The organism is Bradyrhizobium sp. dw_78 (assembly GCF_018449525.1).
Lineage (GTDB): Bacteria > Pseudomonadota > Alphaproteobacteria > Rhizobiales > Xanthobacteraceae > Bradyrhizobium.
In genome coordinates, this window is sequence record NZ_JAAVUS010000012.1 from 1 (window position 1) to 56,677 (window position 56,677).

Below are 56,677 nucleotides of genomic sequence, written 5' to 3' on the forward strand. Positions count from 1 at the left end.
GAGCTAAAGTCGCTACCTTGGTTCGCTACCTCTGCGGGATTCGCAAGGCCACAGCTTTCTCCAGCGTTATTCACAGCACTGGAGTTTGAATTGATGAATGAGACGGCTTCGATGCTACGACTCGATTGACGAGCGGCATGACGTATTGGCCTGATCGCGAGGGACCATGCTACCAACGAACAGTCGGTTTAGGCGTTTGCGTCCATCGCGCGAAGCCGCCATTGCGTCTAATAAAGAAGCATGAAGTCCGGCCGAGTTCCCGTTTAATTCCACAGTGACAATTGTTGCTCAGTGCGAACTTCCTGCGCACTCTGCGAGCTGACTGTATAATTTTGAACAGCCCTACTTCCGGTTGAAGCTCAAGCTCTCTTACAGATTCGGTCAAAGGTGATCGACGCGCTGGAAGAATAGTTTGATTCCATCGGCTGGAGGCTGTTCGAACATGCTTGTGCTGAACAGAAGCCTCTGCTTGGTGGGCGTCGTGCTCATGAATTGCAGCTTCACGCTTGCATCGGCCGCATGAGCGCAGGCTACGACATGGGCCAGCGCCGGAGTTGAGTGGACGACAGGCGCCAATTGGTCGCCGAACGGAGTTCCCGCTGGCACTGCAACCTTTGCTGGGGCAAGCCCGACCACCATCACAATCACCAACACGACGTCGATCAACGAGATTCAGTTCAACTAATCGAACTCTTCAAATTCCCAGGCATGATTGGGGAGACGGCCACCACACCGTTTTTGAGCCCAGAATAGAACTTCTCGCCGTGCTGCTGCCTTTGCCTTGTCCTTGCCATGGATAACGGCGGCAACGCGCAGGACTTCGTGCTCGCGGACGACAGACGGCATCCTTGCCGCAATAGGTTTCAACACGCCCCAAGGCGACGACAGGTTCACGTGACCACCCCCGCACGCTCTCAAAGTGGGAAGAATACCAACAGTTGTGCCTTCTGGGCGAGGACGCGTGTGGCGTTGCAGCGGGTCGGCTTTGCGTTGAAGCAGGCTCAACAGGCTCTTCGCACCCGGCTGGACACTGGATTACGGGAAATTGGACTGACCACGCCCCAGTATGCAGTCCTCGCCTTCTTGGAGGTCGAACCAGGTGCCTCGAACGCCGCGCTCGCGCGCCGCGCCTTCGTGACTCCACAAACGATGCAGGGAATCCTGGTTGCACTTGAGCGCTCGGGCTTTATCGCGCGGACACCCCATCCCGAACACGGGCGAGTGCAAACGACCGAGCTGACGGCGTTGGGTCGGGATGCCTTGGAAGAGGCGTCTGGGATCGTGGCCGATGCAGAAGCGCGTGCCGGAACGCTGCGGCACCTCTTGATCCCCAGGTTGTCACCGCGATGCTGCTACGACTCGCGGAGGCGCTCCGTTGAGCAGCGAACGACCGCTTCTTGAACTTGCCACCATTGAGCAGACAGTTAGCTGTCGGCCCCGATCGTGCCGGCCCTCGAATAGAGAGCCTGCCGAACTTATATCCAATTCCATCCATTTCGATAAAGGCCATACCATGGGAGAGGCTTAGGGTGCCTTAGGTGGTTATGGCGTAGGAATAGTCCCAATCTTCATCGTTCACGGCCCGCCATCAAGTTCTAGCGTAGTATAGCGTGCCGAAGGTGGTTGGGTCGTAGAATCGGCGTTCTCTACGTCGCCTGCTGATCTCGAACCTCACGTTCGCCCTGAATGGCGTTCCGCCATGTAGCGCCCCGGCGAAGTACCGAGTACCTTGCGGAACATAGTCACAAAGCTCGGCACGCTCTCGTAGCCGAGATCGGCCGCGACCTGCTGGATCGATGCGCCCCCGGCCAGCCACTTCACGGCGAGGATCACGCTGAGTTGCTGGCGCCAGCGTCCGAAGCTCATGCCCGTCTCCCGGCTAATGATCCGGCCCAACGTCCGCGCGCTCAGCCCTGCTTTCTCTGCCCAAACGTCGAGCGTCCCTCGATCCGCCGGCGAGGCCATCATCAGGTCGATGATCCGGCGCAGGCGTGGGTCGGCCGGCATCGGCAGATGCAGGTCTTCGTCCTTCGCCGCCGCCAGTTCGTCGAGCAGCACCGCCATCAATCGGGAGTTCGCGCCGCCCTCCTCGTAGAGCAGCGGCAGATTGGCGGAGCGGATCAGGAGTTCGCGCAGCAACGGCGTCACCGAGACGGCGCGGCACGCCGTGGGCAGGCCCGCGCCGATGCCGGAAGCGACGAATGCACCATAGCCTTCCAATGCGCCCGTCACCTTAATGGCGTGCAGCGCTCCGCCCGGTATCCACACGGCACTGCGCGGTGGCACAATCCATAGGCCGCCTTCGACTTCGCAGCTCAGCGCGCCGCGCTGGACGAGCAGGATTTGGCTCTTGGCGTGGAAGTGCGGTTCCAGTTCGAAATCGCCGAAGGTTTCGGATGCGAAGCCGTAGGTGACGACCGGACGGGGCACATCGTCCGGCTCGACCCACTCCGATTCGTCCGAGAGATCGTTCAGAAGCGGCACGGCCGACAATCGGGCATGATGGCGAGATTGAATAACATTCTGTCTGACATTCGGAATGACGCCAAGCTCGGTTCCCTGTACCAGCTTGTCATCAGCCAGTCGAGGCCGATCGGCTCCCATGATCGGGAAGGAAACAGCATGAACACGTTGACCAGCGGGCGCATCGCCCAACTTCTGACCCAGCTTCATCGGGATGCCGAAGCGGCGGATGGCGAATTGATGAAAGAGGTCGTCGCCGGCATGGAAGCCTCCGGCAGCACGATCGAGCAACTCGCGGCGCAGATGATCGCCGATGAGCGTGCCGATTACCGGCGAGTTTATAGCGGCCATGCCGCACATTTTCTGTCCGTATCGCCCGGCTATGGCCGCTTTCTCTACGCCATCGCGCGTGCCTGCAAGGCGTCGCGGATCGTAGAGTTCGGTACCTCAATGGGCGTCTCCACCATCTATCTCGCCGCCGCGCTGCGCGACAATGGCGGCGGTCGGCTCATCGGCTCCGAGTTGGAGCCGGCGAAGGTGGCACGGGCACGGGCGCATCTCGATGCCGCCGGACTCGCCGATCTGGTGGACATTCGGGAAGGCGACGCGCTGGAGACACTCAAGGATGTCGGCGGCGAAGTCGATCTGGTGCTGATCGACGGTGCCTGGTCGCTCTACCTGTCGGTGCTCAAGCTGATCGAGCCCCAGTTGAAGGCCGGCGCGGTGATCCTCGGCGAGAACGCCTTCGCGGCGGACTATCTGGATTACGTCCGCGATCCCGAGAACGGCTACGTCTCGCAGTCTCTCCCTCTCGGCGAAGGGCGTGGCAACGAGTTCACCGTGAAGGTCGCATGATGATCGCGGCGGAGACGCCCATCCGCCGGACGGCCCAGCGACATGGGAAGCTATAGCGGGCTTTAGGTGGCTATGACGTAGCTGTAGTGCCCATCTTCATCGTTCGTGGCCCCACAGTCCTGTTCTGCCGCTGTGGCGGGGTGTCCACGACGGTGGATAAGGCCGCCGCCAAGGGACGCAAAAAGGGGCTGAGGACATCAATGGGGCGCGCACGCCGCCGCGCCCTTGTTGATTCGAAATCGCCCGGCGATAGGATATGAGCGATAGCTCGTCTTCCACGCGCATTTCGGGTCACGGGACATGGCGCGCAAACCGCTTACAAATCCCCGCAAGCAGGCCTCGCAGGCGCGATCGCGCGCCACCGTCGATGCGCTTGTCGAGGCGACCGCCCGTATCCTGGTCCGCGACGGTTACGACAAAGCCAGCACCAACCGGATCGCGGATCTAGCCGGCGTGAGCATCGGCTCGCTTTACCAATATTATCCTTCCAAGGAAGCGCTCGTTGCCGCCGTCATCGACCGGCACAATCGCCAGATCATGCGGCGTGTGCGCACGGTGCTGACCGAGATCGCTTCGCAGCCGATCGAGCGGGCCGTGCGAAGGCTTGTCGCCGTCGCGATCGAGGCCCACCGCATCGATCCCAGGCTGCATCGCGTGCTTGCGGAGCAGATTCCGCGCGTCGGGCGGCTGGAGAATGTGGAAGCGCTCAACCGCGAAGGCCACGCCCTCTTCCGGGGCTATCTCGAAAGCCGCCGCGACGAACTGCGTGTCAGGGACCTCGATCTGGCGGCATTTATGTGTGCGACATCGATAGAGACGCTGACCCATACGGCCGTCCTGTACCCCACCGAAATTCTGCAGGATGCCGAGATGCTGATCGACGAAACCGCACGTCTCATAACCGGATATCTGCAACCGCCGCCGGCTTAATGCCCAGATATTCCGGTGGCGTGGTCATGACGATGCCGTGACCACGCCTTGAGGATCGTCGGCTTCCGGCTTTCGCGCGAGCAACGAGCGGCAGGGCCAAAGCCACAGCAGATCGGTGCCCAGGCTCTCGACCGTCAAGCCCGCCTGACGCAATATCTCCCCATAGCGGGCCGTGTGAAGGAGATCGAAGATCGCGACGCGGCCGCCCGGCTTCAGCACGCGGACGAACTCGCGCACCGCTTGGTCGCGCGCCTCTTGCGAAGGGATATTGTGGATCACGGTCATCGAGACGACGGCGTCGAATACCGCGTCGGAGAAGGGCAGCTTTGTGATATCCCCGGTTTCGATCTGGACCAGGTCGGCAACGCCTTCCGCGACCGCGTTGGCCCGCGCCGCGTCCGGATTGTTGCCGGAAAGGTGCCCGGCCCAAAGATCGATGCCGACAGCCTTGCCCGTGGTAAGTTTCCTAGCGCAACCGATCAGGGCCAAACCCAGACCGCATCCGGCATCGAGCACGCGTTCATTTCCCGAAAGGGCAAGCGCGTCAACCAGGCGGTCGCGTACCCGCATCTTGCCCACAAGGCTGGACCTCAGCATGACGGCCGCCCAAGCAAGCAGAAGCGCCGCGAACAAGGCGGCGCCGATACTCCAGGGCGCGGGAATGGGACTTGATCCGGGCCATGCGAAACCGATCAGCGCCGGCAATGCCAGCAAAACGCCGAAAACGATGTACGCGCGAACCACTCTCGGCGCGTCGATGCCGTATTTTGCGCGCTGTCTCATGCGTTCGAATCTCCCGGCTTCGCGGTTGCCGCCTCGCGCTTCCCGGTTTCGGCGGGGGCGCGCTGTCAATTCCGCCTACGGGAAAGATATGAGCTATCGCTCACGTTACATACTCGCATTGCCAGGGCGCAGCCCCGGCAGCGCCAACGCTTGGCAAATATCGGAAGAAAAGCGCCCCGGTAGCGATCGCGCCTTGATCGCGAACGCCGGTGCTGAAGCGACTACTCGCATTTTGGGAGCGGACACCTGGTCGTCGGCCGCCGACAGGACGACCTCCGGTTCGACCTCGGTCACGATATAGCGGCTCCAGGAAATGAAGACCGACCGAATTTCTATCCAATTCCATCCATTCCGATGGAGTGGGCTCGCGGCAGTGGAGAAGCCGCAGTGCGCCTTAGGTGGCTATGGCGTAGGAATAGTGCTCATCTTCATTGTTCTCGGTCCGCCATCAAGCTGTAGCGTAGTATAGCGTGCCGAGGGTGGACCACTACGCCGCCGACGCGGCGGCGGTCGTCGAGCATCTCGATCCGGTTCGGCAACCACCTCGTCTTCGAGGCGACCAAGTTATTCGCGGCTCGGCGTTGAAGCGGCCTGAGACTGGTTTGCCGAACTGTCGCCAAGTCGCGATAAGGTCAGGCTCTACGGAAGAAAAGCTCCATCGCTATGACCACGCAGAAGGGATGGAAGCCCGAAGGGCGAAGAGCCGCGAAGCCTACCGCACATCATACTTGGATTGTGCTTTCCTGACCTGCTCCCAGTTCGCCTTGGCCCAGTCGACAAGTCCCTGGGTGGGCGCCAGCAGGCTCCTTCCAAGGTCTGTCATTTCGTATTCGACGCGGGGTGGCACCTCGGGAAACAGCTCGCGGACGACCAGCCCATCCCGCTCGAGATTTTTCAGGGTCAAAGACAGCATCCTCTGCGAAATCCCGGGTACGGCACGTTCGAGCTCGGAAAATCGAGCGCGTCCGCCGAGCAGCTCGAGCGAGAGGACGAGGAAGATGGTCCACGTGTCGCCGATCTTCGTCAGCAGTTCCCGCACTGCCATCGGGTCGGAGCTTCTGCAGATCGCTGCAGGATCCAGTTGGCCGGTTTTGCTCGGTCTTCTCATAACTTACCTCGGTGTTAGCTACTGATCCCAAAGTGCCTTCTTCTTTGATATCAGCTCCCGGCATATAGGTAGCTCTCCTTTCGTAAGTAACATCGCGAAACGCGCGTGGAGAGCCCAGGATGCCGAGTTCGAAATATGCTGCTTACGAGGGCGCCAGTCCTTACTTCGAGCTGGTCCGAGGGGCGCTGGGCGACCTGGTCGATGGCGAGCACTTTTTCGATGTCGTCTCTGATGGCGTCATCTACGAGGTTCTCTACGACTTCCCCGGTTGGCCTCGCATTGTCCGGGGGCGTGCCGATCTGATGACTCAGTTCGCCGGCTACGTCGACAACATCAAGCTCCAGGCTGCAGACAGTCTGATCACCCACAAGACGGACGACGGCCGTGTCGTCGTCATCGAGTATGAAGTCCATGGGACCATCCTCGCAACAGGTGTGAAGTACAACAACCGCTTCGCCTCAATCATAAGGATTGAAGGTCGGAAAATCGCGCACTGGAGGGACTACATGGACTCTCTTGCGGCATGGAACGCGCTGACGGCGGACGCTGGCTAAGACATCGACATTCCGTAAAATCCGGGAGATCCTGAGATGAAGCAAATCCTCTTGATTGAGGTGAGCCCAAGGGGAAAGGACTCTGCGAGTCGATCGGTAGCCGATACGCTCGCCGCACGGCTCATCGGGCTCTATCCATCAGCAAAGCTCATTCGCCGTGACCTCGCCGCCGAGCATCTGCCCCATCTGGATGATGTTACGCTCCGGGCAATCTCGACGAAGGACCCGGGCGAAGCAGAGAGATTGAAGGGGGCGGCTCGCCAGTCGGATCATCTGACCGACGAACTGCTGGAATCCGACCTTCTTGTGATTGCAACGCCGATGTGGAATTTCGGAATTCCCTCCGCGCTCAAAGCATGGATCGACCTGGTCGTGCGGCCGGGTAGGACTTTCCGGTATGGCGATGGCGGGGTCGTCGGCCTGGCGAAGGACAAGAAAGCAATCCTGGTGCTGGCGTCAGGCGGAGTTTTTACAGAAGGCCCATGGCTCCCATGGGATTTTGTCGAGCCTTACCTGCGGCAAATCCTGGGCTTCATTGGCATCGAGGATGTGCAGACCGTTCGGGCCGAGGGGATGAACCTTCCCTGGTTGGCTGCCGAAGTCGTGCCAAAGGCCAACAAGGCCGTCGAGGCGCTTGCTCTATGAGGGTCCGCTTCGAAAATCACCGATGAACATCTCTTCGGACGAGGTTTGCCCAGCGACTGGCGAAGGCGTGGAGAGCCTCGCGTGTTCCGCCCAATCAAGCTTCGATGACGACTTTGCCGATCGTCCGTCTACTCTCGACAAGCTCGTGGGCAGCCTTCATCGTTTCCGCCGAGAGGCCCTTTAGCCGTGTGGTCGCGATCGGAACCACGAGGTCTTTGTCGACGAGGGAGGCAATGGTCTCCAGGATGTTGCCTTGTTTCTCCGGCGCGGTACCGTTCATGATCCTGCTGAAGACCATCTCCAGGTGGACTGACGCAGCCTTCATCATTAGCGGGCTCACGTCGAGCGAGGCGCCCGCGTCCACCACCGAGAGGTGACCGAACGGTCGCAGCACCTGCGCGATCCAGCCGATTTGCTCGGCAGTCTTCGCAGTCGAAAGCACCAGATCAAGTGAGGGTATGCCGGCCGAAGCGAGTTGCTCGGCAATGTCGCTGCTGTGATCGAGCACCAGATCGGCGCCCATCTTCTCGCTCCACGCCTTCGATTCCGGCCGCGATCCGGTGCCGATGATATAAGCTCCGGTCATGGCCTTCAGTATCTGGGTCGCCATCGAGCCGACACCCCCGGCACCGCCGAGGATCAGGACGCGATCGACGTCGCGCGGCAATTCACCCTGGTCGCGGAAGACAGCTTCCCACGCCGTCAACGAGCCGATGGGCAGGCTCGCGGCATGACCAAATGAAAGGCGATCGGGTATAGCGGCCAGAATGCGATGGTCGACGGCGACGCGCTCTGCCCAGCAGCCGTCGCGCGTCATGTCGCCCGTGCCATAGACGCGATCGCCCACCTTGAAGCGTCCGGCGGACGCACCGGCGGCGGCGACGACGCCTGCGAATTCCCAGCCCAGCAGGACCCGACCGCCGGGTTCGGCGCTCCGCACGCCGCGAAAGAAGGCTTCGCCCGGGTTGACGCCAATCGCGCGAACCTCGACCAGAACATCGGTGTCGCGCAGTGACGGCTCTGCCACGTCGACAAGCTCGATCGCGAAGTCTTCGAGCTTGTGGGCCTTTTCATAGGCGAGCGCCTTCATAGCGAGAACCTCTCGATGAAGTTGAGCCTGATCCCCGCGAGCGGCCCTCCGAGCTGCTGCAGGCGCCCGCCGACGGCAAGCGAGCCGAGGTCCACACAGGTGAAACCGATCTCCTCGATCAGATCATGCACGGGCTTTTTCGCCTCGCCATCGTCCCCGGAGATGAAAAGAACGGTGCGCGGCTTTGAAGGGGTGAAGTCCGAGATCCAGGACATCGGCACGGAGTTGAATGCTTTGACCACGCAGGCTCCCGGCGCGAGATCGGCGACGATCTCGCTGGAGGTCCGACCCGAAATGTCGCCGAGCGAGAGCGGGTTGAAGCTCGCAATGCGATTGGTCGCATCGACGAGAAGCCGGCCTTTCCAGTCGCCGATCGAGAATAGGGCCTTCTGCACGCCCGGCCAGTTGACGGCCAGGACAACGAGCCCCTGCCCGGCGGCTTCCTGCACGGTTCCAGCCGAAGCGCCGGGCCCAAGTTCATCCACCAGTGACGCTAGCGATTCCGGTCCGCGCGAATTGCTGAGGACGGCCTCGTGCCCGGCAGCGAGCGCATGCTTGGCGATTGTTTGGGCGACGACGCCCGCTCCCAGGAAGCCGATCTTCATGACGTGCTCTCCTTGGCTCGGGCCGCCTCCGCGACCGAACGCAGATACTCGGCAGGCGTCGTGGGCTTGCGGCCGATGAGCGCTTCGAGATCGCCGGTGACCTCCTCCCACTCGCCCTGATTCATGCCCTGAACCCACTTCAGGATGAACGGGGCGACGAAATCGGGGAAGCCGAGCGCCGCCATCGAGCCGATGTATTCCTCGTCGGAGATCGCAATGTAGGACACGTCCTTGCCATGGATCTCCGAGAGAATACGGGCAATGTCGGCCCACGAGACCGCTGGTGCGCCCGACAGATAGTAGGATTTGCCCTCGTGCCCCGGCTCGGCGAGGACCGTCGCATGGGCCGCAGCCAGATCGTCGCGGGTCGCCGCCGTGAACTTGCCGTTGCCCGCCGGCACCCGAACGCCTGTCTCCACGGCGTTCGGCCCGGCATACATGATGGCGGGCTCCATGAAGGGCGGATGCTGCACGAGCGTATAGGCCAGACCCGACGACCGCAGCTTCTCGATCGAGAAGATGTCCTCTTCGGTGATTTCCTTCATCGTGAAGGTCGAGCCGGCCTTGCGATAGATCGGCATATAGACTAGGTGCCGCACGCCGGCCTCGGCTGCCACTTCGATCGCGTTGGCATGAGCCGTCTTGCGATCGGTGAAGGCGTGTGTCGACGTCAGCATCAGCTTCTCGACGCCGACAAAGGCGCGCGTGAGCGATTCACGATCCAGATAGTCGCCCTGGCGCAGCTCGACGCCGAGCGCCGCCAGATCCTCCGCCTTCGCCGGATCCCGGACGAGCCCGATCAGATCGCTCGCGGGCCGCTTCTTCAGAAGATGTAGAACTGTCTTCCTGCCGATGTCCCCGCTCGCGCCGGTTACGAGAATTTTGCTCATGAGATGTTCCTTCCTTTTTTACTGACAGTTTGTTGCGGGCATCGGGAAACGGCGCGTCACGCCGCGCTCTTCGCCGCTATGCGTTCCGCACGGCGCACCGGCTGAGGCGCGTTCGGGTTCATTTCCTTTGCGATCGCATAGGCGCGCTCGGTCGCCGGACGCGAGGCCACGGCCTCAAGCCAGCGCTCCAACGCCGGGTATTCATCGACGTCCAAGCCGAAGAGGCTATATGGCGCCGACCAGCCGTAGGCCGCGATATCGGCGATGGAATAAGCATCGCCAGCGAGCCATTCTCGATCTTCGAGCCGCTTGTTCAGGACGCCGAACAGCCGGGCCGTTTCTGCCCGGTAGCGGTCGATCGCGAAGGGGAAGCTCTCGTTGTTGCGGAGGAAGAAGATGAGCTGACCTGGCATCGGCCCGAGGCCGGCGACTTGCCAGAACAGCCACTGCAACGCTTCCGTTCGGCCGCGAATATCCTTCGGCAGGAGATGTCCCGTCTTTTCGGCGAGATAGAGGAGGATCGCGCCCGACTCGAAAATGCTGATCGGGCTGCCACCACCGACAGGCTCGTGGTCGACGATCGCCGGGATCTTGTTGTTGGGCGCGATTTCAAGAAATTCAGGCTTGAACTGGTCGTTCTGGACCAAGTTGACGGGGACGATGTTGTAAGGAAGCCCTGCCTCTTCCAGGAACATCGTGATCTTGTGGCCGTTCGGCGTGGTCCAATAGTGCAGATCAATCATATTTCACCCTTTTGCTGGGAAACCGGGGGTGCCCGGCGCCCGGCGTTGACACGAAATGTCAGGAGCGGCAGGCGCCGTGATCAGATGCCGGCCAGGGTGCCCCAGCCACCGCCGACGAAGAGCGTATCGCCGGTGATGTAGGAGGCCCGCTGCGACGCGAGGAAGACGATGGCTTCCGCCAGGTCTTGCGCCTTTCCGGCGCGGCCTTCGAGCGGCACGGTGGCAAAGAACTGCTCGTCGGTGATACCCATCGCCTGGGTGATGGTGTTGCGAACCTCGTCGCCTCCGGGGGTGATGATCGGTCCGGGCGACACGATGTTAACGCGCACCCCCTTCGGCGCCAGCTCCTTGGCGAGCGATTCCGACCAGTTGTTCAGCGCGGCCTTGGCCGCGCCGTAGTGCGCCATCGGACCGCCGAACGCGATGCGTCCGCCGGCCGTGACATTGACGATCGAGCCCTTGGTCTTAACGAGCTCGTCCAGCGATGCGTAGGTGATGCGCAGCGCGGCCAGGAAGTTGATGTTCAGGCTATCGACCCATTCCTCGTCCGAAATCGCGGTTGAGGCCGGCAGATGGAGGCGAGCGGCCCCGGCGTTGTTGATCAGGATGTCGAGACCACCGAGCGCGGCGATCGCCTCCTTGGCCACCTTCTGCGCGCCATCCAGGGTGCGCGTGTCGCCAGTGATGAACGTCGCGCCCTTCGGCGTTTCGGCGTGTGTACTGCGCGCGGTGACGACAACCTTTGCGCCGCCATCGATGAGGCGTTGCGCAACAGCGGCGCCGATGCCACGGGACCCGCCGGTGACAAGGGCGCGGCGGCCGGCGAACTCTTTGGTGAGATCAAGAAGATATTCAGACATAGAGCTTTCCATTTTCAGTTGAGGTTGAGATGTTCCCGGCACGTCGGATTTCGTGGGACCGGGCTTCGTCGAGAGGCGCGAGCAGAAGGACGACCGCGCCCACCCGATCAGTCGGCCTTGGCGCGGGCGAGCTGATCGAGGATCGGGAGAAGGTCGCTCGGCTCAGGCCGATGGGTGTAGTCGGGATTGACTTCAGCGAATGCGATCACGCCGTCCTGGCCGACGACGTAGCGGCCTGGCATAGGCAGCGACCAACTGCTCTCACCGTTGATCGCTTCCAGATCGTTGCCGAGCGTGCGGTAAAGTTCGATCGTCTCGGGCGAGAGCGCATATCGGAGCCCGAATTTGTTCGAGATCTTGCCGCCAGCATCGACCAGAACTGGGAAGCCAAGCTTGTTTTCACGCACCGACTTGCGGCTGTTCGCGGCGTTCTGCATCGACACGGCGATGAGCGATGCCCCCCTCGCCTCAATGTCCGCGCGGGCCTCTTCCAACGCCTGCAGCTCGATATTGCAGTACGGGCACCAGACGCCGCGGTAAAAGCTGATGACGAGCGGCCCTTGCCCGAGCAGCTTGACCGAACTGACCAGCCGTCCGCTCTCGTCCGGTAGCGTGAACGACGGAGCAACGTCGCCGGCCTTCAGAGCGCGTTCCGACTTGCCGCTGGCCACCAGCTCCTGGATGCCGGCGATCAATCGTTTGACGATCGGTTCGGGGATCTGTCCGCTCTTGATCAGATCGGATGTGAACGCGTCTAGTTTTTCCTGCAACCGCACGACTTCATCCCTGCTGAACTTCGGAAATGCTTCCCTTGCTCAGCAGATGGCTCATGCAATTCGGTCTCAGTAGGCCGAAGAATTGACTTTTAGAAATACAATTTCTGAATAAATGGCGCGTTCCATGCGGGCCAGCGCATGATGCGACGGCCAACGCGGGGCATTCGCACGCCACCATCGGCACATCTTCCAGGCGTTTCTATCAGGTATTCGCGCGAGCCTAGGCTTCCGGCGAGCGAATGCGGCTTAGGTGCCAACCTCCAAAGGGGCACGGGCGTCGACCGCGAAGCCGATGGAAGGGAAAGGCGTCAATCGCTCGACCCGGTCCCACGTCGCTTCCAATTCTCGAAATTGAGAATAGACGAAATCGGAGAACGCCCTGGCGGACGGCTTGGCGGCGCGACCGGCTGCCAGGATGACATGGGCCTCCGCGGTCCCCATCTCCCAATCGGGCAGAACCCGCACCAGTGACCTACTCTCCAGCTCCTTCATCATGCCGAAGGCTCCATTCGAGACGATGCCGAGCCCGGAAACGGCCGCCGCCGTCGCGCCCTCCGCCCCGTTGAGCACGAACCGCCCCTCGACGCGGACCGAGGTGGCCTTGCCGTCTTTCTTGAAGGCCCATCCTTCCACTCCCCGGCCCGCTGGGCCGACGATGATGGAATGGTTGGTTAGATCCGAAGGAACGCGCGGCGTACCAGCTCGGGCCAGATAGGCCGGCGAAGCGGCCAGAGTGCGGAAAACCACACCAACCTTGCGAGCAATCGCCGATGAGTCGGGAAGTGAGCCAACCCGCAGCGCCACATCGATCCCGTCTCCGATGAGATCCTGCTTTTCGTCATTCAGCACAAACTCAATGCGAAGATTTGGATGCAAATCCGTAAATCGCGACAACCGCGGCAGAACGCACCGCAAAGCGGTCGAGGTCGACATTGCTACGCGCAGGACCCCACGAAGCTCACCTGTGCCGCGCGCGGCGTGATCGGCCTCGTCCAGCGCGGCGAGGATTGCTTCGGCCCGGATAAGATAGTCCGATCCAGCCTCCGTGAGCGCCACCCCGCGCGTGGTTCGCGTCAGTAGCGCGACGCCAACTTTCTTCTCGAGGGCGGCGACGATGCGCGAGGCGGTCGGCTGGGACATGCCCATTTCGCGCCCGGCAATGGAGAAGCTGCCGGTCCGAGCGACGCGGGCGAAAAGCTGCAACGAGAGAAAACGATCATTCATACAGGAACCAAATTTATATGGCTGATATTTGAGACAGTATCACGAATTATCAAATACCGTTATAATTATTCTGAGAGCCTCCGTGTGTTCCGCAAGCTCAGGACGGTAACGAATTCTGCCTATTTTCCACGCCAGAGCACTTGACCCAAAGACCGCCCGCGGTGGCGTCTTGCGCGCTAGCGCGAGCGGTCCATATCGTGCTTTCAAACCGCTTTAGGAGGCACTGCCCGGTAGCGGCCGAAGCCGACCTTAACGAGCAAACCCTCGTCGACCATTCGCGCAAGGTAGCAACGATGAACGCCAACTTCGGTCAGGTCCTTGGTCCGAACCTCACCCTTCTCCAGGGCAAGGGCGACGGCGCGCTCTCTCAGGGTCGGCTTGGGGCCACCGGCCAGCCGGACCCTCTCTGCCCGGTCACGATCACGCTTGCGTATCCGCTTTGAGGGCTGTGGCGTAGGTTTGAGGGGAATCGGCGACTCAAAGTTCGCAGCTTCATTCAGCCCGGGGAGCCAAATGGCTGTTTTCATTTGTTCGCAGCCGTTCGCAAACATTCGCTCTCCCCTCAAAGCAAAGTAAATTCACCCCTCGACGCTAGGTCCCGGCTTCGGAACGGCTCGCCGCTGTTCGCCGACATCGGTAAATTTTTCGGGGTATCGAACAGGATATCGCCAGTCTCGCGATGCTGTTTGCGTATCCATGAAGCTGGCGCTCGCCTCATCGCGCCCCGCGACGAGGCGCTATCCTGATCGATGTCGCTTCTGCCGCGGTTTATCGGTGCGGCGGCGTTCAGCCACACTGCCGATCACGCGGGACGAGACGGTCCGATCGAGGTTTTAAAACGGTTCGGTGGATTGCCCTCGTGATGATGGTTGCATCCGGATCGACGGCGCTGACGAATGTACTCGGCCGAACCGTTGATCCCCTGAGTTATCTGAATCGCGCCCTGTGCTCGCGTGGCGCCCACAGCGACCATCCGCATATTTAGCGAATGAACGGCTAGCTCCGCTCCCGCAGCCGGGTGCGCAAAACGACAAGTCAAAGGGCGCGCCTTGTCTCACAACGGGATTCTATCCGTTCTACGCTGAGCCCCCGCCGGCGTGCCGCACCTGCCCTACAATCCAAGCAAGACCGAGGAGGCCGTCGCCATCATCTCGCGCACGGATCCAAACGAGCAGGAGAGCGTCCTCCTCCTGCCCGAACTCGACGTGTTGCGCAGGTCGCTCTGAAGCCATTCGCTGGCGTCCGATGATTTTGATGATCCGACGCTGCTCGGCAAGGCCTGGGAACCCAGTGCAATCCCCGCGAAATTACGCACCGCATCATTTCATTTTACATTTTACGTTTCTCGCTATATCTCTCTAACGTATAGCGATGGAATGGATGGATATTCATGGACGGGAAGATCGAAGCTCCAGCGGCTGAGCCTCCGAGCGAACGCACGCGGCTGAAGCGGTATCACTGGCTGGGCGATTACGAGAAGAACACCATCAATGCGATCATCGACGCCGCCCTGGTGTGCCAGGTCGGGTATGTGATCGACGGAGCCCCCTACGTAACGCCGACCAACCATTGGCGCATCGACGATTATGTCTACTGGCACGGCTCGTCAGCCAGCCGCATGCTCAAGGCCCAGTCGAAGGGCATTCCGGTCTGCTTCACCGTCACTCATCTGGATGGCATCGTCTTTGCCCGCGCAGCCTTCAACCACAACGTCAATTTCCGGTCGGTCATGGCGTTCGGCAATGCCGAGTTTGTCGAGAACGACGACGACAAGAAGCGCGTGCTGGAAGTTTTCACGAATCGCGTCGCACAAGGTCTGTGGCAACACGCGCGTCAACCGACCGAGCAGGAATGGAAGGCGACGCGGATCATCCGGATGCGGCTCGACGAGGCTTCGGCCAAGCTGCGCTCGGGACCGCCCATCGATGACGAGGACGACTACAAGCTCGATTGTTGGGCCGGCATTATTCCATTGCAGGTCGTCGCGTTGCCGCCGGAGTCGGATCCGAAGCTGCGCGAAGGCATCGAGGTGCCGCAATTCATCCGGGATTTCCAGCTCTGAAACCAAGCCCATCGGGCTTCAATATCCGAGATTGGCCTGCCGCCGCAGGCAGGCGACGATCGCTTTCACGTTCGGGATTGCGCCCGGCGCAAAGCCGGTCGACGTCCGGCGTGCGGGCCCGCTTCTATGCAGTGTCGCGATATCGGCCTGCGCCGATGACCACACTCTTTTGCTTGATGGCGCCGCCCGCGGGCGCGGTCGTCATTCCGGCGGATACAGCAAAGAACAACAGCCGAATGCGATTTTTCTCGCAGCGGATGGGACGGCGGACGATCTCATTTTAATAACCAGAATAAGATTTCAGTAACCACATGTGCCGCGCTCGCCCGATCGATACAATTTGAGCAATCGCTTCAATCCAGCGACAAACCACTTCTGAGACGTTGCGCTCTCGAACTTGGGAGAGCGCAATGAGTGAAGCTGAATTCGAGCGATTGCTGGACGCCGTGCGAACGGCCGTTGCGCCCGCCCCGCAGGAGGATTTCTTGATCAGCCCGCGTGCTTCCCATCAACCGCCCCACGCCGCCAACGACAATGAGCACGCCTGGCCGCTGATTCCATTTCCGGACGGCTGGTACGCAGCCTCCTGATCGCGTGATTGCGCGACCGGCCCTCGCGCGTGCGCCGTACCCGGTCAACGCCCGACATTGATCGACCCGAGAGCCGGGACAGAGCCGGCTCCGCAACCGTCTGCCTCCCTCATCAGGTCCATGTTGCCGGTCAAGCTGCCACGGGCATGCGGCGCATCGGGGCGTATCCGAATCAAGCGTCTCCGTTGTATCGGTGTTGCCGGAATTGACGGGCCAGCCGGTTGGCACGGAACGATGTCAGCCGTGTCGGCCGCCGCAATATCCTCCCGAAGCGATGCGATGCGGACAGGCTCTGCTTTATTGATCTTGCTTACCTGCACCGGCTGCGCCCTGTCGCAGAAACCGGTTGCACGGAACAATGCGGCCGAGCCGGTAGAGGTCACGGCGTCAAATCCCGCTCCGGCGGCCGACGCCTTGCCCCCGAGATTCGAATGCAGCGACGGCACGATTTCGGCATCGCAATCCGATTGCCTGATCAACATGGCGCATGCGCGGTTGCCGCCGCAATCCGCCGACCAGACACCGGTCGGTTCGACCCCGGCGGCCGGTCAGGCCCAGCGGTAAGACACGATGGTTCCCGCGCCCAGATCGTCTAAACAGGAGTCGGTTGCTTAAGCGCTTGAGGCTCTGTATTGATCCGCAGCTATGGGGCCACGTGGCGGAGTGGTTACGCAGCGGTCTGCAAAACCGTTTACACCAGTTCAATTCTGGTCGTGGCCTCCATCCCCAGTTCTTTGATTTTATTGAAACATTTTGGCGGCCACGAGGCTCCGATCAGATCGCTCTGCTGTTTAGGGTGCGCCAAGAGTTCTCTATAACAGCCCATGTAACTCGCAGATCCGCTCGGATGACCGCATTCCTCAAACCTGCCACCAATTGGCTCAAATCAAAAAAGGTCGAACTCGGCCTGGGTGTCCGGGTCACAGTGGCCGCGATGGGCGCGCTCGTGATCGCGCTGGCGCTCAACCTTGCCCTGCCGCTGTGGGCGGTGCTGACATCCATCATCGTGACGCAAATGAGCGTCGGCCGGTCGCTGAAGGCAACCCGCGACTATCTGGTCGGGACCATTGGCGGCGCGATCTATGGCGGCGCGGTAGCCGTGCTGATCCCGCACCATGGCGAAGGTGCCCTGCTCGCCGTCCTGGTGATGGCGGTGGCGCCGCTGGCGTTCATCGCCGCCATCAACCCGAGCCTGAACGTGGCAACCGTCACCGCGATCATCGTGCTGCTGCTGCCGCTCATGAACCACGGCGATCCCCTGGACTCCGCGATCGACCGGGTGCTGGAAGTCACGGTCGGCGCCGTCACCGGCCTTGTGGTGTCGTTCCTGGTGTTCCCATCCCGCGCCCATAGCCAGATCCGCGTCAACGGCGCGCAGGTGCTCGAACTGATGGCCGCGGCGCTGAAGGAATTATTGTCCGGCCTGACCCGTGGCCTCGACAATGAAGCCCTTCACAATCTGCAGGACGGCATCGGCTCGGCGCTGGTCGGGCTGAACACCGTCGGCGCCGAGGCCGAACGCGAACGCGCGGCCAGGCTCTCCTCCGGCCCCGACACCGGGCCGCTTTTGCGCACCATCCTGCGGCTGCGCCACGACCTCGTGATGATCGGACGCGCCAGCGTGACGCCGCTGCCGATCGAGTTGCAGCAGCGTCTCGCCGCGCCGCTTGCCGATGTCAGCAACGCGATGTCCGACTATCTCACGGCGATGGCCGCGGCGCTGCGGACCGGCCGGGGCGCCCCCGCAATCTGGCCGGTCCAGTCGGCGCTGGAGGCTTACGCCGCGGCGGTCGCAGCGGTTCGCAGCGCCGGCCTGACGCGCGGCGTCCCGGGCGATGTTGCCGAACGCTTTTTCGCACTTGGTTTTTCGCTCGAACAGATGCGGCAGAACTTGAGGGATCTCGAGCGCTGCGTGTCGCAATGGAGCGAGACATCGCCGGAGATCAAGCCCGCCGAATCGGACGGCAAGACCAATTAGAGCCTTTTGAATCAGAAGCGGGTCTAACATTTTGTTTAGACGCTTTTTCTTCACGCGAACCGGAATCCACTTCGCTCGAAAACGCTATGGAGCAACGGCGAGCGGCGTCACGGCGGCGAATACCCGGTCAGGCCCGGCGGCGGCGATAGTCCCGCTTCGGCTTCGGTCGGGGGGCCAGCTCGGGCGATACGCTTTGCACCTCGCGATAGCGCGCCAGCATCCGCTCGAAACCGGCGTGCAACGTCTCGGCAATGTCCGGCCGCTTCTGCAGGGCGGCCAGCACCATCGCCGCCGCCTCGATGGTGGAAAGGCCATCGCGCCGCGGCTCGCGCCGCAACTGTCCGTAGCGCGACGGACGCGATGGCCCAAGGATGATGCGCCGGCATTTCAGCATCCACGCATTGCGCCACCACAGCGCCTTGGCCTGGCTCCAGGTGCCGTCGAGCAGCACGATGCCTTCGATATCGTTGAGAATGCCGCGCTGACCGTCCTCGATCCCGCCCTTGCGGTTGATGGCAACGACCTCGCTTGAGGTATCGAGGTCGGCGACCTTCGCCGAGCCGAGATAGAGCACCGCCCAGCGCGAGGGATCATGCACCGGCCGCCCCAGCGCCTTTGACAGGCTGGGCCAGGACAGTCCGATCCTCACGACAGCATCCTTGAAATGCAGAGCCGTCAGCCGCGCCGTGCCGAGCGCCCGGTCCTGTTCCTGCGGATGTTGCAGGATCAGCAGCGAAATCCTGCTGTCGATCGGCGTGATGCTGTCGCAGATGCATAGCGGCTGCGGCTTATGGCAGCGTGGACAGTCCGCGACCGCCTCCGCGACGGCGCCCGTCTCGTGCCTGGATTGTTCTGACATGGGCCGCCTATACGCTCCACAGCGGCATGCATCAACCTTCCAGGACGATTTCCGGCTGTTCCCGATCTTTGGGCCAAACGCCGGTCCCGGCACGCCCCTCAAAATGCTTCCACTTCCCCCTGTCGCGCTCTAGGGTCATGGCCGGATCCAACAGCAGACCAGCAAGATTCCGCCGATGAAGATCAATACCGACGTCGTCGAAGCGATCGGCCATACGCCGCTCATCAAGCTCAAGCGCGCTTCCGAAGCGACCGGCTGCACCATTCTGGGCAAGGCCGAGTTCATGAACCCCGGCCAGTCGGTCAAGGACCGCGCCGGGAAATGGATGATCCTCGAGGCGGAGAAACGCAGCCAGCTCAAACCCGGCGGCCTGGTGGTGGAAGCAACCGCGGGCAATACCGGCATCGGTCTCGCCGTCGTGGCCAGCGCGCGCGGCTACCGGACCTTGATCGTGATTCCGGAAACGCAAAGCCAGGAAAAGAAGGACATGCTGCGGCTGTGCGGCGCCGAACTGGTCGAAGTGCCGGCGCTGCCCTACGCCGATCCGAACAATTACCAGCATATCGGAAGAAGGCTCGCCGACCAGCTGCGCAAGACCGAGCCGAATGGCGTGCTGTTCGCCGATCAATGGAACAACCTCGATAACCCGAAGGCCCATTACGATTCGACCGGCCCCGAGATCTGGGAACAGACCGGCGGCAAGCTGGACGGTTTCATCTGCTCGGTCGGCAGCGGCGGCACGCTGGCCGGCATCAGCCGTTACCTGAAGGAAAAGAACAAGGACATTGTCGTCGCCTGCGCGGATCCGCGCGGCGCCGCGATGTACGAATTGTTCAGGAACGGCCAGGTCAAATCGACGCCGGGCGGATCGATCACCGAAGGCATCGGCCTCGGCCGCGTGACGCCGATCATCGAAACCGCGAAAGTCGACGACGCCTTCCTCATTCCGGACGAGGAAGCCGTACCGGTGATTTACGAACTGCTCGAGCACGAAGGGCTCTGCCTCGGTGGCTCCACGGGCATCAATGTCGCGGGCGCGATCCGGCTCGCCAAGCAGCTTGGACCCGGCAAGACCGTCGTCACGATCCTCTGCGACTCCGGAAACCGCTATCAGTCGAAACTGTTCAATCCGGCCTTCATGCGCTCGAAGAACCTTCCGGTGCCGGAATGGCTGGAAAAGCATACCAAGATCGACGTGCCATTCGCGAAGATATGAGAGCCGAATGGAAGGTAGTGAGTAACGAATGGCGAATGGAATCCCTATTCGCTACTCGCCGCTCTCCCGCTCACCGCAAAATCTGGCTCAAAAACAGCTTGGTTCGCGCATGCTGCGGATCGGCGAAGAAATTGGCCGGCGTGTTCGACTCCATGATCTGCCCCGCATCCATGAAGACCACACGGTTGGCGACTTCCCGGGCAAATCCCATTTCGTGGGTGACGACCAGCATGGTCATGCCTTCCCGGGCGAGATCCACCATCGTATCGAGCACTTCCTTGACCATTTCGGGATCGAGCGCCGAGGTCGGCTCGTCGAACAGCATGACCTTCGGGTTCATCGTCAGCGCGCGCGCGATCGCGACGCGTTGCTGCTGACCGCCCGACATCTGGCCGGGGTATTTATTGGCCTGATGCGGAATTTTGACCCGCTCCAGATATTTCATCGCGGCCGCTTCGGCATCCTTCTTCGGGATGTTGCGCACCCAGATCGGCGCCAGCGTGCAGTTCTCCAGCACGGTCAGATGCGGAAACAGATTGAAGCTCTGGAACACCATGCCGACCTCGCGCCGGACCTCATCGACCCGCCGCAAATTCGGCCCCAGCTCGATGCCATCGACGACGATCCGGCCTTCCTGGAATTCCTCGAGCGCATTGATGCAGCGGATCAAGGTCGATTTACCGGAACCCGACGGGCCGCAAATGACGATGCGTTCGCCCCGCCCGACTTCGAGGTTGATGTCGCGCAGCACATGAAAGTCGCCGAACCATTTGTTGAGGCCGGAAATACTGACGATGGCGTTCTCGGTCATGTCGTTTTCTCAGTGGCGGTGGGCGTTCAGCCGATGCTCGACGAACAGGGAGTAGCGCGACATTCCGAAACAGAACGCGAAGTAGATCATGCCGGTGAAAGCGAACCCCGTGAACAGCGTCGTCGGCGTGGCCCATGCCGGATCGGCGAATGACGCCCGCAATTGCCCGAGCAGATCGAACAGCGCGACGATCGAAACCAGCGAAGTATCCTTGAACAGCGCGATGAAGCTGTTGACGAGGCCGGGAATGACATGGCGCAGCGCCTGCGGCATCACGATCAGCGCCGTCGTTTTCCACCAGGACAGTCCAAGCGCGCTCGCCGCCTCGCTTTGCCCGCGCGGGATCGCCTGAAGACCGCCGCGGATCACCTCGGCGTTATAGGCGCCCGCGAATAAAGCGATACCGATCAGCACGCGCACCAGCCCATCGATGGTGAAGTTTGACGGAACGAACAATGGCAACATGTAGGTCGCGAAAAACAGCACCGTAATCAGGGGAACGCCGCGCCAGAATTCGATGAAGGCCACGGAGAAGATCCGGATCAACGGAATCGTCGAGCGCCGCCCCAAGGCCAGCACGATGCCAACCGGCATCGACGCGACGATACCGGTGACCGACACCACCAGCGTCACCAGAAGGCCGCCCCACAGCCGGGTATCGACGACAGGCAGCCCGCCATGATCGAGGCCCATGACAGCAATCACGAGACCGATGCCCGCAAAACTCGCAAGACTCATGATCAGCGCGCGCCATCCGGCGCGAACGCCGCCGCCCAGCCAGAACGCGAGGATCGAGACGATCGCGGCGGTGGCGGCGAAGTCAGACCACAGGGCATGGCGGGAGGCCTGAATGAAATCGCGAAGCCAGATCAATGGCGAGATCAAAACGGCAAGCGCGGTGGCGATGAATTCAATCAATTCGCCCAACAGAGCCAGCAACGGCCCGATCACAGCGGTCGCCTCGCCGACGCTGGCGAGCTGGCGGCCAGCCTCGCCGATGCTGTCGGCAAATCCCGAAAGGATGCTCGCGGTCCAGCCTATCCCGAAACCGCTCAATCCGCCGCCATGCAGCAGGAAAAACGCGACGACAGGAAATGCGATGAAGAACAGACCGGCGTTGAGACCCTTGGCCGGCAGCCGCGGGATCAGCAGCGGCAGCAGCAACAGCGCCGCGAGGATGAAGGTGAGGTTGACCCGCCAGCGCTCAGGCTCGGGATAAAAGCCATAGATGAATTGCGAAAATTTCGCCCGCACGTAAGGCCAGCACGCGCCGACGGCCTGTCCGGCATTCTCCGCCAGACATGCGTTGCGGTCGGTGCCGTGCCAGACCGCATCGGCCAGCAAAAATCGCAGCGACGGAACCACGATGAACCATAGCAACAATGCGCCGGCGACGGTCAACAGGATATTTGTCGGCGAGTTGAACAGGCGCGTGCGCAGAAAGCCGATGACACCGGTGGTCTTCACCGGCGCGGCGCGTTCGGGGATCAGTTCCTGCCGGACAAAGGCCCGATCGGCGGTGTCGCTCATGCGCCCAGGCTCCGGCCGAGCCGCCATCCATAGAAGTTCATGATCGCGCTGGTCAGCAGCGAAATCAAAAGATAGACGCCCATGGTGATGGCGATGATCTCAATCGCCTGCCCGGTCTGGCTCAGCGTCGTTCCCGCGAAGACCGAGAACAAATCCGGATAGCCGATCGCGACCGCCAGCGAAGAGTTTTTCGTCAAGTTCAGATACTGGCTGGTGAGCGGCGGCAAAATCACCCGCAGCGCCTGCGGCACCACGATCAGCCGCAGCACTGCCCCCCGGGTCAGCCCGAGCGATGCGCCGGCCTCCATCTGCCCCTTATGCACCGACTGGATGCCGGCGCGCACGATCTCGGCAATGAAGGCTGCGGTATAGATCGACAGCGCCAGCGTCAGCGCCACCAATTCCGGAATGACACGCGAGCCTCCGGCAAAATTGAATCCCCTCAATACCGGCAGTTCGAAGCTGAACGGGGCGCCGAACACCAGCGCCGCGAGCAGCGGCAGGCCGATCAACAAGGCGATCACATAGGGCCAGACGACCATCGGCTTTCCGCCCTCGAACAACCTTCGGCGCGCATGGATGCGCAACAGCAGCGCAGCGGCGATCGCAATCAGGATGGCAACCGCAAACGCTTCAAAACCGGGGCCCGCGATCGGGCGCGGAATCACCAGGCCGCGGTTGTTGAGAAAAACCACATCGAACAGCGAGACGCTTTGCCGGGGCGACGGCAGCGCGGCAAGCACCGCCAGATACCAGAACAGGATCTGGAACAGCAGCGGCAGGTTGCGCACCAGTTCGACATAACCGCCGGAAATCCGCGACAGCAGCCAGTTCGGCGACAGCCGGCCCAGCGCGACGACAAAGCCGATCACCGTAGCGAAGAAAATACCGATGACCGAGACCAGCAGCGTGTTGAGCAGCCCGACCAGAAACACGCGGGTATAAGTGTCCGAGCCGGAATACGGAATCAGCGACTGGCTGACGTCAAACCCCGCCGTGTTCGACAGGAAGCCGAAGCCCGAGGTGATGCGTTGCGACTGCAGATTGGCGCGGGCATTGGCCACGATCTCGTAGCCGATCCAGAGGGTGGCGGCGAGAAACAGAAGCTGAAGGACGAACCCGCTCCAGCCGGCCTGGCCGCCGAGCGCATGCCGCAGCCTGGCGATAAACTGCGATGGCGGGCGGCGGGGCTCAATGCTCATTACCGGAGGCTACAGCAGATCGCCCCGATCAGCGAATGGGCGGCGCGTATTGAATGCCGCCCTTGTTCCAGAGCTGGTTGAGCCCGCGCGCAATACCGAGCCTGGACCCGCTGCCCACATTGCGTTCATAGACTTCGCCGTAATTGCCGACCGCCTTCACGATTCGCGACACCCAATCCTTGGTGAGACCAAGCTGTTCGCCGAGATTGCCGTCGGTGCCGAACACCCTTTTCAGCTCCGGCTTGTCCGACTTCGCCATGTCGTCAACGTTTTTCTGGGTAATGCCGAGTTCTTCGGCGTCGACCATCGCAAACAAAACCCATTTCACGAGATCGAACCATTGATCGTCACCATGGCGCACCATCGGACCCAGCGGTTCTTTCGAGATCACTTCCGGAAGCACCATGTGATCGGCGGGACTGGAAAGCTTCAGGCGCTCGGCATAGAGCTGCGACACGTCGGAAGTGAAGACGTCGCAGCGCCCGGATTCATAGGCTTTTATCGTTTCATCCGCGGTGCCGAACGCGATCACCTCGTACTTCATGTTATTGCTCTTGAAGTAGTCGGCCAGATTCTGCTCGGTGGTGGTGCCGGTCTGCACGCAGACCGACGCGCTGTTCAATTCCAGCGCGGAATTCACCTTCAGCGATTTTTTCACCATAAAGCCCTGGCCGTCATAATAGGTTACGCCGGTGAAGTTGGCGCCGAGCGAGGTGTCGCGGGACAGCGTCCAGGTCGTGTCGCGCGAGAGCACGTCGATCTCGCCGGATTGCAGCGCGGTGAAGCGGTCCTTTGCCGACAGCGGAACGAATTTGACCTTGCTTGGATCGTTGAAAATGGCGGCGGCAACGGCGCGGCAGACTTCGACGTCCATTCCGGTCCAGTTGCCCTTGTCGTCGGGCAGCGAGAAGCCCGGCAGCCCCTGGCTCACCCCACAGGATAACATGCCGCGGTCCGTGACCGTCTTGAGGGTCTGCGCGTCGGCGACCCCGGTGGAAAGGCCGGCGGCAAGAGCAAGGGTGAAAACCAGGGATACGCACTTCATGGCAAGGCCTTTCAAAGGTCGTCCGGGACATGTTCGCTTATCATCGCGCGCACCAATGGGCCAACCTCGCAATCCGCCGCTGCCGATCTGACAGGCAGTTTGACGTATGGTCAGGTCAAACGATGGATCAAAAGTCGCGGCAGGCCCCTCAACATGCGGCGACGGAATAGTCACGGCATCACAGAACGGCCAGCCCGCCGGGTCAAGGGGTTGACGGCTGTCTTCTGTGTCTTGTTATTAACGGACCCAGCCCGAACCCGCCGCCCGGCGGGCCTCAAACCGGCGATGGCTGCGGCAAAACGTCTTTGGTGGCGCAGATGAATTCTTCAGGACACGATCCGCGATCGACCCCGATGAAAACCGAAACGGTGCTGGTGACGGCGGGCCGCGACACCACGGCGCAGAAAGGATTCGTCAATCCGCCGGTCGTGCATGGCTCCACCGTGCTTTACCCCACGGCGGACGACCTGCATGCCCATCGCGCCGAATTCCAGTACGGCCGTCACGGCACGCCGACGACGAAAGCGTTGCAGGAAGCCATGATGGCGCTTGAAGGCCCGCAATGCGCCGGCGTCGGCATCGTGCCCTCCGGCCTGTCGGCGATCAGCACGGCGCTGCTCTCGGCCCTCAAGGCTGGCGATCACCTCCTGGTCGGCGACAACATCTACCGGCCGTCGCGCAATTTCTGCAACGGCCTGCTCAAGCGCTATGGCGTCGAGACCACCTTTTTCGATCCCCTGATCGGCGCCGGCGTGGCAAAATTTTTCAAATCCAACACCGCTGCGGTGCTGGTCGAAGCGCCGGGCTCGCAAACCTTCGAAATGGCCGACATTCCGGCCATCGCCGGCGTCGCGCACACGCATGGCGCGATCGTGATCGACGACAACACCTGGGCGACCCCGGTTTATCGCCGCGCGCTGGAGCAAGGCGTCGACATCAGCCTGCAGGCCGCGACCAAATATATCGGCGGACATTCCGACATCATGTTCGGGACCATTTCAGCCAATGCAAAGACCTGGCCGCGCCTGGTCGAGACCATTCGCGAACTCGGCGTTTGCGCAGGGCCGGATGACGTGTTCCTCGCGCTGCGCGGCCTGCGCACGCTTTCGGTGCGGCTGGCGCATCACCAGCGGTCCGGGCTCGAGATGGCGCGCTGGCTCGCGGCACGGCCGGAAGTCCTGCAGGTGTTGCACCCTGCGCTGGAAAGCGATCCCGGCCATGCGATCTGGAAACGCGACTTCAGCGGTGCGTCCGGCCTGTTCAGCATTGTGCTCAAACCAGCGCCGCAGAAAGCCGTCGACGCCTTGCTCGACACCGTCAGGCTGTTCGGCATGGGTTATTCCTGGGGGGGCTTCGAGAGCCTCGTCATCCCCTTCGACTGCGACGGCTATCGCTCCGCGACCACGTGGGCGCCCGGCGGTCCGGCGCTGCGGCTGCATATCGGGCTGGAGAATGTCGAGGACCTCAAGGCCGACCTCGAGCGCGGGTTTGCCGCATTCAACGCCGCCAACTCTTGAGAAGCGGCTTTTGGCGTCTTAACTATGCGCGATTGCTGCGGGCCAGACGCCGCAATTCGGAACGATCTGGCACATAAAAAGATTGATCTGCGGTCATTTGGCGATAGCCTGACCCTTTGACTCGCTCACATCCAGAACTGGACGATCATGGGAAGCCTCGTTCTTCTCGACTTAATGGGTGGCGTTGCGTTGCTGCTGTGGGGCCTGCACATGGTCCACAGCGGCATTCTGCGCGCGTTCGGGCCCGATCTGCGCCTGCTGCTGGCGAACGCGCTGAACAACCGCTTCACCGCCTTCGCCGCCGGCGTCGGCCTGACCGCTCTGCTCCAAAGCAGCACCGCGACCGCCCTGATCACGAGTTCGTTTACGGCCGAGGGCCTCGTCAGCCTGGTCCCGGCGCTGGCGATCATGCTCGGGGCCAATGTCGGCACCACGCTGATCGTCCAGGCGTTGTCGTTCAATATCTCCGCAGCGGCTCCGGTCCTGTTCGTCTTCGGCCTCGTCGCATTCCGCAGCGGCGCGCGCTCGCGCATCAAGGATATCGGCCGCGTCTCGATCGGGCTCGGCCTGATGCTGCTGGCGCTACATATCCTGCTCGATACGTTGGCGCCCGCGGAGAACGCGCCCAGCGTTCGGGTGCTGATGGGCGCCATCACCGGCGATCCCGTCCTCTGCATCATCATCGGCGCGCTCGTCACCTGGGCGGTGCATTCAAGCGTGGCCAGCGTGCTGCTGATCATGTCGCTGGCCTACGCGCAGTTCATCACGCCTTACGCTTCCCTGGCGCTGGTGCTCGGCGCCAATCTCGGCAGCGCGATCAACCCGGTATTCGAGGGCGCGCGGCGCGACAATCCCGCGAGCTACCGCCTTCCCCTCGGCAATCTGATCAACCGGGTGGTGGGCGTGGCGCTGGTCGCGCCGTTTCTGCGGCCGATCGCCGATCTGTTGCAGACCTGGCAACCCGATCTCGCCAAGATGACCGCAGAATTTCACATCGCCTTCAACGTGGCGACGGCGATTGTCTTCATCGGCCTGCTCGACAACATGGCCCGGCTCTTGAAAAACCTGCTGCCGAAGCGGGTCCAGGAAACCGATCCGTCGCGGCCGCGTTATCTCGACGACAGCGCGCTTGAAACGCCTTCGCTGGCGCTGGCCGACGCCGCGCGCGAAACCCTGCACATGGGCGATCTCGTCGAGGTCATGCTGCGCAAGGTGATGACGGCGATGATGAGCAACGACCGTGTGCTGCTCGACCAAGTCTCCAAGATGGATAACGGCGTCGACCATCTCGACGAGGCGATCAAGCTTTACGTGACCAAGCTGACGCGGGGCAGCCTCGACGAGCACGAGGGGCGGCGGGCGATGGAGATCATTTCCTTCACCATCAACCTCGAACATATCGGCGACATCATCGACAAGAACCTGAGCGAACTGGCCGCCAAGAAGCTCAAGCACCGTTTCCAGTTTTCGCCGGAAGGCGCCGAAGAACTGTCGGCATTCCACAAGCGAACCATGGACTCGCTGCGAATCGCATTCGGCGTCTTCATGTCGGGCGATGTCAACGAAGCCCGCAAGCTGCTGGCGGACAAGGCGGCGCTGCGCAACACCGAGCTTGCCGCCGTCGAGCGGCATCTGGACCGGCTGCGCGAAGGCCGGCCTGAGACGATCGAGACCACCTCGCTGCATCTCGACGTGCTGCGCGATCTGCGCCGAATCCACTCGCATATCTGCTCGGTGGCGTATCCCGTCCTCGACGCGGCCGGCGAACTGCCGGCCTACCAGCGCGCTGAGACGGATATGGCGGCCTTGCCCGCATCCGCGGCGCATCCTTTGCCGCGCTGATATTTGTCGGAGGGCTGATATCGGTCAGTGGCCGGAGGATCTCTCGCGGACCGTTAAAATGATGAAATAAACATTGCGGATATAGACCAGGAGGCCGAGCGCCTGGCCTGCGATAAAGACCGGGTCCCTGCGATACAACGCGTAAACCAACAGCAACGAGCCGCCGCCGATCGAGAAAAACCAGAACGCCACCGGGATTACGCTCCTGCGCGCGCGTTCGGACGCAATCCACTGCACCACGAAGCGCATGGTGAAAAGTCCCTGCGCCACAAATCCCAGCAAGACCCAGGCATCGAACTTGATGACGAAGACGTCATGCAGATAGGCGGCGAGAGAGTTGAACAGCCCGGTCATCGCGTTACCTCGGTCACAACAGGTGTCGGTTTCTTGCGGCGGATCAGCCACCATACGCCCGCAAGATCCATGATTCCGATCCACAGCCGATCGAAAAAACCGTAATTCGACACGCCCGAACGGCGCGGCCGGTCGACGACGTCGACATAGGCGATCTCGTATCCCTCGCGGCGGACCAGCGCCGGAAGAAACCGGTGCAGCCCGTCGAAATAGGGCATCATCAGGAACACATCGCGCCGGAATGCCTTCAGGCCGCACCCGGTGTCGCGGGTGCCGTCACGCAGGATGGCGTTGCGCACGCCATTGGCGATCCGGGACTGGAGCTTCTTGAAACCGGTGTCCTTGCGCCCTACCCGCTGCCCGGCAGCGAGACCGACGCGGTCGCCGCCCTTCTCGATCGCCGCAATCAAATCCGGCAGGAATGCCGGATTGTTCTGCCCGTCGCCGTCGAGCGTCGCCACGATGGCGCCGCGCGCGGCGCGGACCCCGCTGCGTACCGCCGCCGACTGGCCCGAGGATATCGCGTGATGGAACTGACGCAGATTGCCGCGCTGCTGCATGGCGGCGGCGATCCGCGCGGCGGTCGCATCGGTCGAACCGTCATTGACGTAGATGATCTCGTAAGACCATCGGCCATCGAGCGCCGCGGCGATTTCCGCGATCAGCGGCGCCACGTTCTCGGCCTCGTTGCGCACCGGCACAACGATGGAAACGGCTACGGCTGCGTTGTCGGAGGAAACCAAATTCAGCACTCGTCGTTTGCGTTGGACCGGTGGGAAACCGGCTGGGCCGGACTTTGCGGCGCCCGCTTTTATGGGGCGGACGCCCCACGGGCAACCCCTTTGCGCGGTCCGGTTCGGGCGAGCGGCGGCGCGATGGCGCCGTCGCGGCCGATGACGAATCCGAGGCGGCGCGCCGCAAACCAGTACCGCACACCCATCGCGCCGATCACCCCGATCAAGGCGCCGCCAGCCACGTCACTGGGATGGTGCGCCAGCAGCACGAGACGCGAGCCCAGGATCAGCAGGACGTAGGCCACCACCGCGCCCCTCGCCTGCGGCCATACGGCGGAGACCGCAAAGGCCAGCGCCGCGCTGGCAATGGCATGCCCTGACGGAAAGCTGGCATAGGCTTCGGTTCCGGCAAAATGGACAAAGTTGAACGCATTGGCCTTGCCGCCGACAAACGGGCGGCCGCGCCCGACGATCCACTTGATGACCTCGCCCGCGAGAACCGGGACCAGCACGGCCAGAAAGAAAAACTGCAAGTCGGTGCCAAGGCGCAATAGCCGGGACCGCGCGGCTCCCCGTAATGCCGGCGCGATACAGGTAACGGCAACCAACGCCACGGCCAGCAGCGACAGCACATTGGCGTCTTTTCCGAAATCCGTAATGATGCGGGCTGGCCAAAGGCCGGGGGTGCCGCGCGGCGGCATCAGGCCGATCTCGTAAGCGTCCAGCGCGTACATCAGCGCAACGACGGCGATGCCGCCGGCCACGATCAACAGTAACGCCTGGCGCGCAAATCTCCGCGCCGCCTCGGTTGCTTGCGGATGCGATGCCGGGCGCAGCAATTGCACCGCCGATTGCCGTACCAGGCCCGAAAGACGCGAAACATAGCTGGAGGATTCGCCGGTCACGGCGGGCTCGGACATCTTACTCCGTGCCTTCGGAGCGGAAGATCGAGATCGAGATCGGGCGTCCCTGCGAGATATTATAGCCCTCGATGCGCGTCGCCATGTTGTAGCGCAAGCCGATGGCCTCGGCGCGTTGCCCGAAGGCCCGTTCGGAGCGGGCTTCAACCAACGCGAAGCGGCACGTGCCGTGGCTGAGAAAATCCGCAGCGCCCGAGCCGTCGGTCAGCACCGTCGAGGTCCCGGTCATGAACACCAGACTCGGCTCCTGGAAACCCGCGGCCGCCGCCTGCGGTCCGACGCAGACAACGTTGCGCAGCGCACGCGCAACCTCCGCGCTCGGAAACAGCGGGGTCAGCGCCGGCACCACGACGCCATAGATGGCGAAGGCCAGAAACAGCGCCGCGACCACGGCATTGAGCAGCGAGCGTTCGGCGCGATTGTCGTCAAACAGCCACCACGCGAACAATCCGAAGATCAGCGCCGCGCCGACGAACGGCCACGCCAGAAATACCGGCTGGCGCATCACCGTCACCGCGCCGATCACGGCAATGACGGACGTCAGCGCCGGAATGGCAAACCACCAGGCCGCGCCGCGCCGAAGCCAGGATCGCGACAGCACATGGCGCTCCATCGCGCCGACGGTCAGGATCGCGATCGGCGGATAGAGCGGCAGCACGTAATGCGGCAGCTTGGTCAGCACCAGTTCGAACACGATCCAGGACGGGATCAGCCAGGCCAGCAGATATTGCGCGCCGGGCTCGCGCCGCGCCCGCCAGACCGCCGGCGCCGCCATCGCGGCCAGCGGCGCTCCGGGCCAGAACGTGATCCAGAACAGCAGCAGATAAAGGCCCGGCGGCGCACCGTGGGATTCCTGCGCCGACAGCTTGCTCAGCATGTCGCCGCCGACCGAATCCGCGAAGAACGCGTCTCCCGAGCGCCAGACGATCGCAACGAACCAGGGCAGCACCAGAACCAGCATCCACATCAGCCCCCAGAGCGGGCGCAGGCGCCAAAGCCAGTTCGCCGACCGATCGAGGATCGCGAGCGTCAGAATCGTCAGTCCCGCGAACATCAGGATCAACGGCCCCTTGATCAGGATGCCGCCGGCCAAAGCGGTCCAGAAGATCGCAGGCCAGTTCCACGGCGGATGCTCGGGATCCTCGCCGCGCTGCCAGGACAAATACACCCGCGCCAGCGCCCCCATGGCCGCCACGACCGTGAGCAGCAGCATGGCGTCGGTCTTGGCAAGCCGCGCTTCGACGCTGAGCAGCACCGAACTGGCCAGAATCAGCGCGGCAAATACCGCGCCGCGCCGCGTCACAAAGGCCAAGGCGGTCCAGTAGGTCAGCAGCACCGCGCCGGTCGCGCCGATCAGCGAGGGAATGCGGTAGATCCAGATCCGGAGCTGGGCGCGCGGCAGGCCGAGCGCCGATGCGGTTTCGACCGCCGCCGCCTGCAACCAGTAGATGCCGACCGGCTTCTTGTAACGCACGTCATCCTGGAAGCGGATGTCGACAAAATCGCCGGTCTCGACCATCTGCTTGGTCGCCTGCGCGAACCTTGCCTCGTCGCGGTCGATCGGCGGGATGTTGAAAAATCCCGGCAGGAACAGCAACAAACAGCATAGCGCCAGGAAGGCGATCGAACGGATATGGCTGGCGGTGACAACGTCGATCACGCCCATCAGCCGGCTCCCCGGATTCACCCGGTTCGTCGGCTCACGCGGCTCTCCAAAACGGGGGCGGGCATAGGTTTCGACCATCGGGTCCGCATACGCCGAAACCACTATCGGGACAACCGGTTAGCGGAGCTCTATTGAATTCTGACAACAACTGTGTCCGCGGCGCCCGTGGCGTCGATCACGGTCAGTCTGACAAAGCCCGGCCCGGGCGGATTGACCAGGCGCTGGCGCCGGCTGTCGATTTGCCCCGCCGCCATGCCGTTGACCAGCATCGTCATTGGCGGCACGCCGCCGGCAATTTTTACGGGCATGGCCGAGAAATTGCCCTCACTGGAGCCGGAGACATCGATCCGGGAGCCGTTCAGCGGAAACTGGATGTGCGGCGCCTGCTCGCTGCCGGTCCGAACCAGTTCCCCTAACGGGCGAAATCGCCGCAGCGGCAATGGAAGCCCGGCATTGCTCGCGATCAGCACGCCCTTCGGAGGCCTCGGCAGCGGCATCGGCAGCTTTCCGGTGCGCGCAAAGGCGTCGAACAGGATGGGCGCGGCCGCCGTGCGTCCCACGAGCCCCGGAACCGGCGCCCCGTCGGGACGCCCGACCCAGACCCCGATGGTCATGCGGCCGTCGAAGCCGACCGACCAGGCATCGCGATAGCCGTAGCTGGTTCCGGTCTTGAACGCGATCCGGCGTTGCGGGGCATTTTCCGGCGGCGGCGTGCCCATCAGCACGTTGCCGACCTGCCAGGCCGCGGCCTGATCCATCAGCCGCAACGGATCGCGCGGCCCGTCTCCGGCATCGACGATCTCGCGCAACGGCCGCGTGGTGCCGAGCCGGGGGAAACCCAAATAGAGCTGAACAAGGTCCTGCAGGGTGATACCGACGCCCCCGAGCCCCATCGCCAATCCCGGCACTTCGTCTTTCGGCAGCACCAGATTGCCGCCCGCCTGTTTCAGCCGCGAGGCCAGGCGGCTCGCGCCGACCCGGTCGAGCAGCGCGATGGCCGGCACGTTGAGGGACAGTTGCAGGGCCTTGCGCACCGGCACCGTGCCCTGGAAGGTCATATCGAAATCCTGCGGCGCGTAGTCGCCGAACCGGATCGGCCGGTCATCGATCAGGCTTTCCGGATGCACGAAGCCGTCTTCGAAGGCCAGGCCGTAGATGAACGGCTTCAGCGTCGATCCCGGCGAACGGACCGCGCGGGTCATGTCCACCTGCCCCGCGCGATGCGCATCGAAATAATCGGGCGAGCCGACCCGTGCCAGCACATCACCGCTCGCGTTGTCGACCACGAGAATACCGACGGAAATATTCGGACCCAGCGCGATGGCGCGATCGCGCGCCAATGCCTCGATCGCCCTTTGCACATTGGCATCCAGCGTCAGCGAAATGACGGGAATGCCCTTGAGCGTCGAGACGGCCCGATCGGCGGAATGCGGCGCCAGGATCGGGATCGACTGGCGTAGCCGCGGCACCGGCACCGCTTTCGCCGCAACCGCATCCTCCGCCGAGATCTGGCCGTCCTCGACCATGCGGTCGAGGACGCGGTCCCGCGCCAGTCGCGCCTTGTGCGGATGGCGATCCAGCCGCCGGTTTTCCGGCGATTGCGGCAGAGCGACCAACAGCGCCGCCTCCGCCAGCGTCAGCCGCTTCGGCTCCTTGCCGAAATAGGCAATCGAGGCGGCACGAATGCCTTCGAGATTGCCGCCATAGGGCGCCAGCGTCAGATAGAGATCGAGAATCTGGCCCTTGCTCAGTTCATGCTCGATCTCGATCGCGCGCACCATCTGGCGCAGCTTGGCATGAACCGAGCGCTTCCGGCGCGGCTCCAGCAGCCGCGCCAGCTGCATCGTGATCGTCGAACCGCCGGAAACGATGTGGTCGCGGGTCAGAAGTTGCAACGCGGCGCGTCCCAACGCCCACGGATCGACGCCGTCATGCGAATAGAAGCGTTTGTCTTCATACGCGAACAGCAGCTTGAGATAGACCGGATCGACGTCTTTCTTCGCGTCGACCGGCAGCCGCCAGCGTCCGTCAGCCATCGCATAGGCGCGCAGCAATTTGCCGTTGCGATCGAGGACCGTCGTCGAAACCTGCCGCGCTTGCGCCAGCGGCAACGGTCCGAGCGAGATGGCCCATGCTGCGAAGACGCCAACCAGGAGCAAGATCATTGCCGCCGACACGGCTGCGATGAGATTGATCCGACGCCAGCGGCGTTTCGGCGGGACTGTCGGCGCAATGGTTTCCACAACGCTCATTTCGCCGCGCTGACCTCGACCGTGCCGGTGCCGGTCCGGCCATAGCGCGAGGGATTGTACATGTCCTCGACATAGGCCTGCGGCAGCACATATTTGCCCGGCGACACCGCGCGGACCACATAGGCCACGGTGAACACCGACTTGTCGTTGGCGGCACGATCGATCGCGGCGGTAAAGCGGTCGTCGCGGAATTCGGTGTTCTGGGGTTCCTCGCCATCCTCGATCCAGTCCAGCGTGCCGCTATCGCCCGACGAGACCAGATGCGGATTGTCGATCTCAAGCCCCGCCGGCAGATAGTCCGAGACCATGATGTGGCCGAACTCCGGCCGCGGCTCGGTGACCCTGAGAACGACAGCGAAGCGATCGTTCTGCCGGGCCCTGGAGATATCGGCCGGCTTGCCGTCGAGCGTGAAATAGTTGCGTTCGATCTTGAAGCCGTTCGAGGCTGGAGGCTCCGGCGTGACCGGCGACCCGCTTACGGAGACCACGACCTGCACCGGCATATCGCCGGTATTGGTGATCTTGACCGGCTTTCCCGCCATCTCGGAGGCCTGGTAGCTGCGGTACAGCGCGGTCTTGACCGGCGCTCCGTCGACATCCAGCGCCAGCGTCTCCTTCGCCAGCGCCCGCGCCGCCAGCACCAGCCAGGCGTCCTCCTGGGTCGAGGTGTAAGGCGTCAGCCCACGCGCCACCTCGACGCGTTCGACCGCCTGGGTCAGCGTCGCATGCGGCGCGTTGCCTTCGCTGGCAAGCGACACCAATGCGGCGGCATCGCGCAGCGCGCTGCCATAGTCGGTCCGGCCAAATTCCAGCGCCGGTTTCGGCGATAGGCTCTCCAGCGCCGCCGCATAGACCCGCTCCGCCCGCGCCTTGTCGCCGACCAGCGCCAGCGCCGCCGCCAGTTGCGATCTGGCGATCGGGGTAGCGAGGTTGTTCAGCTTGGTATCGGCGAGGTAGCGCAGATCGCCGATCGGCGCGGCGCCGTTACGGGCAAGCACATAGAGGCCGTAGGCCAGATTGCGGCCGCCATCCTTTTCCGGCTCATCGGCGTTCACCACCGAATTGCGGATGCGGTCGAGCGCGCTCCTGAACAGCACATCCGGCACCGCAAATCCTTTTTCGCGGGCGCGGGTCAGGAAGTCCGTGACATAGGCGTCAAGCCAGGCGTCGTCGCCGCCGGACGACCACAGCCCGAACGAGCCATTCGAGCCTTGCCGCGCCAACAGCCGGTCGATCGCATCCTTGACGCGCTGATCGACCGCCGTGTCCATCGCCAGATGCGCCCCCGCCGCGAGATCGTTGACATAGAGCAGCGGCATCGCGCGGCTGGTGATCTGCTCGGAGCATCCGTACGGGTAGCGGTCGAGCGCTTTCAGAATGGTGGCGGCGTCTAGCGCGGTGGAGAGGCTGGCGGACAGCGAAACGCTGCCGGTGCCCGGCACCAGGTCGGAGAACATATCCGAGGTGAGCGTCAGGCTCTCGCCCTTGGCCAGCGTCCGGATCGAACGGCGCGCCAGGATTTGCGTCGCCGCCTTGACGTCGAGCGCATAATGCCGCGCCAATGTCGGTCCGTTCGGTCCCTTGATATCGACATCGATCGCGGCCGTGCCGGTGCCGGCGGCATCCAACGCCAGCGACATCGAACTCCGCTGCCCGGCCTTGAGACTGGCCGTGGTCGAGGGATTGCCGCTGACCTTGACCGGGCCCGACGCCGTTACCTTGACCGTGTAATCGCCGGGCGCGCCTTCGACATTGTCGAGGTCGTAGCTCATGGTGCCGTGATCGCCATCGAGCAGGAAGCGCGGCAGCGTCGTCGTCAGCACCACAGGGTCTCGCACCGTGACGTCGGTGGAGGCCCTGCCGAGCTTGGTCGCGGTCCAGGCCACCGCCATCACGCGTGCGGTGCCGGCAAATTCCGGAATGTCGAAACTGACTTCAGCGGTGCCGTCCGCCGCGACGGTGACGATTCCCGAATACAGCGCCAGCGGCTTCTGGGTCGGCGGGCTGCCCTGCAACTCCGCGCCTGCGGAATCGCCGCCGGTCCTGATCTGGCCGCGGGTGCCCTGCATGCCGTCGATCAACTGCCCATAGAGATCGCGGATTTCCGAAGTCAGGCGGCGCTGGCCTAGATAGTAGTCATCCGGCGTCGGCGGCTTGTAATTGGTCAGATTGAGGATGCCGACATCGACCGCCGCGACGACGATTTTGGCGTCCTCGCCGGGACTTAGTCCCCCAAGCTTGACCGGAATCTTCAGTGTCGAGCCTGGACGCACCAGGGATGGCGGCGAAAGGCTGACGTCCAGCGTGCGCGTCTTCCTGTCGATACCGAACCATTTCAGTCCGATCGACCGGCCCGGCATCCGCAGCGCCGCGGTGTCCATCGGCCGGCGCAGCGTCGCCACCACATAGGCACCGGTGCCCCAATCCCTGCCGATAGGAATTTTGACCTGTGAGGTGCCTTCCTTGACGTCGGCGGTCTGGGTCGTCAGCAAGCGGTCGCCGAGCACATTGACGGTCAGCTTGCCGGCCACGCGCGCGTTGACCGAGACCGTCATGGTGTCGCCGGATTGATAGTCCGGCCGGTCGATCGAGGTCTCCAGCAGATCCGGTGTGTCGGCACTGCCATCGGAGTACCAGCCGACGTCGAACTGCACCGAGGTCAGCGGCCCGTCGGCGTCCGCCGTCTTGACGTCGAGGCGATAGCGGCCCGGCTGTGGCGACAGCGTGACGCGCGCGGGTTTGTCGGCGGCAACGATGAGATCGCCATCGGTCACCCGCGTGGTCGATTTCACCGGCTCGTAATCCCAAGATGAATTCTGCCGGTACCATTGGTAATGGGATTCGATCTTCAGGAGCTCGTAGCGCAGCCCGTCGCGCGGCAACGGCTTGCCATCCGGCGCGACGAACACGACATCGAAGGCGGCCTTGTCGCCCTCCGCAACGTTCTTGTCGGCGAACAACGGCTTGACGCCGATCATAGCGGCGGTAGGCGCCACCGGTAGCACCAGTTTGCGCTCGACCGCGCGGCCGCCGGCTTCCGCCATGCGGATGAAGATCTGGGCTTCCTGCGGGCGGGTCGAACCAGGCGGCTTGTCGAGGCTCACCGGGAAGGTCGCGACGCCGCTGGCATCGGTCGCCGGCAGGTTCTCGATCGGCGTCCGCTCGTTGCTGGCGGTCTCCTCGTCGTCGACGCCGAACTGGTAGCCGGGGTAACCGGGCCGTTCCGCCGCCTGCGCGACCAGCATGTCGCCTTCGAGCTGGAGCTCCGAGGCAGGAGCGCCATAGAGGAAATGCCCCTCGACCTTCAGCTCCACAGGAGCTTCGGCTTTGATGGCTTTGTCTTTGCTGGACAGATCGAATTCAATCCGCTCGGGAATGTAATCCTCGACCATGAAGGTGGTTTCGCCGACCGTCGAGGCCTTGGGATCGGTAAAGGCGCTCACCCGCCAGGTCCCGGCCGGCACGGCGGAATTGAGCGGCACCGCCAGGGTGCGCCCACCGGCGCCCTGATCGGCCAGCACGGCGCGCCGGAACTCGACGCCATCAGGACGCTCGATCACCAGCGTCAGCGGTCCGCCGGTGACGGCATTGCCCTGCCCGTCGCGCAGCAACGCCGTGAGATAGACCGTCTCGTTGGAGCGATAGACGCCGCGCTCGGCATAGACGAAGGCATCGGCGCCTGCGGGCACCGCCCGCCCCGAAACGCCGCGGTCCGACAGATCGAAGGCGTCGCTCTTCAGGCTGAGGAAAGCGTAGTCGGCCTTGTCGCTGGTCACTGTCAGCAGCGCTGGCGCCAGACCGCCCTCACCGCGCGCCAGCCCGGCCTCGAACAACACATGGCCGGATTCGTCGGTCTTGCGGGTGGCGAGGATTTCGTTGTTGCGCGCGATCAGCCGCACCTCGGCCTTCCCGACCGCGTCCGTCGTCGTCAGCGAATTGACGAACACATGGATGCCGTCATTGCCCGAGAACGCGGTCAGCCCGAGATCGGAAACGATGAACCATTGGGTCGCGAGTTGGCCGTCATCATCGCTGCCCGCCCCTTTGGGAGCTGCGGTCATGACGTAGACGCCCGGCTGCAGATCGCCGAGCGCCTGGTCCACCGGGAACGCCGTGGTGACGTCCTCGTTGAGCGTGGCCGCGGTGGCGAGTTCGCCCGACCAGACCTTGACGCCGCGCTCATTGCCCAGGTCGGAAAGCTGGTAGGCGTTCAGCTGCTGCTGGAAATCGCTGCCGATCACCGTATTGATCAGGTTGCGATCGCCGATCCTGAACACATTCACCTTCACCGCCGGCGTGTTGACGCTGACCAGCGGAATGCCGCGCTGGCCGGCGCGCGGCAGCACATAGGCCCGTCCGGTGAAGCGCACGAACGGCTTGCGGTCGCGCACATAGATGTTGAATTCGGCGGACTTCGGCAGCGTCTCCTTGACGATGGACGGCAGCCCGGCGCGCAGATCGACGGTGTAGCGCTCGCCGTGCTTCAGGCCGTCGACGCAAAGCTGCTTCTCTTCCGCCGACAGCGCCGGCTTGTCGGTGCCGGCCAGCGCCACGAACGGGGTGAAGTCGGTGCGCTTGGCGAGATCCTCGGAGAACTGGAAGCAGGCGCGCGGTGAAGCCGCGTCGGAATCGACGCTGTAATCGAGCAAGCGGAAACCATGTTCGTCGCGCATCTTTTCATATTGTTCGCGAACGTCGGCGACCTCGCGCAGATCGAGCGACAGCCGCAGCGCGTCCAGCGCCGGCCGCCACAGCTTGCGCTCGGACATCGTGCGGCCCAGCACCGCCAAAGCGTCCGCCTCCTCGCCTGCATTGCCGGCGCGCTGATAGGCGATGTAGGCCGCGGTCGAGGCGCGCTCCAGAAGAAACGTCTCCTCGCTCGCGTTGGAAGGCTTGATCTGGAAAATGGTCCGCGCCAGCCTAAGCCAGTTGGCGCTGTCATCGGGCGAGATCGCGGCGATCTGCCCCAGGATCTGCAAGCCATTGCGGAAATCGCTTCGTTTGAAGGCGGCGTCGGCATCGGTCCGCAGCGTCGCGGCAGACCTGGAAACCGGCCCCGCCTCGCTCTTGATCTGGGCTTCCAGCTTGATCGCCGCATCGGCCAGATCGTCACGTTTGAAGGCCTTGTCCGCGGCCTGCGCCGCCACCAGACCAAACACCAGGGTGGCGCACAGCGTCACAGCGCGAATCAAACCGGTCATGATGAGACTCCGTGCGCGGACCAGGGCCGCGTATCGACCAAAAATGCGCGAAAAGGGTGACGGACCTATGGTCCCGAAACAGGGCGGTGAAAAGGTCGCATGCGGCATGGCCAGGACAGGTTTCCATCGCGCCGGATCGGTGCGGTACAGCGAAGGTACAGGTAGAGCGGCAGGCGCGATCCACCTTGGTCGATGGATCGGCCAAAATGGTTCGGATAGACTTAGCCGCAAGATAGTCTTGGCCATAAATGGACTTGTAAATCGGCTTGGCGGCGAGGCGGATTTTTCATATTGGCCGTGGTATGAAGGCCGGGCGATCGGTCGCCATACGATCCCATAGCTCAACTGGATAGAGTAGCGGATTTCTACTCCGCGGGTTGCAGGTTCGAATCCTGCTGGGATCGCCAAAATTTTCTGCCCCTAATGATTTCAATAGCTTATCCATCGTTTTGGCTCGCCGGTTCAAAAGTGAGCCAATGCTTGTTCCAGCACTGAGCTTCGCCGCCCCCGCACCATGAGATTTCAGTTCGCAGCTTTCGGGAAAAACTGAGCCTGCGAGATCAACGTCCAGCGAAACCACACCATCAATTGAGATCGGTTGACCGCTGCGGCCTGCCATCCCAAGCCGACACTACGGCTGAGAGCGTGCCACCACTGAGCTCGTCGCTGAATAGCTGGACAGGGCACAGCGGATCTTTGCCATCATCCCTTGCTCTGTTGCCGAGCGAGCCGCGGCGATTTTGCCTCGATCCGCGCTCCGCCTCGAAACGCGCCTCAACAGACAGTACGGCAACCCGACGCGGATACCGCTTCGGCTTCGCTCTCTTCCCGTACCGAGGAGCTACGCCGGATTGTGAACGAGAAATAACTTTCATCGGCCGAGTGCATAAATCTAGCCGCAACTCTAATTGACAACACTTCGTCGGCTGGCCAGATTGAGATCAGTAAAAGTGCAACTGCTGGGTGGCGTAGATGATGAAGCGGAAGGTATTCGGATTGGCCGCAGCGGCGGCGCTTGTGTTGGCCACAGTTTCAGCGGCGCAGGCGGAGGTGACTTATACATTCTCGGGCGATTTTCAGACCAGCATCTTCAATCCGCCAAATGCTTCATTCAGCATCACTGTTCCCGATTTTATCACCTCGGATACGACATTCACTGCAGCGCAAAGCAATCTCGCGTGCGGAGACAATTTTGTCCAATGCACCGGAGTCAGCTTCGTGACTGACTACCCAGGGCAGGACGCGATAACCATCAACTTCATCGCGGGCAACACCGCCGAGACTGAAAACTATTACTTCGCACCAGATGCCTTCACCACTATTGGCTCATTTCCACAGGATGGCGGTGCCTTTGCAAACAACGGCACTCTGGTAACTGCCGTTCCCGAACTATCCACATGGGCGATGATCATTCTCGGTTTCGCTGGCATCGGCTTCATGGCTTGTCGCCGCCGACGTGCTGGTGGACGGTCAGCATTCGCTGCGGCCTAATCCTCGATTCTCTCGTCAATCCGAAGAAAGAGGCCGCCTTCGGGCGGTCTTTTTGCTTGTTATGGCCGCCGCTATTGCAGCCAGCTCTTATTCGATTCGCGGAAAGCGGGGGGCTAACCACATGAAGTTTGTCTCAGACGGCCGATATGGTTGAGTTAGACATCCGTCTTCGCCTCTGGACCTGGCCGCCCGTCATGTTTTCCTCGAGCGGACCGAAACAATCGTCGCACGGCTTTTGCTGACGCCGATATCTGTTTCACAAGCACCCCGCGGCTTAGACTTGCCGGCCGCATCTTTCGCCAGAATCGTGTCGAGCTTTGAGACGTCCGGCATCATTTACCCCGGGGCACGCTGCGATCGATCGAGGGCGCGATCGAGCCGGTCGCCAAGCAGTCGATCGCGGCCGTCAACCGCTCCTCGACCCCGTGCATGACCTCGCGAGGATATGTTCCTTCGCGCCCTGCTTGCGATAAAGCGCGAACGAGGCTGATGACCGTTGCCTCCAAGTAGACAAAAGACCGCCTTCGGGCTGTCTTTTATTTTGGATACATCACCCGCGTTCGCATCGCCGACGCCCGGTCATCCGCATGAAGGTGATCGCCGCTGGCGCCCTCGCCCATTAACTAAATCTGCAGGCGTCGATCGTATGATGCCACAGAGACGTAGGTTTTGCGCCGATGCATACAAAGTCCAAAAGATATTTGAGACGCCAGCGCGCTCGCCTGCGAGATGCGGCGGTAAAATCTGCCCCGGAGGCCAAGGAGGCCCCGGAAAACCGTCTCGCGCTTCACATCACGGAATGTATGCGAAAGTTCAGAAATTCCGATCGGCCGAATGAAGAGCTCCAGCCCTACTTTGAGGCCTGATCCATTTCTTTAACGCTGGCTTGTGTGCGTCCAGGTCGGCAAAACGATTATTCTCTCGTTTCAAGGATTGCGTCCGGCGATCTGCGCATCCCCGGTCATCGGTCCCTATTCCGCAGGGGAAGCGCCTTTTGTCGGCTTGACCCCTGTTTTTTGAGACGCTATTATTTCAATATAAAAGTGATAATGGGGCATTTATTATGAATTATATTAGGTCGTCGTTGGCTGGACTCGCACTCTTTTTCGGCATGACGGGCCTTGCTTCGGTCGCATCGGCATCCCCTATCACCTACGATGTTTCCGGGTCGTTCCAGGACATCCCCGGTTCCTCTTATTATTCGGCGCTCAGCGGGGGATCGTTTTCGGGATCGTTTGTCGCACCAAGCGGCACCTTTCCGCTCGGGACCAATTCATACGATTATCTATATAATTATAACATCAATATCTATGCGGCGAACGGCAGCCTATTATCGACGCTCAGCAGCTCCACACCGGGAGCCTATCTGATGATTTCCACCGCTTATCTCGACATCTACGGCGGAGAGCAGATTGATTTCCAGGTAAACGGTGTCGACTATTTACAGTTGATCGTCCCCACGACGTTCAACGGCACAGGCAGCATCATTTCGGGTAACGACCATTCTTACGCTGAAGCCGGCGATGGCAATTACGCATATCTGGCGACTGGTATCATCACAGCGGTTCCCGAGCCCTCTACCTGGGCCATGATGGTACTTGGTTTTGCTGGCCTTGGCTTCATGGTCTATCGCAGGCGCGGCCGCGAGCTTCACGCCGTCTGATCTCGGCAATTCTTTCTCACGCAACAGCACGACGACCGCCTTCGGGCGGTCTTTTGTTGGGGGCGGCGATTCAAGCCGACGATGATGATGATGATGATGATGCGGGAGCAAGGCGCCATTTAATGGCAATGATATTAAAGTGCCCCTTATTTAATTGGACTTAGATTGACTCCAATCAAAAATGAGATTTTATATCTTTGCTTAGAATACCGATTCGTTATTTTTTTGATTTTGGAGGGCAGAATGATTTTGTCAAAGAACGTGGTTGCAGGTTTGGCGGCGCTAGCAGCCGTAACCGGTGGGGCTTGCTCCTCGGCTAAGGCTGAGGTCATTTTAACGGACACGTTGAACAGCATGGGCACCTGCAACACCTGCGGCTCTGGCCCCTACGGCACGGTAACGGTGACACAGGCGAACCCCGGCGATAATTTGGTATTCACGGTTACCCTGGGTGCCAACGATACCTTTGCCCGCAGTGGCGTTAATGACGCATTCTCTTTTAGCTTCCTGGCGGGTGAAACGATCAGCGGACTTCCGGCAAACTTTGCCGTCGACCCCTCCCCCGCGACCGTCAACAACTCACCATTCGGAAATTTCACTTACGGTATCAAGTTCACCTCAGGAACAAACAGCCCGACTTCGACGCTTACCTTCGAGTTGACCGACTCCGGTACCCTGTCTGCAAGCGACTTCCGTCTCTCAACTATCCCCGCCGACAATGGCTCGCATACGTTTGACGCGGCTTATTTCTCGGCTGACATACTCTATTCTCCGCCAGATGGTTCGGCGATCGATCCTGCCGTAGGCGCTACTCTTGCGCCCGTCGTTGCTGCTGTTCCCGAGCCTTCTACCTGGGCCATGATGGTTCTTGGTTTTGCCGGCGTCGGCTTCATGGCCTATCGCAGGCGCGGCCGCGAATTTCACGCTGCCTGATCCCGGCAAGTCTTACTCACGCGACAGCAGGACCGCCTTCGGGCGGTCCTTTTTGTTAGGTTGAGGCACGCCTTCGTTCGCCGGAACGCCATCGCTTGTTCAGGGCCGAGGGCAATGCGGCAGCCAAAATGTACAACGCAATGACCGGCCGATCTGACGCCTCGCAGCCCAACAAGCCATGAAACGATTTTCTCGTGCCGCGAAGTCATTTTCCGGCCCCGCGAAGCCATCCTGAAACGAGCATCTCGTAGCAACATGCCGGATCAAACAACAAGGGTTCGGTCATGTGGGAATTCATCGTCAATCTGATTTACAGCCGGTCCTGCAAAAACTATCTCGCCGAAATGGTGAGACACCAACACAGGTGGATCTGACGGGGCAGCACAGACACAGGCAAGAACCACAGCGGTAAGGCTGGGCTGGTTTCCTCACTGCTTATCGAGCGGGATGTGCTGTTGGTACTCTTTCGATAGCGCGCTGTGGTCGTGCGCAAACACCGTGCGGCTGATCGATCTGGGATCATGTCGTCTACCCTGACCGAAAGAGCTGCTAAACATGGATGCTCCCGGATTTGGCCGGTGATATGCTTGATGCCGAATCAGGGATGTTCGACATGGTTGCTGACAGCAATAGCGAAATTGCCTGGCACCGGGCACAACTCAAAAAGCACCGCGAAGCCTTGAAGGCGCTGGAAGTCTCGAGATTCACGATCGGCGAGATGGCCGACGCCAGGAAGCCCGGCGAAATGCAAAAGGCGGTCGCAGAACTCAAACGGAAAATCGCGCAGTCCGAACGCTGCATAGCGGCCTATGAGCGGCAAACCCGGCGCCCCCTCACCACAGACCTGCAGACCCTTGCCAATGTCAGCTGGGGTAGCTGGAATGCCCGGACCAACGGCGGCCACCGGTGACGCGCCGAGCCCGATCAAGCAGTTCAGCTTTGTCGGCCGGACGGACAATCGGGGATGCGGCCAGCCCGCGATTTTCTGAAGCACCTTGATCCTCGACATCAAAATTCCTGACATCAAAATCCAGCCGCTATTTTCCAGTCCCGTTCGGCAGTTTGATCGGAACATGCCGCGCGGTACTCACAATGACCGGACTACCGTCGGGATGGGCCTGCACCTGGCTCCGGAGAGTCTCCAGAAGCAGAAAGAACTTCTCGGCAAGCATGGGCGTGACCTCCCTGATGAAACGCATTTCCCGGATTGGTCGAGCCGGCGCGATTGAAATTCAATCACTTGTTTGGGAGCAGCCGGGTGCGAGGCGCCGGGCCTCGCATGAGACGAGGCCGCGCCGGCATCAAGCCGATGGCGTCAAATCGATTGAAATTCCGCGGCGGCGCCTGCGCCCGGTTTCTTGGCTGATTTATTGGCCGATCGTATCGCTGACGCCGTGCCAAATCTGGTCCTTCAAGGCAATGAGCGGCGGCGGCGGCAACGTCGCCGGCGGCTCCGTTCGCTTAACGCCGCCTGCGACCAGACTGCCGACATCGATTTCGCCGTCCGTGTAATAGGAATCGCCGCCGCCATTGCGGCCAAACAAGGTCGGGCCGACGCCCGAGATCTGGAACAGGGCATCGACCATCCCGGCATTGCTCAAATCCCGCATCAGCAGATCGCGTTCGGCATCGATGTTCGGCGCGATGTGATGGGTAACCTGCCCGGTGTAATGGCTGAAGCCTACCCCGCGATCATAGGTCGCCGCGCCGAGCCAGACCGGACGGCCGTCCATGCCCTTTTCGAGCACCAGCCACAGCCGGACATGATGCCGCCGGTCCGCGCTTTTGCCGTCAGGCTTCTCGAACGCGAGCTTCTCCTTTTTACCTTGATAATAGAGTGGGCTGACGGGAGCGTCGGTGTAGGGCCGGTCGAGCACCACGCTGCCGATGATCTCGATGCTGGTGCGAAACGTCACGGGATCGGCCGGAAACCAGCCCGCCGCCTCCATGGCGCGCAACACGTCCTGCTCGCTGCCGACCAGCCCGACATTGAGCGCGTCGCCCGGAATGCCGCTGCCGGTCTGCGTTACCATCGGCAGCGAGGCCAAGCCCGGCTCATGCTCATGATGGGCCCACAACGCCGGCAGCGCGGCATAAGCCAGCAGGAAATAGACGATGGCCGTGGCCGAAAGCACGAACAGCCAACGTTTCTCGGTTTGAAGCAGTTTCATTCAAATCGCTCTATGCCGTGCGACCCGTACATGGATTGCTAAATTCCGCCTCACGGTTCCGCGGGGCGGGAAAACCGGAAAGGGGCAGGCGTAACCAACGGTGCGCATTATGGTTTCCATGCGGCAAAGGGCGATGTGATATCCGTACGATTGGGGAGCGTATGGCGCGGTTTACCGCAGAATCGTTTGCAGACGACGTTGCGTCGCCTGATGCACAGGGCTACAAGCCGCGTTTCATCGCGCGTACAATTTGACCGACGTGGCGTATGATCGATGATCTCGCAACAAACAACAAAGGCGACAAGACTTCTATGAGCGGATTCAAGGAACCTGGCTTCGCAGACCGACAAAAAGCCGCTCAGCAGGCACGGCAAAACATTCTGGACAAGTTCCGCGCCCAGCCGGGTGCCGACGATCCGGAGGTCATAAAACGCCGGGCCGAGCGTGAGGCTATCGCTGCCGCGCGAGCCAAGGCCAAAGAGGCGCAGGAGGCAGCGAAAGCTGAACAGAAGCGTCGCGAGAAGGAAGAGGCCGCCGCCGCAGCAGCACAACTTGCGCGCGAAAAAGAGGAATTTGAGGCAAGGCAGGCCGCGCTTGAAGCCGAGCAGAAGGCAAAGCGCGATGCTCGCTATGCGGCCCGCAAGAACAAGGGCAAAAAGAAATAGCCTGACACTTTGCGGGCCCGCCTTCGAGTTCAGGCGGGCCCGCAAGACTTCGAGAGGCTGATGCTTATTACTTCGCCATCTCGTCCTTTTTCATGCCATCTTTCTTCATGCCGTCGCCCTTTTTCATGGCGTCCTTGGACATCGTGTCCTTCTTCATCATCGTATCCTTGGACATGGTATCTTTTTTCATCATGCTGTCATTTCCCATCTTATCCTGAGCGAAAGCGGCGGGGGCCAGCGTCAGGCTGAGCGCGATAGCCGCGATAGAAACGCCAAACGCGGTGCGGGTACGTATGGTCATGGCGGATTATCCTTTTGAAGAGCGACGTCGAGAGCGGCGGATGCCACTGCGGATTTGGACGCTCGTAACGCCCTCTTTGTTACCCGGATTTGGAAAGATTTTACCGCAGTGCCGTCACGGGTTTTCCGAGGGAGCCATCCAAGCCGCCGGCGAATTTAGACGCATTGTTGTCTGATTGTTGTCGGAGTTTCGCCCGGTGTGCGCCGCAGCAATACCCGGACTTGCCTCCACGTTCGGCTTCGAGAATTATCGGGCACCTTCAACTATCCGATTAGAGAAATTTGAGGCCCATATCGGCTAGGATGCGCTCAACGTCGCTATTCGCGTCAAATTAGATGTCACTTTTTAGGGGGAACTTATCCATGCTTACGCGCCGCCACATCCTCGCATCCACGCTTGCCGCACCGGCGATCCTGCGTTTTGGGATTGGAACGGCGCATGCAGCCACCACGCTGAAAATATCGCATCAGTTTCCGGGCGGTACGGTCGACAAGGGCGATTTCCGCGACCGTCTGTGCCGCATATTCGCTGCCGAACTAGCGAAACGAAGCGGTGGCGAGATCACCGCCGATGTCTATCCGAACTCATCATTGATCAAGACCAATGCGCAGTTCTCGGCGATCCGCAAAGGCGCGCTTGATATCACCCTCGATCCTCTTCCCTATGCCGGTGGCGAGGTGCCGGAGGCCAATATTGCGCTCATGCCCGGGCTGGTCACGACCTATGATCAGGGCTTGCGCTGGAAAGGCCAGCCGGTCGGCAAGGCGCTGACGGATTTGCTGGCCGACAAGGGCGTCATCCTGTTGACCTGGATCTGGCAGGCCGGCGGCGTCGCCAGCCGTTCAAGAACAATCCTTGCACCGGAAGACGCCAAGGGCCTCAAGATCCGCGGCGGCTCGCGGGAGATGGACATGGTGCTGCAGACCGCCGGCGCCTCCGTGCTGTCGGTGCCTTCAGACGAAATCTACACGGCGATGCAGACCGGCGCCTGCGATGCCGGCATCACCTCTTCCACCAGCCTGATTTCCTTCCGGCTCGAGGAAGTATCCAAAGCGCTGACGTCCGGCGCGCAAGCATCCTACTGGTTCATGCTGGAGCCGCTGCTGATGTCCAAATTGGTGTTCGACGGTCTGCCGAAAAAGCACCAGGACATCATCCTTAGTCTTGGCAGCGAACTCGAGGCGTTTGGCAGGAAGGGTGCGCAGGCCGACGATACCGAAGTGGCGAAGACCTACGAAAAGGCCGGCGCCAAGGTCAGCTTGCTCGATACCGCCACGGTCAACAAGTGGCGTGACATTGCGCGCGACACCGCCTGGAAGGACTATGGCGCGAAGACCGCGAAAGCAGCCAACCTGCTGAAGCTCGCTACCGACGTCAGCGCGTGATGCACGGTCCGATTCCGGATCGAAACGACCAATCGAACGTCGCGCCGGGTAACTCACCGGTCGCGGCGTTTGAGTACGCATTGGCGTTTTGCAACCGTGTGATCCTCATCCTGGCCGCCTTGGCGCTGATCGCGGCCTGCCTTGTACTGACCGACAGCGTGATCGGACGAGCATTATTCCAGAGTCCGAATTACTGGCAGGACGAGATGGCGGTGTTCCTTCTGGTCGGCGCCACCTTCATGACAGCGGCCTATGTGCAGGGACAGCGCGGCCATATCGGCATCGAGGCCTTCGTCGGATTGCTGCCGCCGATGGTCAACCGCATCCGGCTATGGCTTGTCGATGTCGCGAGCCTGCTGTTTTGCACGTTCTTTGCCTGGAAATCCTGGACTCTGACGAACGAGGCCTGGGTCGACGGCCAGGTTACCAACTCGATGTGGGCGCCACCGCTGGCGATCCCCTACGGCCTGATGGCAATCGGCATGACACTGTTGTGCGTGCAAATCCTGCTGCAGGTTATCATTCCCCTAAGTGGTGCGACGCGCCGATGAATGTGCTGGGAATTGGCGTCAGCTACGCCGTAGCCACCCTGTTTGCGATGTTTTCCGGAATGCCGATCGCCTTCGCGCTCGGCGCGGTCGCATTGGTATTCATGGGCATCTACATGCCCACCGCCTCGCTCGATACCGTCACGCAGGATGTGTATGAGGAGATGTCCTCGATCACGTTGCTCGCGATCCCGCTGTTCATTCTGAAGGGCGCTGCGATCGGCAAGTCCCGCGCCGGCCAGGATCTCTACACCGCGCTTCATGCCTGGCTGCACCGGGTGCCCGGCGGGCTTGGAATCGCCAATGTCTTTGCCTGCGCGCTGTTCGCGGCGATGGCGGGCTCCTCGCCGGCAACCTGCTCGGCGATCGGCTCCGCCGGCATCCCGGAGATGCGCAAGCGCGGCTACTCGGGCGGATTCGCCGCCGGCATCATCGCCGCCGGCGGCACGCTCGGCATCCTGCTGCCGCCTTCGATCACGATGATCCTGTTCGCGGTCGCCGCGGAAAAATCTTTGGGGAGGCTGTTCCTCGCCGGTATCGGACCGGCGTTGCTACTGGTGCTGCTATTCGGCTGCTATGCCGTATTGCGCTTCCGCAAGGAATATGCCGCGGCCCATGCCGCCTATAACGAGACCGGCGCGACGTCGGTCATCCTCAAGCGCGACGATTTCTCCTTTGCCGAGCGCTTCCAGGTTCTGCCCCGCGTGCTGCCGTTCGTCATCCTGCTCACCGGCGTCATGGTCGCGCTCTATGGCGGCTATGCCACGCCATCGGAAACCGCAGGCCTTGGCGGTCTGCTCGCGCTGCTGCTGATCGCATTGATCTACGGCGTTTGGCGGCCGACTGACCTCACGCCGATCCTGACATCGACGATCCGCGAATCCACCATGTTGATGATGATCATCGGCATGTCGCTGCTTTATTCCTACGTGATGAGCTATCTGCATATTTCGCAGTCGGCCGCCGAGGCGATCGTCGCCATGAACCTGTCGCGCTGGGCATTGCTCGCAGCGATCCTCGTCATGGTCGTCGTGCTCGGCTTCTTCCTGCCACCGGTCTCGATCATCCTGATGACCGCGCCGATCGTCCTGCCGCCGCTGCGCGCCGCGCATTTCGACATCATCTGGTTTGGCGTCGTCATGACCATCGTGATGGAGATGGGCCTCATCCACCCGCCGGTGGGCTTGAACCTGTTCGTGATCCGCAACGTCGCACCGGACATCCCGCTGAGCGAGGTGATCTGGGGCACGCTGCCATTCGTGCTGCTGATGATGCTGGCGGTCGTCGTGCTGTGCTTCGTGCCGGGGATATCGACCTTGTTGCCCGATCTCGTGCTGGGGCCGGACGGCAGCCGCTGAAGGCTATTTCCCGGCCCGCTTCTTCGCATTCATCGCCGAGGCGACCCGGCTGACCGGCGGGCGGCCGATCAGCCTGCTGATTTCATTGGTCGCCGCCAGCAATCCGGGCATGTCGACCCCGGTCGCAATGCCCATACCTTCCAGCATGTAGACCACATCCTCGGTCGCGACGTTGCCGGTGGCGCCGGGCGCGAACGGACAGCCGCCGAGGCCACCGGCCGCGGAATCGATCACCCGCGCTCCCTCTTCCATGCCGGCATAGAGGTTGGCCAGCGCCTGCCCGTAGGTGTCATGAAAATGCATCGCGAGGTTTTCCATCGGCACCTGACCGGCCACCGCACGCAACAATTGCCGGGCCTTGGCCGGCGTGCCGACGCCGATAGTGTCGCCGAGCGAGATTTCATAGCAGCCGAGATCCCACAGGGTTTTGGCGACGTCCACGACCGCCTGCGGCTTTACCTCGCCGTCATAGGGGCAGCCGAGCACGCAGGAGATATAACCGCGCACCTTGATCCCATCCGCCTTGGCGCGGGCCATGACCGGCTTGAACCGCTCGATCGACTCCGCGACCGAGCAATTGATGTTGGCGCGCGAAAAGCCCTCGGAAGCCGATGCAAACACCGCGACCACCCTGGCGCCGGCCGCGCGCGCCGCCTCATAGCCCTTTTCGTTCGGGACCAGCACGTGGAATTCGCCGCCGCCGAATTGACTGACCCCGCGCAACACCTGGTCCGAATTCACCATCTGCGGGATCGCCTTCGGCGAGACAAAGGCCCCGACTTCGATCGTGTGCAGCCCGGCGCCGAGCAGCGCCTTGATGAAGGCGATGCGGTCCGCCACGCCGACCGGAGTCTTTTCGTTTTGAAGCCCGTCGCGCGGGCCGACTTCGACAATGCGAACGGAATCGCTCATGGCTTGCCTCACGCTGCCGCCGGCTCGACTTCGGCGAGCTCAACGCCTTCCTGTACGATGTCGCCGACCCTGCATTTGATCTTCTTCAGCACGCCCGCGAAAGGCGCGCGCAGGGTCTGCTCCATCTTCATCACTTCAAGCGTCAGGATCGGCGTGCCCTTCTCGAGCGTGGCGCCCTCCTCCGCCAGCAACGCGACCACAGTGCCCGGCAGCGGCGCGACGATCCGGTCTTCGCCGGCCTGTTCCTCGTCGCCGGCGCCGAACGGATCGACCCAGCGCAGGTCAAAACGGCCGTTGCGCGTGCGCAGATACAGTTCATGGCCTTCGATCACGGCGACGATACGCGACTTCGTGCCGTCCAGCGTCACCTCGAAACCGCCATCGCCAGCCGGCGAGAAGGCGAAGCCGAATTGGCGCTCGCCGACCGACAGGGTGGCGGGTCCGTTGCCGTAGCGCAGCGCCACCTTCAGTTCGGCGCCTGATCCCTGGCGAAACGAAAACAGCCGCTGGCGGCATCCGACCGGCATCCAGCCGAAGGTTTGCCACGGCGAATGCACGTCGGCCTGCGAGGTCTTTTGCTCCTCACCGAGGATCGCCGCCACCGCCGCGCCCAGTTCAAGATCGCCCGGCGCCCCGGACACATCTGTCAGGCTGTTCAGATTGCGTTCGATAAAGCCGGTGTCGATGGCATTGGCGCGCACATCCGGATGCGTCACCAGCGCCGACAGGAAGGGCACATTGGTCACAACGCCGCGGATATCGGTTTCTTCCAGGGCGCGATTGAGCCTGTCGATCGCCCCCTGGCGCGTCGGCGCCCAGGCGATCACCTTGGCGAGCATCGCGTCGTAATAGGGCGAGACCGTATCGCCCTCGCGATAACCGGCATCGATGCGCAGGCCATCCACTGCCTCCGGCGTGCGCCAGGTCTTGATGCGGCCGACCGACGGCATGAAATTCTTTTGCGGGTTCTCCGCATAGACCCTCGCCTCGATGGCGTGTCCGTTGAGCGTGATTTGGTCCTGCGTCAGCGGCAGTTTTTCGCCGAACGCCACCCGCAATTGCCATTCGACGAGATCGGTGCCGGTGATCAATTCGGTCACGGGATGCTCGACCTGCAGACGGGTGTTCATCTCGATGAAGAAGACGTCGTTGCCGTCAGAGACGAATTCGATCGTGCCGGCGCCGACATAATTGACCGCCAAAGCCGCCTTGCGCGCGGCGGCGCACACGGCCTCCCGTTGCCGAAGGCTAAGCGTCGGCGACGGCGCTTCTTCGATCACCTTCTGGTGCCGGCGCTGCAACGTGCATTCACGCTCGAACAGCGACAGCAAGTTGCCGTGGCTGTCGCCGATCACCTGCACCTCGATGTGGCGCGGGTTCTGGACATATTTCTCGATCAGCATGCGGTCGTCGCCGAACGCAGCTTTGGCCTCGCGCTTGGCGCTGACGATCGCGGGCGCAAGCTCGGCCCCCGAGCCGACCACCCGCATGCCGCGGCCTCCGCCGCCCGCGGAAGCCTTGACCAGGACCGGAAAGCCGATCCTGTCGGCAGCCTTCGCCAACGTCGCCTCGTCCTGCGCCTCGCCGTGATAGCCCGGCACCAGCGGCACGCCGGCTTTCTCCATCAAGGCCTTGGAGCCGGATTTGGAGCCCATCGCGACCATCATGTCGGCGGTGGGGCCGACGAACACCAGCCCGGCATCGGCGCAAGCCTGCGCGAATTCGGCATTCTCCGACAGGAATCCATAGCCGGGATGGATGGCTTCGGCGCCGCTCCGGCGGGCGGATTCGACCACACGCTCGATGTTGAGATAACTGTCGCGCGCCCGCGCCGGGCCGAGCAGCACGGCCTCATCGGCTTCGGCGACATGCATCGCACCGCGATCGGCTTCGGAAAAGACCGCGACGGTGCGCAGGCCCATCGCCCTGGCTGTGCGGATCACGCGGCAGGCGATCTCGCCGCGATTGGCGATCAGGAGCGTGCGGAATCTTCGGTAAAGCCTGGAGCGATCCATCGTCACATCCTGAACAGGCCGAAGCGCGTGGGCTCGATCGGCGCGTTGGCCGCCGCCGAAAGCCCCAGGCCCAGCACCAGCCGCGTATCCGCCGGATCGATCACGCCGTCATCCCACAGCCGCGCGGTGGCGTAATAGGGATTGCCCTGGCTTTCATACTGGGCGCGGATGGGGCTGCGAAACTTCTCTTCCTCTTTCGCCGGCCAGCGGTCGCCCTTGGCCTCGATATTGTCGCGGCGGACCTGGCTCAGCACCATCGAGGCCTGCTCGCCGCCCATGACGGAAATGCGGGCGTTGGGCCACATCCAGAGGAACCGCGGACTATAGGCGCGGCCGCACATGCCGTAATTGCCGGCGCCATAGGAGCCGCCGATCACGACGGTGAATTTCGGCACACCGGCGGTCGCGACCGCCGTCACCAGCTTGGCGCCGTCCCGCGCGATCCCGCCGGCTTCGTATTTCTTGCCGACCATGAAGCCGGTGATGTTCTGCAGGAACACCAGCGGAATGCCGCGCTGACAGCACAGTTCGATGAAATGCGCCCCCTTCAGCGAGCTTTCGCTGAACAGGATGCCGTTATTGGCGATGATGCCGACCGGATAGCCCCAAATATGGGCGAAACCGCAAATCAGCGTTTGACCATAGAGTTTCTTGAATTCGTCGAATTCCGAACCGTCGACGATGCGCGCGATGATGTCGTGGACATCGAACGGCTTGCGCCCGTCGGCCGGGACCACGCCGTAGATTTCCTCCGCCGCGTAGAGCGGTTCGCGCGGCTCGCGCATGTTCAGCGCGGCGCGCGCCGGCGGCTTCAGCGTAGCAACGATACGCCGGGCGATGCCGATCGCATGGCTGTCGTTCTGCGCATAATGGTCGGTGACGCCGGACTGGCGCGAATGCACGTCGGCGCCGCCGAGTTCTTCCGCGGTGACGACCTCGCCGGTGGCGGCTTTCACCAGCGGCGGCCCGCCGAGAAAGATCGTGCCCTGGTTGCGCACGATGATGCTCTCGTCCGACATCGCCGGGACATAGGCTCCGCCGGCGGTGCAGGAGCCCATCACGAGGGCGATCTGGGGAATTCCGGCCGCGGACATCTGCGCCTGATTGTAGAAGATGCGGCCGAAATGCCGTTCGTCCGGGAAGATCTCGTCCTGCATCGGCAGGAAGGCGCCACCGGAATCGACCATGTAGACGCAGGGCAGATGGTTCTGCCGCGCGACGTCCTGCGCGCGCAGATGCTTCTTGACCGTCATCGGGTAATAGGTGCCCCCCTTGATGGTCGCATCATTGGCGACGACGACGCATTCGCGTCCCGCGATCCGCCCAACCCCGGTGATGATGCTGGCCGAATGCACGTCGCCGCCATAGAGGCCATTGGCCGCGAGCGGCGACAATTCCAGAAAGGCCGTGCCGGGATCGATCAGCAGATCGACGCGCTCGCGGGCCAGCATCTTGCCGCGCGAGGTATGCCTTGCGCGCGATGCCTCCCCGCCGCCCCCGGCGACCTGGTTGAGCTTCTCGCGGAGGCCCGCGACCAGTGTACGCATGGCATCCGCGTTGCGGGCAAAATCGGACGAGGTGGGGTCGATACTGGAATGAAGCGGCATGGCCTCGGGCCGGTTTCCTGGGGGCTGGTTTCCTGGGCGGCTTATGGAGCGCCGCGATCGACGCTTTGCACTTGCGTCATGGTGTCATTGCGCCACGGCCTTAGGCAACCCGGAAGTTTCGGCCCTCGCCCTGCCCAACCCCGTCCGGGGCCCGGCCAGGACGCAATTCCGTCCCTCGCAATTTCGCCCTCAATGGGTCCAGGGTTCACCGCGCCGGAACGAGAAATTGTCGGCATAGGCGGCCGGGCGGCGGACCGGCTCTTTCGGTTCGATGACCTGATAGGGAATGCCCTCCCGCTCGCAATAGGCCACCGCCTCTTCCTTGGTCTCGAAATGAAGGGTGAGTTGCTGCTTCATGTCCCCGGACGAGGTCCAGCCCATCAGGGGCTCGACCACGCGCGGTTGCTCCGGCTCATAGGCAAGCTGCCATTCCCGGGTCTGGGCCTTGCCCGATTGCATCGCGTTTTTGGCGGGTTTGAAGATGCGTGCGGTCATGAAGGGTCAATTCCCCTGAGATATACGGCATGGAAGCGCGTGCGCGGCCAGCCGGGATGGTATACAGACATTTTCCGGGAATTTGGTCGGTGATTCCCAGCCTTGGATGATGTATTTCCAGACCGGTATAGTCATTATGCCGCGCGGTGACAACTTGGCCAATGACCCGGCCGGTGCCCCGTCTCGCGGGTTCGATCTTGTCGAAGGCATCACGTCGAAACGGCAGCCATGAAGATCTACGCAACCCTCCCTGAAAAAGGACGCGACCTTCGGCTCGACCTGTTTCGCGGGGTCGCGAACTGGGCGATTTTTCTCGACCATATTCCCGACAATGTCGTGAATTGGATCACGACCCGAAATTACGGTTTCAGCGACGCCGCGGATTTGTTCGTTTTCATCTCGGGATATACCGCGTCCTTTGTCTATGCCCGGATGATGATGGATCGCGGATTCATCGTCGGCGCCACCCGGCTGACCAAGCGGGTCTGGCAACTCTACGTCGCCCATATCATCCTGTTCGTGATCTATATCGTTTCGATTGGCTATGTCGCGCAGCGCTACAGCGATCCGGAGATCATCAACGAGTTCAACGTGGCGGGCCTGGTCGACAGCGCGGTCGAGACGCTGCGCCAGGGACTGCTGTTGAAGTTCAAGCCGGTCAACCTGGACGTGCTGCCGCTTTACATCGTGCTAATGGGATGTTTCCCGCCGGTGCTGTGGTTCATGCTGCGCCGGCCCAATCTGACGATGCTGGCGTCGATCGCGCTGTGGCTCAGCGCCCGGTATTTCAGCTGGAATTTCACCGCCTATCCCGCCGGCACCTGGTATTTCAACCCGTATTGCTGGCAGGTGCTGTTCGTGTTCGGCTCGTGGTGCGCGCTGGGCGGCCCGCGCAAAAATATGGCCGTCATCATGTCGCCGATCACCCTTTACGTCTGCATCGCTTATCTCGTCTTCGCGCTGGTGATGACGATGGCCGGCCGGTTTCCCGACCTCGGCGCGATGTTCCCGCATTGGCTCTATTCGGCGTTCAATCCGAACGACAAGACCAATCTCGCGCCCTATCGCTTCCTGCATTTCGTGGTGATCGTGATTATGGTCATCCGCTTCGTGCCGAAGGATTGGTCGGGCCTGCAATGGAAAGTGTTCGATCCGCTCATCGTCTGCGGCCAGCAGTCGCTCGCCGTATTCTGCGTCGGCGTCTTCCTTTCCTTTGTCGGCCATTTCGAACTGATGATGAGCTCGGGCTCGCTGCTAGCGCAGATTTTCGTCAGCGTGACCGGGATCGCGATCATGACCGTCGTCGCCTACTACATCTCCTGGTCGAAACGACAGGACAAGCCCCAGAAGCCAGCGGCGCCGAGACCCGCTGCGGCAATGGGCTGAATCGGGTCGGCCGGCCCAGGGCCGGGCGGCGTTGCGTCGACGTAGCGCTATTTCGAACTGCGTTCCCTGCCGGGCGTGGCGAGCAATTTGCCTTTCGAGGAAACCTCGCCCCAACTCGTGGACCAACGGACCTCGGAGCCCGGAATGAGCCCGGAGCGCTGCCCGCTCCGCTTTCCCTGCAATGCGAACATCGCGCCCTGTGGGTCGATGCATCGCGCGACCCATGCGCCGCCGGGCACTTCGATCGGGCCCTCGAAGATCCGGCCTCCGGCCGCCTTCACACGCCGCGTCGCCACATCGATGTCATCGACATTGAAGTAGTAAAGCCAAAACGAAAAAGGCTCCCTTTCCCGTTTGGCAAACATGCCGCCAATCGTTTGTCCGCCGACGGCGAACAATTGGTAGCTGTCCATCGCACCGGTTTCGGGGGCCGCTTTCTGCC

Annotated in this window: 53 protein-coding genes, 2 tRNA genes and 1 pseudogene (1 of these 56 cut by a window edge); 25 read left to right on the forward strand and 31 right to left on the reverse strand. The window is 62.2% G+C overall.

The genetic code is table 11. The features are described 5' to 3' along the window. Positions 1–381: 381 nt before the first annotated feature. Complete coding sequence (locus tag HB630_RS24895) at positions 382–666, reverse strand: hypothetical protein (protein ID WP_213775367.1); 285 nt, start codon at positions 664–666, stop codon at positions 382–384. Positions 667–792: 126 nt separating this feature from the next. Between HB630_RS24895 and HB630_RS24900 the strand changes: the two genes are divergently transcribed. Next, positions 793–1,401, forward strand: a complete 609-nt coding sequence (locus tag HB630_RS24900) for a MarR family transcriptional regulator (RefSeq protein WP_249781048.1) — start codon at positions 793–795, stop codon at positions 1,399–1,401. 270 nt (positions 1,402–1,671) lie between these two features. Here the strand turns inward: HB630_RS24900 and HB630_RS24905 are convergent, their stop codons facing one another. Continuing rightward, complete coding sequence (locus HB630_RS24905) at positions 1,672–2,484, reverse strand: helix-turn-helix domain-containing protein (protein WP_213775487.1); 813 nt, start codon at positions 2,482–2,484, stop codon at positions 1,672–1,674. Positions 2,485–2,622: 138 nt separating this feature from the next. Between HB630_RS24905 and HB630_RS24910 the strand changes: the two genes are divergently transcribed. Both HB630_RS24910 and HB630_RS24915 read left to right on the forward strand, forming a co-directional pair. After that, the gene (locus HB630_RS24910) at positions 2,623–3,318 is read left to right on the forward strand and encodes a class I SAM-dependent methyltransferase (RefSeq protein WP_213775368.1); all 696 of its coding nucleotides are present in this window, start codon (positions 2,623–2,625) and stop codon (positions 3,316–3,318) included. Positions 3,319–3,618: 300 nt separating this feature from the next. Next, positions 3,619–4,248, forward strand: coding sequence for a TetR/AcrR family transcriptional regulator (locus HB630_RS24915; RefSeq protein ID WP_213775369.1), 630 nt, complete (start codon positions 3,619–3,621; stop codon positions 4,246–4,248). Positions 4,249–4,272: 24 nt separating this feature from the next. Here HB630_RS24915 and HB630_RS24920 read toward each other — a convergent pair whose 3' ends face one another. The 3 genes from HB630_RS24920 to HB630_RS24930 all read right to left on the reverse strand — a co-directional run bounded on the left by HB630_RS24920 (position 4,273) and on the right by HB630_RS24930 (position 6,076). Beyond that, positions 4,273–5,031: a class I SAM-dependent methyltransferase gene (locus tag HB630_RS24920; RefSeq protein WP_213775370.1), complete on the reverse strand. Its 759-nt coding sequence runs from the start codon at positions 5,029–5,031 to the stop codon at positions 4,273–4,275. A gap of 105 nt (positions 5,032–5,136) precedes the next feature. Continuing rightward, positions 5,137–5,325: a hypothetical protein gene (locus HB630_RS24925; RefSeq protein WP_213775371.1), complete on the reverse strand. Its 189-nt coding sequence runs from the start codon at positions 5,323–5,325 to the stop codon at positions 5,137–5,139. 418 nt (positions 5,326–5,743) lie between these two features. Beyond that, a complete protein-coding gene (locus HB630_RS24930; RefSeq protein ID WP_249781050.1) occupies positions 5,744–6,076 on the reverse strand; it encodes a helix-turn-helix domain-containing protein in 333 nt (110 codons plus the stop codon). 182 nt (positions 6,077–6,258) lie between these two features. Here HB630_RS24930 and HB630_RS24935 point away from each other — a divergent pair, with 182 nt between their 5' ends. Continuing rightward, on the forward strand, positions 6,259–6,693 hold the full coding sequence (locus HB630_RS24935) for a nuclear transport factor 2 family protein (RefSeq protein ID WP_213775373.1): 435 nt from the start codon (positions 6,259–6,261) through the stop codon (positions 6,691–6,693). A 36-nt stretch (positions 6,694–6,729) separates the two neighbouring features. After that, a complete protein-coding gene (locus HB630_RS24940) occupies positions 6,730–7,338 on the forward strand; it encodes an NAD(P)H-dependent oxidoreductase (protein ID WP_213775374.1) in 609 nt (202 codons plus the stop codon). Between the two features lie 94 nt (positions 7,339–7,432). Here the strand turns inward: HB630_RS24940 and HB630_RS24945 are convergent, their stop codons facing one another. The 8 genes from HB630_RS24945 to HB630_RS24980 form a co-directional block, all read right to left on the reverse strand. Further along, positions 7,433–8,428, reverse strand: coding sequence for a zinc-binding alcohol dehydrogenase family protein (locus HB630_RS24945; RefSeq protein ID WP_213775375.1), 996 nt, complete (start codon positions 8,426–8,428; stop codon positions 7,433–7,435). Continuing rightward, on the reverse strand, positions 8,425–9,033 hold the full coding sequence (locus HB630_RS24950) for an NAD(P)-binding domain-containing protein (protein ID WP_213775376.1): 609 nt from the start codon (positions 9,031–9,033) through the stop codon (positions 8,425–8,427). The genes HB630_RS24945 and HB630_RS24950 overlap by 4 nt, the downstream gene beginning before the upstream one ends. Next, a complete protein-coding gene (locus HB630_RS24955; RefSeq protein ID WP_213775377.1) occupies positions 9,030–9,923 on the reverse strand; it encodes an NAD(P)H-binding protein in 894 nt (297 codons plus the stop codon). The genes HB630_RS24950 and HB630_RS24955 overlap by 4 nt, the downstream gene beginning before the upstream one ends. Positions 9,924–9,979: 56 nt before the next feature. Further along, entirely contained in the window at positions 9,980–10,666 is a 687-nt protein-coding gene (locus HB630_RS24960; protein WP_213775378.1) for a glutathione binding-like protein, read from the reverse strand. An 80-nt stretch (positions 10,667–10,746) separates the two neighbouring features. Beyond that, on the reverse strand, positions 10,747–11,526 hold the full coding sequence (locus tag HB630_RS24965; protein WP_213775379.1) for an oxidoreductase: 780 nt from the start codon (positions 11,524–11,526) through the stop codon (positions 10,747–10,749). 107 nt (positions 11,527–11,633) lie between these two features. Further along, positions 11,634–12,302 carry a redoxin domain-containing protein gene (locus HB630_RS24970; protein WP_213775380.1) on the reverse strand — a complete coding sequence of 223 codons (669 nt, stop codon included), beginning with the start codon at positions 12,300–12,302 and terminating at the stop codon, positions 11,634–11,636. 246 nt (positions 12,303–12,548) lie between these two features. Further along, entirely contained in the window at positions 12,549–13,526 is a 978-nt protein-coding gene (locus HB630_RS24975) for a LysR family transcriptional regulator (protein WP_213775381.1), read from the reverse strand. Between the two features lie 203 nt (positions 13,527–13,729). After that, complete coding sequence (locus HB630_RS24980; protein WP_249781051.1) at positions 13,730–14,077, reverse strand: type IV toxin-antitoxin system AbiEi family antitoxin domain-containing protein; 348 nt, start codon at positions 14,075–14,077, stop codon at positions 13,730–13,732. A gap of 537 nt (positions 14,078–14,614) precedes the next feature. On the opposite strand from HB630_RS24980, the pseudogene HB630_RS24985 reads away from it, so the two are divergent. The 6 genes and pseudogenes from HB630_RS24985 to HB630_RS25010 all read left to right on the forward strand — a co-directional run. Beyond that, positions 14,615–14,752 (forward strand): annotated as a pseudogene (locus tag HB630_RS24985) (cupin); the annotation flags it as partial. A 164-nt stretch (positions 14,753–14,916) separates the two neighbouring features. After that, complete coding sequence (locus HB630_RS24990; RefSeq protein WP_213775382.1) at positions 14,917–15,588, forward strand: pyridoxamine 5'-phosphate oxidase family protein; 672 nt, start codon at positions 14,917–14,919, stop codon at positions 15,586–15,588. A gap of 410 nt (positions 15,589–15,998) precedes the next feature. Further along, entirely contained in the window at positions 15,999–16,178 is a 180-nt protein-coding gene (locus HB630_RS24995) for a hypothetical protein (protein ID WP_213775383.1), read from the forward strand. A gap of 300 nt (positions 16,179–16,478) precedes the next feature. Continuing rightward, entirely contained in the window at positions 16,479–16,742 is a 264-nt protein-coding gene (locus tag HB630_RS25000) for a hypothetical protein (RefSeq protein ID WP_213775384.1), read from the forward strand. 85 nt (positions 16,743–16,827) lie between these two features. Next, positions 16,828–16,901 (forward strand) — tRNA-Cys (locus HB630_RS25005). Positions 16,902–17,025: 124 nt separating this feature from the next. After that, a complete protein-coding gene (locus HB630_RS25010) occupies positions 17,026–18,156 on the forward strand; it encodes an FUSC family protein (RefSeq protein ID WP_213775385.1) in 1,131 nt (376 codons plus the stop codon). Positions 18,157–18,283: 127 nt separating this feature from the next. Here the strand turns inward: HB630_RS25010 and HB630_RS25015 are convergent, their stop codons facing one another. Continuing rightward, entirely contained in the window at positions 18,284–19,015 is a 732-nt protein-coding gene (locus HB630_RS25015) for a tRNA-uridine aminocarboxypropyltransferase (RefSeq protein ID WP_213775386.1), read from the reverse strand. A 175-nt stretch (positions 19,016–19,190) separates the two neighbouring features. Between HB630_RS25015 and HB630_RS25020 the strand changes: the two genes are divergently transcribed. Then, entirely contained in the window at positions 19,191–20,231 is a 1,041-nt protein-coding gene (locus HB630_RS25020; RefSeq protein ID WP_213775387.1) for a cysteine synthase A, read from the forward strand. Positions 20,232–20,301: 70 nt separating this feature from the next. Here HB630_RS25020 and HB630_RS25025 read toward each other — a convergent pair whose 3' ends face one another. Genes HB630_RS25025 through HB630_RS25040 form a run of 4 tightly spaced genes read right to left on the reverse strand, consistent with a single transcriptional unit; the run spans position 20,302 to position 24,819 of the window. Next, positions 20,302–21,042, reverse strand: coding sequence for an amino acid ABC transporter ATP-binding protein (locus HB630_RS25025; RefSeq protein WP_218626236.1), 741 nt, complete (start codon positions 21,040–21,042; stop codon positions 20,302–20,304). 9 nt (positions 21,043–21,051) lie between these two features. Then, complete coding sequence (locus HB630_RS25030; protein WP_213775388.1) at positions 21,052–22,572, reverse strand: amino acid ABC transporter permease; 1,521 nt, start codon at positions 22,570–22,572, stop codon at positions 21,052–21,054. After that, positions 22,569–23,774, reverse strand: coding sequence for an amino acid ABC transporter permease (locus HB630_RS25035; protein WP_213775389.1), 1,206 nt, complete (start codon positions 23,772–23,774; stop codon positions 22,569–22,571). Before HB630_RS25035 ends, HB630_RS25030 begins: the two co-directional genes overlap by 4 nt. Before the next feature lie 28 nt (positions 23,775–23,802). Next, the gene (locus HB630_RS25040; RefSeq protein ID WP_213775390.1) at positions 23,803–24,819 is read right to left on the reverse strand and encodes an amino acid ABC transporter substrate-binding protein; all 1,017 of its coding nucleotides are present in this window, start codon (positions 24,817–24,819) and stop codon (positions 23,803–23,805) included. A gap of 317 nt (positions 24,820–25,136) precedes the next feature. Here HB630_RS25040 and metC point away from each other — a divergent pair, with 317 nt between their 5' ends. Together metC and HB630_RS25050 are read left to right on the forward strand one after the other, a co-directional pair. Continuing rightward, on the forward strand, positions 25,137–26,336 hold the full coding sequence (metC, locus tag HB630_RS25045) for a cystathionine beta-lyase (protein ID WP_213775391.1): 1,200 nt from the start codon (positions 25,137–25,139) through the stop codon (positions 26,334–26,336). Between the two features lie 147 nt (positions 26,337–26,483). Next, positions 26,484–28,178 carry a Na/Pi cotransporter family protein gene (locus HB630_RS25050; RefSeq protein WP_213775392.1) on the forward strand — a complete coding sequence of 565 codons (1,695 nt, stop codon included), beginning with the start codon at positions 26,484–26,486 and terminating at the stop codon, positions 28,176–28,178. A gap of 24 nt (positions 28,179–28,202) precedes the next feature. Here the strand turns inward: HB630_RS25050 and HB630_RS25055 are convergent, their stop codons facing one another. Genes HB630_RS25055 through HB630_RS25080 form a run of 6 tightly spaced genes read right to left on the reverse strand, consistent with a single transcriptional unit; the run spans position 28,203 to position 39,305 of the window. Further along, complete coding sequence (locus tag HB630_RS25055; RefSeq protein WP_213775393.1) at positions 28,203–28,532, reverse strand: lipid-A-disaccharide synthase N-terminal domain-containing protein; 330 nt, start codon at positions 28,530–28,532, stop codon at positions 28,203–28,205. Then, positions 28,529–29,284 carry a glycosyltransferase family 2 protein gene (locus tag HB630_RS25060; protein ID WP_346656138.1) on the reverse strand — a complete coding sequence of 252 codons (756 nt, stop codon included), beginning with the start codon at positions 29,282–29,284 and terminating at the stop codon, positions 28,529–28,531. Before HB630_RS25060 ends, HB630_RS25055 begins: the two co-directional genes overlap by 4 nt. A gap of 59 nt (positions 29,285–29,343) precedes the next feature. Next, positions 29,344–30,186, reverse strand: coding sequence for a phosphatase PAP2 family protein (locus HB630_RS25065; protein WP_213775394.1), 843 nt, complete (start codon positions 30,184–30,186; stop codon positions 29,344–29,346). A 1-nt stretch (position 30,187) separates the two neighbouring features. Next, positions 30,188–31,930, reverse strand: a complete 1,743-nt coding sequence (locus tag HB630_RS25070) for a glycosyltransferase family 39 protein (RefSeq protein ID WP_213775395.1) — start codon at positions 31,928–31,930, stop codon at positions 30,188–30,190. A gap of 50 nt (positions 31,931–31,980) precedes the next feature. Then, on the reverse strand, positions 31,981–34,104 hold the full coding sequence (gene pbpC, locus HB630_RS25075) for a penicillin-binding protein 1C (RefSeq protein WP_213775396.1): 2,124 nt from the start codon (positions 34,102–34,104) through the stop codon (positions 31,981–31,983). Continuing rightward, positions 34,101–39,305 carry an alpha-2-macroglobulin gene (locus tag HB630_RS25080; protein WP_213775397.1) on the reverse strand — a complete coding sequence of 1,735 codons (5,205 nt, stop codon included), beginning with the start codon at positions 39,303–39,305 and terminating at the stop codon, positions 34,101–34,103. Before HB630_RS25080 ends, pbpC begins: the two co-directional genes overlap by 4 nt. 330 nt (positions 39,306–39,635) lie before the next feature. Between HB630_RS25080 and HB630_RS25085 the strand changes: the two genes are divergently transcribed. The 6 genes from HB630_RS25085 (at position 39,636) to HB630_RS25110 (ending at position 44,621) form a co-directional block, all read left to right on the forward strand. Further along, positions 39,636–39,712 (forward strand) — tRNA-Arg (locus tag HB630_RS25085). A 565-nt stretch (positions 39,713–40,277) separates the two neighbouring features. Then, entirely contained in the window at positions 40,278–40,796 is a 519-nt protein-coding gene (locus HB630_RS25090; RefSeq protein ID WP_213775398.1) for a hypothetical protein, read from the forward strand. 1,063 nt (positions 40,797–41,859) lie between these two features. Beyond that, a complete protein-coding gene (locus HB630_RS25095) occupies positions 41,860–42,459 on the forward strand; it encodes a PEP-CTERM sorting domain-containing protein (RefSeq protein WP_213775399.1) in 600 nt (199 codons plus the stop codon). A gap of 165 nt (positions 42,460–42,624) precedes the next feature. Continuing rightward, positions 42,625–43,392 (forward strand): PEPxxWA-CTERM sorting domain-containing protein, encoded by a 768-nt coding sequence (locus HB630_RS25100; protein ID WP_213775400.1) that lies wholly within the window; start codon positions 42,625–42,627, stop codon positions 43,390–43,392. A 613-nt stretch (positions 43,393–44,005) separates the two neighbouring features. Then, a complete protein-coding gene (locus HB630_RS25105; RefSeq protein ID WP_213775491.1) occupies positions 44,006–44,302 on the forward strand; it encodes a hypothetical protein in 297 nt (98 codons plus the stop codon). Between the two features lie 85 nt (positions 44,303–44,387). Continuing rightward, positions 44,388–44,621 (forward strand): hypothetical protein, encoded by a 234-nt coding sequence (locus HB630_RS25110; protein WP_213775401.1) that lies wholly within the window; start codon positions 44,388–44,390, stop codon positions 44,619–44,621. Positions 44,622–44,759: 138 nt separating this feature from the next. On the opposite strand, the gene HB630_RS25115 is transcribed toward HB630_RS25110, so the two are convergent. After that, complete coding sequence (locus HB630_RS25115; protein ID WP_213775402.1) at positions 44,760–45,563, reverse strand: LssY C-terminal domain-containing protein; 804 nt, start codon at positions 45,561–45,563, stop codon at positions 44,760–44,762. Between the two features lie 311 nt (positions 45,564–45,874). Here HB630_RS25115 and HB630_RS25120 point away from each other — a divergent pair, with 311 nt between their 5' ends. Next, positions 45,875–46,228, forward strand: coding sequence for a DUF6481 family protein (locus tag HB630_RS25120; protein ID WP_213775492.1), 354 nt, complete (start codon positions 45,875–45,877; stop codon positions 46,226–46,228). Positions 46,229–46,295: 67 nt separating this feature from the next. Here HB630_RS25120 and HB630_RS25125 read toward each other — a convergent pair whose 3' ends face one another. Continuing rightward, complete coding sequence (locus HB630_RS25125; RefSeq protein ID WP_213775403.1) at positions 46,296–46,529, reverse strand: pentapeptide MXKDX repeat protein; 234 nt, start codon at positions 46,527–46,529, stop codon at positions 46,296–46,298. 362 nt (positions 46,530–46,891) lie between these two features. Between HB630_RS25125 and dctP the strand changes: the two genes are divergently transcribed. Genes dctP through HB630_RS25140 form a run of 3 tightly spaced genes read left to right on the forward strand, consistent with a single transcriptional unit; the run spans position 46,892 to position 49,820 of the window. Then, positions 46,892–47,914: a TRAP transporter substrate-binding protein DctP gene (gene dctP / locus HB630_RS25130; protein WP_213775404.1), complete on the forward strand. Its 1,023-nt coding sequence runs from the start codon at positions 46,892–46,894 to the stop codon at positions 47,912–47,914. Further along, on the forward strand, positions 47,911–48,465 hold the full coding sequence (locus HB630_RS25135) for a TRAP transporter small permease subunit (RefSeq protein ID WP_213775405.1): 555 nt from the start codon (positions 47,911–47,913) through the stop codon (positions 48,463–48,465). Before dctP ends, HB630_RS25135 begins: the two co-directional genes overlap by 4 nt. Further along, positions 48,462–49,820: a TRAP transporter large permease gene (locus tag HB630_RS25140; protein ID WP_213775406.1), complete on the forward strand. Its 1,359-nt coding sequence runs from the start codon at positions 48,462–48,464 to the stop codon at positions 49,818–49,820. Before HB630_RS25135 ends, HB630_RS25140 begins: the two co-directional genes overlap by 4 nt. 3 nt (positions 49,821–49,823) lie before the next feature. On the opposite strand, the gene HB630_RS25145 is transcribed toward HB630_RS25140, so the two are convergent. From HB630_RS25145 to HB630_RS25160, 4 genes are all read right to left on the reverse strand, one after another. Further along, the gene (locus HB630_RS25145; RefSeq protein WP_213775407.1) at positions 49,824–50,732 is read right to left on the reverse strand and encodes a hydroxymethylglutaryl-CoA lyase; all 909 of its coding nucleotides are present in this window, start codon (positions 50,730–50,732) and stop codon (positions 49,824–49,826) included. Positions 50,733–50,740: 8 nt separating this feature from the next. Then, entirely contained in the window at positions 50,741–52,747 is a 2,007-nt protein-coding gene (locus tag HB630_RS25150) for an acetyl-CoA carboxylase biotin carboxylase subunit (protein ID WP_213775408.1), read from the reverse strand. Between the two features lie 2 nt (positions 52,748–52,749). Then, complete coding sequence (locus HB630_RS25155; RefSeq protein ID WP_213775409.1) at positions 52,750–54,354, reverse strand: carboxyl transferase domain-containing protein; 1,605 nt, start codon at positions 54,352–54,354, stop codon at positions 52,750–52,752. Positions 54,355–54,543: 189 nt separating this feature from the next. Beyond that, on the reverse strand, positions 54,544–54,849 hold the full coding sequence (locus HB630_RS25160; RefSeq protein WP_213775410.1) for an ETC complex I subunit: 306 nt from the start codon (positions 54,847–54,849) through the stop codon (positions 54,544–54,546). A gap of 228 nt (positions 54,850–55,077) precedes the next feature. Between HB630_RS25160 and HB630_RS25165 the strand changes: the two genes are divergently transcribed. After that, entirely contained in the window at positions 55,078–56,235 is a 1,158-nt protein-coding gene (locus tag HB630_RS25165; protein WP_213775411.1) for an OpgC domain-containing protein, read from the forward strand. A gap of 47 nt (positions 56,236–56,282) precedes the next feature. Here the strand turns inward: HB630_RS25165 and HB630_RS28525 are convergent, their stop codons facing one another. Continuing rightward, a protein-coding gene (locus HB630_RS28525; protein ID WP_249781052.1) for a VOC family protein crosses the window boundary here: on the reverse strand, positions 56,283–56,677 show its final stretch. It continues 1,024 nt past the right edge of the window; only the last 395 of its 1,419 coding nucleotides appear in the window; its start codon lies beyond the right edge, outside the window — the gene reads right to left on this strand; the stop codon is at positions 56,283–56,285.

What these genes read in the sequence shown, in the direction of transcription:
- HB630_RS24900 (WP_249781048.1), top strand. Translation starts at nt 793, where the DNA reads ATGGATAACGGCGGCAACGCGCAGGACTTCGTGCTCGCGGACGACAGA.
- HB630_RS24910 (WP_213775368.1), top strand. Translation starts at nt 2,623, where the DNA reads ATGAACACGTTGACCAGCGGGCGCATCGCCCAACTTCTGACCCAGCTT.
- HB630_RS24915 (WP_213775369.1), top strand. Translation starts at nt 3,619, where the DNA reads ATGGCGCGCAAACCGCTTACAAATCCCCGCAAGCAGGCCTCGCAGGCG.
- HB630_RS24920 (WP_213775370.1), bottom strand. Translation starts at nt 5,031, where the DNA reads ATGAGACAGCGCGCAAAATACGGCATCGACGCGCCGAGAGTGGTTCGC.
- HB630_RS24930 (WP_249781050.1), bottom strand. Translation starts at nt 6,076, where the DNA reads ATGGCAGTGCGGGAACTGCTGACGAAGATCGGCGACACGTGGACCATC.
- HB630_RS24935 (WP_213775373.1), top strand. Translation starts at nt 6,259, where the DNA reads ATGCCGAGTTCGAAATATGCTGCTTACGAGGGCGCCAGTCCTTACTTC.
- HB630_RS24940 (WP_213775374.1), top strand. Translation starts at nt 6,730, where the DNA reads ATGAAGCAAATCCTCTTGATTGAGGTGAGCCCAAGGGGAAAGGACTCT.
- HB630_RS24945 (WP_213775375.1), bottom strand. Translation starts at nt 8,428, where the DNA reads ATGAAGGCGCTCGCCTATGAAAAGGCCCACAAGCTCGAAGACTTCGCG.
- HB630_RS24950 (WP_213775376.1), bottom strand. Translation starts at nt 9,033, where the DNA reads ATGAAGATCGGCTTCCTGGGAGCGGGCGTCGTCGCCCAAACAATCGCC.
- HB630_RS24955 (WP_213775377.1), bottom strand. Translation starts at nt 9,923, where the DNA reads ATGAGCAAAATTCTCGTAACCGGCGCGAGCGGGGACATCGGCAGGAAG.
- HB630_RS24960 (WP_213775378.1), bottom strand. Translation starts at nt 10,666, where the DNA reads ATGATTGATCTGCACTATTGGACCACGCCGAACGGCCACAAGATCACG.
- HB630_RS24965 (WP_213775379.1), bottom strand. Translation starts at nt 11,526, where the DNA reads ATGTCTGAATATCTTCTTGATCTCACCAAAGAGTTCGCCGGCCGCCGC.
- HB630_RS24975 (WP_213775381.1), bottom strand. Translation starts at nt 13,526, where the DNA reads ATGAATGATCGTTTTCTCTCGTTGCAGCTTTTCGCCCGCGTCGCTCGG.
- HB630_RS24980 (WP_249781051.1), bottom strand. Translation starts at nt 14,077, where the DNA reads ATGTTTGCGAACGGCTGCGAACAAATGAAAACAGCCATTTGGCTCCCC.
- HB630_RS24990 (WP_213775382.1), top strand. Translation starts at nt 14,917, where the DNA reads ATGGACGGGAAGATCGAAGCTCCAGCGGCTGAGCCTCCGAGCGAACGC.
- HB630_RS24995 (WP_213775383.1), top strand. Translation starts at nt 15,999, where the DNA reads ATGAGTGAAGCTGAATTCGAGCGATTGCTGGACGCCGTGCGAACGGCC.
- HB630_RS25010 (WP_213775385.1), top strand. Translation starts at nt 17,026, where the DNA reads ATGACCGCATTCCTCAAACCTGCCACCAATTGGCTCAAATCAAAAAAG.
- HB630_RS25015 (WP_213775386.1), bottom strand. Translation starts at nt 19,015, where the DNA reads ATGTCAGAACAATCCAGGCACGAGACGGGCGCCGTCGCGGAGGCGGTC.
- HB630_RS25020 (WP_213775387.1), top strand. Translation starts at nt 19,191, where the DNA reads ATGAAGATCAATACCGACGTCGTCGAAGCGATCGGCCATACGCCGCTC.
- HB630_RS25025 (WP_218626236.1), bottom strand. Translation starts at nt 21,042, where the DNA reads ATGACCGAGAACGCCATCGTCAGTATTTCCGGCCTCAACAAATGGTTC.
- HB630_RS25030 (WP_213775388.1), bottom strand. Translation starts at nt 22,572, where the DNA reads ATGAGCGACACCGCCGATCGGGCCTTTGTCCGGCAGGAACTGATCCCC.
- HB630_RS25035 (WP_213775389.1), bottom strand. Translation starts at nt 23,774, where the DNA reads ATGAGCATTGAGCCCCGCCGCCCGCCATCGCAGTTTATCGCCAGGCTG.
- HB630_RS25040 (WP_213775390.1), bottom strand. Translation starts at nt 24,819, where the DNA reads ATGAAGTGCGTATCCCTGGTTTTCACCCTTGCTCTTGCCGCCGGCCTT.
- metC (WP_213775391.1), top strand. Translation starts at nt 25,137, where the DNA reads ATGAATTCTTCAGGACACGATCCGCGATCGACCCCGATGAAAACCGAA.
- HB630_RS25050 (WP_213775392.1), top strand. Translation starts at nt 26,484, where the DNA reads ATGGGAAGCCTCGTTCTTCTCGACTTAATGGGTGGCGTTGCGTTGCTG.
- HB630_RS25055 (WP_213775393.1), bottom strand. Translation starts at nt 28,532, where the DNA reads ATGACCGGGCTGTTCAACTCTCTCGCCGCCTATCTGCATGACGTCTTC.
- HB630_RS25065 (WP_213775394.1), bottom strand. Translation starts at nt 30,186, where the DNA reads ATGTCCGAGCCCGCCGTGACCGGCGAATCCTCCAGCTATGTTTCGCGT.
- HB630_RS25070 (WP_213775395.1), bottom strand. Translation starts at nt 31,930, where the DNA reads ATGGTCGAAACCTATGCCCGCCCCCGTTTTGGAGAGCCGCGTGAGCCG.
- pbpC (WP_213775396.1), bottom strand. Translation starts at nt 34,104, where the DNA reads ATGAGCGTTGTGGAAACCATTGCGCCGACAGTCCCGCCGAAACGCCGC.
- HB630_RS25080 (WP_213775397.1), bottom strand. Translation starts at nt 39,305, where the DNA reads ATGACCGGTTTGATTCGCGCTGTGACGCTGTGCGCCACCCTGGTGTTT.
- HB630_RS25090 (WP_213775398.1), top strand. Translation starts at nt 40,278, where the DNA reads ATGATGAAGCGGAAGGTATTCGGATTGGCCGCAGCGGCGGCGCTTGTG.
- HB630_RS25095 (WP_213775399.1), top strand. Translation starts at nt 41,860, where the DNA reads ATGAATTATATTAGGTCGTCGTTGGCTGGACTCGCACTCTTTTTCGGC.
- HB630_RS25105 (WP_213775491.1), top strand. Translation starts at nt 44,006, where the DNA reads ATGGTTGCTGACAGCAATAGCGAAATTGCCTGGCACCGGGCACAACTC.
- HB630_RS25115 (WP_213775402.1), bottom strand. Translation starts at nt 45,563, where the DNA reads ATGAAACTGCTTCAAACCGAGAAACGTTGGCTGTTCGTGCTTTCGGCC.
- HB630_RS25120 (WP_213775492.1), top strand. Translation starts at nt 45,875, where the DNA reads ATGAGCGGATTCAAGGAACCTGGCTTCGCAGACCGACAAAAAGCCGCT.
- HB630_RS25125 (WP_213775403.1), bottom strand. Translation starts at nt 46,529, where the DNA reads ATGACCATACGTACCCGCACCGCGTTTGGCGTTTCTATCGCGGCTATC.
- dctP (WP_213775404.1), top strand. Translation starts at nt 46,892, where the DNA reads ATGCTTACGCGCCGCCACATCCTCGCATCCACGCTTGCCGCACCGGCG.
- HB630_RS25140 (WP_213775406.1), top strand. Translation starts at nt 48,462, where the DNA reads ATGAATGTGCTGGGAATTGGCGTCAGCTACGCCGTAGCCACCCTGTTT.
- HB630_RS25145 (WP_213775407.1), bottom strand. Translation starts at nt 50,732, where the DNA reads ATGAGCGATTCCGTTCGCATTGTCGAAGTCGGCCCGCGCGACGGGCTT.
- HB630_RS25150 (WP_213775408.1), bottom strand. Translation starts at nt 52,747, where the DNA reads ATGGATCGCTCCAGGCTTTACCGAAGATTCCGCACGCTCCTGATCGCC.
- HB630_RS25155 (WP_213775409.1), bottom strand. Translation starts at nt 54,354, where the DNA reads ATGCCGCTTCATTCCAGTATCGACCCCACCTCGTCCGATTTTGCCCGC.
- HB630_RS25160 (WP_213775410.1), bottom strand. Translation starts at nt 54,849, where the DNA reads ATGACCGCACGCATCTTCAAACCCGCCAAAAACGCGATGCAATCGGGC.
- HB630_RS25165 (WP_213775411.1), top strand. Translation starts at nt 55,078, where the DNA reads ATGAAGATCTACGCAACCCTCCCTGAAAAAGGACGCGACCTTCGGCTC.